Source organism: Rania fehmarnensis (assembly GCF_056494185.1).
This window is the reverse complement of sequence record NZ_CM151398.1, coordinates 6,879,521-6,937,191: the sequence shown is the minus strand read 5'-3', so window position 1 is coordinate 6,937,191 and position 57,671 is coordinate 6,879,521. Positions and strand designations below refer to the sequence as shown.

General features: G+C 55.3%; 44 protein-coding genes (1 of these 44 cut by a window edge). 26 read left to right on the top strand and 18 right to left on the bottom strand.

What is annotated here, in order from left to right:
• On the top strand, window positions 1-81 hold the final stretch of the coding sequence (locus tag SH573x_RS23560) for an NAD(P)-dependent oxidoreductase (RefSeq protein WP_479350348.1). Its footprint begins 774 nt before the window's first position; 81 of the gene's 855 nt are visible here — the last part of the coding sequence; its start codon lies off the left edge, out of view; the stop codon is at window positions 79-81.
• A gap of 98 nt (window positions 82-179) precedes the next feature.
• Here SH573x_RS23560 and SH573x_RS23555 read toward each other — a convergent pair whose 3' ends face one another.
• Both SH573x_RS23555 and SH573x_RS23550 read right to left on the bottom strand, forming a co-directional pair.
• Complete coding sequence (locus tag SH573x_RS23555; RefSeq protein WP_479350346.1) at window positions 180-950, bottom strand: methyltransferase family protein; 771 nt, start codon at window positions 948-950, stop codon at window positions 180-182.
• Between the two features lie 258 nt (window positions 951-1,208).
• The gene (locus SH573x_RS23550; protein WP_479350345.1) at window positions 1,209-2,042 is read right to left on the bottom strand and encodes an SAM-dependent methyltransferase; all 834 of its coding nucleotides are present in this window, start codon (window positions 2,040-2,042) and stop codon (window positions 1,209-1,211) included.
• A gap of 129 nt (window positions 2,043-2,171) precedes the next feature.
• Between SH573x_RS23550 and SH573x_RS23545 the strand changes: the two genes are divergently transcribed.
• The gene (locus SH573x_RS23545) at window positions 2,172-3,128 is read left to right on the top strand and encodes an aldo/keto reductase (RefSeq protein WP_479350343.1); all 957 of its coding nucleotides are present in this window, start codon (window positions 2,172-2,174) and stop codon (window positions 3,126-3,128) included.
• Between the two features lie 49 nt (window positions 3,129-3,177).
• The gene (locus SH573x_RS23540) at window positions 3,178-3,669 is read left to right on the top strand and encodes an EVE domain-containing protein (protein ID WP_479350341.1); all 492 of its coding nucleotides are present in this window, start codon (window positions 3,178-3,180) and stop codon (window positions 3,667-3,669) included.
• A gap of 38 nt (window positions 3,670-3,707) precedes the next feature.
• On the opposite strand, the gene SH573x_RS23535 is transcribed toward SH573x_RS23540, so the two are convergent.
• Both SH573x_RS23535 and astD read right to left on the bottom strand, forming a co-directional pair.
• A complete protein-coding gene (locus SH573x_RS23535) occupies window positions 3,708-5,051 on the bottom strand; it encodes an N-succinylarginine dihydrolase (protein WP_479350339.1) in 1,344 nt (447 codons plus the stop codon).
• Complete coding sequence (gene astD, locus SH573x_RS23530) at window positions 5,036-6,544, bottom strand: succinylglutamate-semialdehyde dehydrogenase (RefSeq protein ID WP_479350338.1); 1,509 nt, start codon at window positions 6,542-6,544, stop codon at window positions 5,036-5,038. The genes SH573x_RS23535 and astD overlap by 16 nt, the downstream gene beginning before the upstream one ends.
• Window positions 6,545-7,027: 483 nt before the next feature.
• Between astD and SH573x_RS23525 the strand changes: the two genes are divergently transcribed.
• The 3 genes from SH573x_RS23525 to SH573x_RS23515 all read left to right on the top strand — a co-directional run bounded on the left by SH573x_RS23525 (window position 7,028) and on the right by SH573x_RS23515 (window position 10,298).
• A complete protein-coding gene (locus SH573x_RS23525) occupies window positions 7,028-8,431 on the top strand; it encodes an undecaprenyl-phosphate glucose phosphotransferase (RefSeq protein WP_479350337.1) in 1,404 nt (467 codons plus the stop codon).
• Window positions 8,432-8,682: 251 nt separating this feature from the next.
• Window positions 8,683-9,045: a hypothetical protein gene (locus tag SH573x_RS23520; protein WP_479350335.1), complete on the top strand. Its 363-nt coding sequence runs from the start codon at window positions 8,683-8,685 to the stop codon at window positions 9,043-9,045.
• A 470-nt stretch (window positions 9,046-9,515) separates the two neighbouring features.
• The gene (locus SH573x_RS23515; protein ID WP_479350333.1) at window positions 9,516-10,298 is read left to right on the top strand and encodes an inositol monophosphatase family protein; all 783 of its coding nucleotides are present in this window, start codon (window positions 9,516-9,518) and stop codon (window positions 10,296-10,298) included.
• Window positions 10,299-10,417: 119 nt separating this feature from the next.
• Here SH573x_RS23515 and SH573x_RS23510 read toward each other — a convergent pair whose 3' ends face one another.
• Entirely contained in the window at window positions 10,418-11,656 is a 1,239-nt protein-coding gene (locus SH573x_RS23510; RefSeq protein ID WP_479350331.1) for a protein phosphatase 2C domain-containing protein, read from the bottom strand.
• A 509-nt stretch (window positions 11,657-12,165) separates the two neighbouring features.
• Here SH573x_RS23510 and SH573x_RS23505 point away from each other — a divergent pair.
• Window positions 12,166-13,491, top strand: a complete 1,326-nt coding sequence (locus SH573x_RS23505; RefSeq protein WP_479350330.1) for a hypothetical protein — start codon at window positions 12,166-12,168, stop codon at window positions 13,489-13,491.
• 162 nt (window positions 13,492-13,653) lie between these two features.
• On the opposite strand, the gene SH573x_RS23500 is transcribed toward SH573x_RS23505, so the two are convergent.
• The 5 genes from SH573x_RS23500 to SH573x_RS23480 form a co-directional block, all read right to left on the bottom strand.
• The gene (locus SH573x_RS23500) at window positions 13,654-14,775 is read right to left on the bottom strand and encodes a mandelate racemase/muconate lactonizing enzyme family protein (protein ID WP_479350328.1); all 1,122 of its coding nucleotides are present in this window, start codon (window positions 14,773-14,775) and stop codon (window positions 13,654-13,656) included.
• Between the two features lie 92 nt (window positions 14,776-14,867).
• Window positions 14,868-16,379 (bottom strand): M81 family metallopeptidase, encoded by a 1,512-nt coding sequence (locus tag SH573x_RS23495; RefSeq protein ID WP_479350326.1) that lies wholly within the window; start codon window positions 16,377-16,379, stop codon window positions 14,868-14,870.
• Window position 16,380: 1 nt separating this feature from the next.
• Window positions 16,381-17,646, bottom strand: a complete 1,266-nt coding sequence (locus tag SH573x_RS23490; protein ID WP_479350325.1) for an MFS transporter — start codon at window positions 17,644-17,646, stop codon at window positions 16,381-16,383.
• Complete coding sequence (locus SH573x_RS23485) at window positions 17,643-18,668, bottom strand: succinylglutamate desuccinylase/aspartoacylase family protein (protein WP_479350323.1); 1,026 nt, start codon at window positions 18,666-18,668, stop codon at window positions 17,643-17,645. The genes SH573x_RS23490 and SH573x_RS23485 overlap by 4 nt, the downstream gene beginning before the upstream one ends.
• Before the next feature lie 119 nt (window positions 18,669-18,787).
• Window positions 18,788-20,779, bottom strand: coding sequence for a S9 family peptidase (locus tag SH573x_RS23480; RefSeq protein ID WP_479350321.1), 1,992 nt, complete (start codon window positions 20,777-20,779; stop codon window positions 18,788-18,790).
• A gap of 161 nt (window positions 20,780-20,940) precedes the next feature.
• Between SH573x_RS23480 and SH573x_RS23475 the strand changes: the two genes are divergently transcribed.
• The 3 genes from SH573x_RS23475 (at window position 20,941) to SH573x_RS23465 (ending at window position 25,123) form a co-directional block, all read left to right on the top strand.
• Window positions 20,941-22,182 carry a hypothetical protein gene (locus tag SH573x_RS23475; RefSeq protein ID WP_479350320.1) on the top strand — a complete coding sequence of 414 codons (1,242 nt, stop codon included), beginning with the start codon at window positions 20,941-20,943 and terminating at the stop codon, window positions 22,180-22,182.
• A 199-nt stretch (window positions 22,183-22,381) separates the two neighbouring features.
• The gene (locus tag SH573x_RS23470; RefSeq protein WP_479350318.1) at window positions 22,382-23,884 is read left to right on the top strand and encodes a DUF1598 domain-containing protein; all 1,503 of its coding nucleotides are present in this window, start codon (window positions 22,382-22,384) and stop codon (window positions 23,882-23,884) included.
• 48 nt (window positions 23,885-23,932) lie between these two features.
• Entirely contained in the window at window positions 23,933-25,123 is a 1,191-nt protein-coding gene (locus SH573x_RS23465; RefSeq protein ID WP_479350317.1) for an exo-beta-N-acetylmuramidase NamZ family protein, read from the top strand.
• Between the two features lie 154 nt (window positions 25,124-25,277).
• On the opposite strand, the gene SH573x_RS23460 is transcribed toward SH573x_RS23465, so the two are convergent.
• The 3 genes from SH573x_RS23460 to SH573x_RS23450 form a co-directional block, all read right to left on the bottom strand.
• Window positions 25,278-25,724, bottom strand: coding sequence for an RbsD/FucU family protein (locus SH573x_RS23460; RefSeq protein WP_479350315.1), 447 nt, complete (start codon window positions 25,722-25,724; stop codon window positions 25,278-25,280).
• A 6-nt stretch (window positions 25,725-25,730) separates the two neighbouring features.
• On the bottom strand, window positions 25,731-26,564 hold the full coding sequence (locus SH573x_RS23455) for a TIM barrel protein (RefSeq protein ID WP_479350314.1): 834 nt from the start codon (window positions 26,562-26,564) through the stop codon (window positions 25,731-25,733).
• A gap of 229 nt (window positions 26,565-26,793) precedes the next feature.
• Window positions 26,794-28,047 (bottom strand): tagaturonate epimerase family protein, encoded by a 1,254-nt coding sequence (locus SH573x_RS23450; RefSeq protein ID WP_479350313.1) that lies wholly within the window; start codon window positions 28,045-28,047, stop codon window positions 26,794-26,796.
• Window positions 28,048-28,268: 221 nt separating this feature from the next.
• Here SH573x_RS23450 and SH573x_RS23445 point away from each other — a divergent pair, with 221 nt between their 5' ends.
• Together SH573x_RS23445 and SH573x_RS23440 are read left to right on the top strand one after the other, a co-directional pair.
• Window positions 28,269-29,048, top strand: a complete 780-nt coding sequence (locus SH573x_RS23445; protein ID WP_479350311.1) for a dioxygenase family protein — start codon at window positions 28,269-28,271, stop codon at window positions 29,046-29,048.
• 69 nt (window positions 29,049-29,117) lie between these two features.
• Window positions 29,118-30,539, top strand: a complete 1,422-nt coding sequence (locus SH573x_RS23440) for an outer membrane protein assembly factor BamB family protein (RefSeq protein WP_479350309.1) — start codon at window positions 29,118-29,120, stop codon at window positions 30,537-30,539.
• On the opposite strand, the gene SH573x_RS23435 is transcribed toward SH573x_RS23440, so the two are convergent.
• On the bottom strand, window positions 30,526-33,294 hold the full coding sequence (locus tag SH573x_RS23435; RefSeq protein WP_479350308.1) for a secretin GspD/PilQ domain-containing protein: 2,769 nt from the start codon (window positions 33,292-33,294) through the stop codon (window positions 30,526-30,528). The genes SH573x_RS23440 and SH573x_RS23435 overlap by 14 nt on opposite strands.
• Before the next feature lie 618 nt (window positions 33,295-33,912).
• Here SH573x_RS23435 and SH573x_RS23430 point away from each other — a divergent pair.
• The 14 genes from SH573x_RS23430 (at window position 33,913) to SH573x_RS23365 (ending at window position 53,421) form a co-directional block, all read left to right on the top strand.
• Entirely contained in the window at window positions 33,913-35,544 is a 1,632-nt protein-coding gene (locus tag SH573x_RS23430; protein ID WP_479350307.1) for a GspE/PulE family protein, read from the top strand.
• 17 nt (window positions 35,545-35,561) lie between these two features.
• A complete protein-coding gene (locus tag SH573x_RS23425) occupies window positions 35,562-36,761 on the top strand; it encodes a type II secretion system F family protein (protein ID WP_479350306.1) in 1,200 nt (399 codons plus the stop codon).
• A 47-nt stretch (window positions 36,762-36,808) separates the two neighbouring features.
• Window positions 36,809-37,264, top strand: coding sequence for a type II secretion system major pseudopilin GspG (gene gspG, locus SH573x_RS23420; RefSeq protein ID WP_479350304.1), 456 nt, complete (start codon window positions 36,809-36,811; stop codon window positions 37,262-37,264).
• Between the two features lie 21 nt (window positions 37,265-37,285).
• Window positions 37,286-37,735 carry a prepilin-type N-terminal cleavage/methylation domain-containing protein gene (locus SH573x_RS23415; protein WP_479350302.1) on the top strand — a complete coding sequence of 150 codons (450 nt, stop codon included), beginning with the start codon at window positions 37,286-37,288 and terminating at the stop codon, window positions 37,733-37,735.
• Window positions 37,732-38,163: a type IV pilus modification PilV family protein gene (locus SH573x_RS23410; protein ID WP_479350301.1), complete on the top strand. Its 432-nt coding sequence runs from the start codon at window positions 37,732-37,734 to the stop codon at window positions 38,161-38,163. The genes SH573x_RS23415 and SH573x_RS23410 overlap by 4 nt, the downstream gene beginning before the upstream one ends.
• The gene (locus tag SH573x_RS23405; protein ID WP_479350299.1) at window positions 38,160-38,942 is read left to right on the top strand and encodes a type II secretion system protein GspJ; all 783 of its coding nucleotides are present in this window, start codon (window positions 38,160-38,162) and stop codon (window positions 38,940-38,942) included. Before SH573x_RS23410 ends, SH573x_RS23405 begins: the two co-directional genes overlap by 4 nt.
• Before the next feature lie 2 nt (window positions 38,943-38,944).
• The gene (locus SH573x_RS23400) at window positions 38,945-40,504 is read left to right on the top strand and encodes a type II secretion system minor pseudopilin (RefSeq protein ID WP_479350298.1); all 1,560 of its coding nucleotides are present in this window, start codon (window positions 38,945-38,947) and stop codon (window positions 40,502-40,504) included.
• Window positions 40,501-41,970: a PilN domain-containing protein gene (locus SH573x_RS23395; RefSeq protein WP_479350296.1), complete on the top strand. Its 1,470-nt coding sequence runs from the start codon at window positions 40,501-40,503 to the stop codon at window positions 41,968-41,970. Before SH573x_RS23400 ends, SH573x_RS23395 begins: the two co-directional genes overlap by 4 nt.
• On the top strand, window positions 41,957-42,916 hold the full coding sequence (locus tag SH573x_RS23390; protein ID WP_479350295.1) for a hypothetical protein: 960 nt from the start codon (window positions 41,957-41,959) through the stop codon (window positions 42,914-42,916). Before SH573x_RS23395 ends, SH573x_RS23390 begins: the two co-directional genes overlap by 14 nt.
• Window positions 42,909-45,365: a beta-ketoacyl-[acyl-carrier-protein] synthase family protein gene (locus tag SH573x_RS23385; protein WP_479350294.1), complete on the top strand. Its 2,457-nt coding sequence runs from the start codon at window positions 42,909-42,911 to the stop codon at window positions 45,363-45,365. Before SH573x_RS23390 ends, SH573x_RS23385 begins: the two co-directional genes overlap by 8 nt.
• Before the next feature lie 40 nt (window positions 45,366-45,405).
• Window positions 45,406-47,805 (top strand): beta-ketoacyl synthase N-terminal-like domain-containing protein, encoded by a 2,400-nt coding sequence (locus SH573x_RS23380; RefSeq protein ID WP_479350293.1) that lies wholly within the window; start codon window positions 45,406-45,408, stop codon window positions 47,803-47,805.
• 17 nt (window positions 47,806-47,822) lie between these two features.
• On the top strand, window positions 47,823-50,291 hold the full coding sequence (locus tag SH573x_RS23375; RefSeq protein ID WP_479350292.1) for a beta-ketoacyl synthase N-terminal-like domain-containing protein: 2,469 nt from the start codon (window positions 47,823-47,825) through the stop codon (window positions 50,289-50,291).
• A gap of 139 nt (window positions 50,292-50,430) precedes the next feature.
• Window positions 50,431-51,147 (top strand): SDR family oxidoreductase, encoded by a 717-nt coding sequence (locus SH573x_RS23370; protein WP_479350290.1) that lies wholly within the window; start codon window positions 50,431-50,433, stop codon window positions 51,145-51,147.
• 273 nt (window positions 51,148-51,420) lie between these two features.
• A complete protein-coding gene (locus SH573x_RS23365) occupies window positions 51,421-53,421 on the top strand; it encodes a cytochrome-c peroxidase (protein WP_479350288.1) in 2,001 nt (666 codons plus the stop codon).
• 96 nt (window positions 53,422-53,517) lie between these two features.
• On the opposite strand, the gene SH573x_RS23360 is transcribed toward SH573x_RS23365, so the two are convergent.
• The 4 genes from SH573x_RS23360 to fae form a co-directional block, all read right to left on the bottom strand.
• On the bottom strand, window positions 53,518-55,083 hold the full coding sequence (locus SH573x_RS23360) for a hypothetical protein (RefSeq protein ID WP_479350287.1): 1,566 nt from the start codon (window positions 55,081-55,083) through the stop codon (window positions 53,518-53,520).
• 199 nt (window positions 55,084-55,282) lie between these two features.
• Entirely contained in the window at window positions 55,283-55,777 is a 495-nt protein-coding gene (locus SH573x_RS23355; protein ID WP_479350285.1) for a putative molybdenum carrier protein, read from the bottom strand.
• Window positions 55,778-55,842: 65 nt separating this feature from the next.
• A complete protein-coding gene (locus SH573x_RS23350; protein WP_479350284.1) occupies window positions 55,843-56,715 on the bottom strand; it encodes an NADP-dependent methylenetetrahydromethanopterin/methylenetetrahydrofolate dehydrogenase in 873 nt (290 codons plus the stop codon).
• Between the two features lie 18 nt (window positions 56,716-56,733).
• The gene (fae, locus tag SH573x_RS23345; protein WP_479350283.1) at window positions 56,734-57,231 is read right to left on the bottom strand and encodes a formaldehyde-activating enzyme; all 498 of its coding nucleotides are present in this window, start codon (window positions 57,229-57,231) and stop codon (window positions 56,734-56,736) included.
• Between the last annotated feature and the right edge of the window lie 440 nt (window positions 57,232-57,671).

The window sequence follows — 57,671 nt, the reverse complement described above, 5'->3', positions numbered from 1 at the left end:
CGCATGATCCTGCAAGCAGCCCAGCGAAACGGCTATGGCGAGATGGATAACAGCGCACTAATCACTGCGTACGATAAGTAGCTCGGTAGTCATCGTCGCCAGACGGTGGGCCCTGTGTAGCCACCGTCGCCATACGGTGGACTCTCGGGGCGGCGAAATCGACCGCTTGTCACCGGTGGCTACGCATCCGATTGAGATGACCAGCGGCCCAAGGTTCCCAAGCCGATGAGCGGAAAGCCGGGCACCCGCTGGGCATATTCACGATAGGGTTGTCCGATATAGTGCAGCAGTCGCTGATCTTTCAAGTAACTGCCCACGTAGATGTATGCAGTCCAAACAGCCGTCAGGATGACGTGGTCGAGCGTCATGTGTGGCGTAAACCAAATCAGCCCCAAGAAACTCAGATAGACGGGATGTCGCATCCAGCGAAATGCTCCGCGTTGAACAAACTCGCGCCGTGGAGGTTTGATGCCTCGCACCCAATACAGCCAAGGTAGCAAGCCTGTTTGATAGCCCATGCCGGCCAACCACAAACTGTAAAGCAGCGCTACCCAACTGCCATAGAAGGCAACCAACATGAACGTTTTAGGCCAACCATGTAGATCCCAAATATAATTCTCACTCGGCGTCCAGAACCAAAATAACAAGAGCAAGCTCAGGCAGGTCGCAATGCAGTGCACGCAGCCCAGCATGGCCGGATGAACGCGAGTTTTGATGAGCTGCTGAATGCCAGGTATCAGCAATAGACTGTGCGGCCAGGCAAAGAATAGAGCGAGCAAGGCATCGCCCATGATAGAAAACTTGCCATGCGGCACCAACGGGCCACGCAAGAACAGGAACAGTTGCCAGGCTGTCCACACGAACAGCAACTGTGTGCCCGCACCAAAGGCAATGCCAACGATTCTGCTGAGGCTGACTCCCTGCGGAGCAGTCACTGTACCTGACGACATTCGGCCCATCCCTACAAATACGACTCGCACCGGTGAATGCTTGGTTGAAGGCATTCTGCATTGGCGCAGGCTGGTAGCTGTGATGCACACAGGCTGGAAGCCTATGCCACAACACAGGCTGGAAGCCTATGCCACAACACAGGCTGGAAGCCTATGCCACAGGGGCGATCGTCGCTTTGGAGTGCTGGAAAGTCAAGTTCAGGTTGCGATCATCGCGAATTCGAAGGGAGATTTAATCTTCGGTTTTTTGCTGGAGACTTAGTTCTTTTGTGCGACGAAACAGCCGTATTCCATGGCTTTTGTTTGATAGGCTTCCAGGATTGCATCAAAACGATCCAAGAACATAACGTGGTCGCGGCCTAGCAGTCGGGCTAGATGTCGCACCCCCGTTCGGCGAACCCGATCACGACAGATCTCCCAGGTTTTCCAAACTCGATCGGTCCACAGTTGGCTATGGACCATCGTCAAACCGGCGCCGGTCAGCCAACTTTCGTAGTCGGCTTGGGTCCCCAATGAGGGACAGAAAAATCCTTCGCAGACTTCAAAGCATAACTGCTGGGTGCGGGGCGCCGCTTCGTCATGACCGGCCAACCACGCACAGATGGCCACGCGTCCACCGGGCACTAACCACCCCGCGGCTTTGCGAAAGAAGGCGGCCTTGTCAAACAAGTGCTCGGTGCATTCTATACTCCACACCACATCGGCTGATTGCTCGGGCAATTCCAACTGTTCAGCATCCGTACACAAAAAGTTGGTTCGCTTGGAGGTGCCATGAACCAGCGAAGTCGTCTTGGCCCACCGCCGTTGGACTGGCGAGATCGTCACACCGGTGACCTGGCAATTGCGATTCTTGGCCAGCCAAACGCTCGAGCCACCCATGCCACACCCGACATCGATGACGCGCTGGCCGCCATCGATGCTGGCCAGCGAGGCCAATTGTTCGGTCAGTTGCCGGGCGGCCACCTGCGGTGATTCGTTGGCTTGCCACAAGCCATGATGCAAATGGGGCCCCCACATCAAACGATAAAACAGCGTACCCAAGTTGTAGTGCGTACGGATAACCTGCTTTTCGATGGCTGGACAAGTAATCAATGTGGCCTCAGTCTGTTAATATATGCACTTCAAAGTCAACTGCCGCCTCCGCGACTAATTCTCAACGAGTGATTACACCGGAGGGGCGCACCTGACACAAGTAGACCGCAGAAATTGGTATAGCAACCTATGCAGACGAAACAACTAGGATCAACCGACTTGCAATTGACGCGAATCGGTCTGGGGACTTGGGCTATCGGCGGCGGAAATTGGAAATTTGCTTGGGGACCACAGGATACCGGCGATTCAATTGCCGCTATTCATCGCGCGCTGGACTTGGGTATCAACTGGATCGACACAGCGCCGGTGTATGGACTGGGCAACTGCGAACAGGTGGTCGGCCAGGCGCTCTCGACTCTTTCGCAGCGACCAATTATCGCGACCAAGTGCGGACGCTGCTGGACGGATGATCGCCAAATCGTGGCTCGGATCAAACGCGAAAGCATCTTGGCCGAGTGCGAACAGAGCCTGCGGCGACTGCGCGTAGATACAATCGACTTGTACCAAATTCATTGGCCTCAACCCGACGAAGATATCGAAGAAGGTTGGGAAGCAGTCAACTCACTGATCAAAGCCGGCAAGATTCGCTACGGCGGTGTCAGTAACTTCAATCGCTCGCAATTAGAGCGCATCCATAAAATCGCGCCGGTCGCATCGCTGCAACCACCCTACAGCATGCTGGTGCGCGGAGTAGAAGATGAGCTCTTGCCTTACTGTGGGCAAAACAATATTGGAGTCGTCGTTTATAGCCCCATGCAAAAAGGATTGTTGACCGGCAAGGTCACTCGCCAATGGGTCGCCAGCCTGGCTGACGATGACCATCGACGCCTCGATCCGCAGTTCAACGATCCCAAGCTGACCGCCAATTTGCAACTAGTGGAAGCACTGACTGAAATCGCAGCTGGGCACGGCAAGACGGCTGCCCAGTTAGCTATCGCCTGGACTCTGCGTCGTAGTGAAGTAACCGCTGCGATCGTCGGTGCCCGCCGACCCGATCAAGTCGATCAACTGGTAGCCGCCGGAGATTGGCAACTGGACCCACAAGTGATCAACCAAGTCGAATCTAGATTGAAGACTGAAGATTGAAGATTGAAGATTGAAGACTGAAGACTGAAGACTGAAGATTGAAGAGAATATGGTTAAGGCTGCAGTTGCTTCGAAGTATTGGCTCATCAAAAGCGAACCGGATGTGTTTAGCATCGATGATCTGGCCAAGGCACCCAAAAAGACGACCTACTGGGATGGCGTACGCAATTATCAAGCTCGCAATACGTTGCGCGATCTGATGCAATTGGGCGATGTTGTCCTGTATTACCACAGTAACTGCGACGAGCCCGCAATCGTTGGGCGAGCCACCATTGCCCGCACCGGCTATCCCGACTTCACCGCGTGGGATCCTAACGATCCGCATTACGATCCTAAAACCGATCAGTCCAATCCGCGCTGGTACATGGTCGATGTCAAATTTATGGACAAGTTCGCCATGCCTCTGTCCCTGACCAGCCTGCGTAGCGTTAAAGGACTCGAGAAGATGGTGCTCTTGCAGAAAGGCTCAAGGCTGAGCGTGCAACCTGTGTCACCAGGCGAGTATGTGATCGTCTGCAAACTGGCTGGCGTTGCACCGTAGACAACTAAGCACGTGGTCACGTGCTTATCCTGTTTTGTTTACTCGTAAGTCGACCACGGACTAGTGCGGTATGCCCGGTTGTCCTCAATCGCTAATGTCTCCCAGGTCAATTGCTGGGGATAGTAGGTTTCAATCCAACGCTCAAGCTCGTCAGCCAGGCGATCGGTCAAACGAAACTGAGGTGCAAAGTGCTCGATGTCTGTCTCCGGTAACGCCAATCGCAGGCGGAGACAAGCTGGCCCACCGCCGCCCGACATGCTTTCATCCAACGACACGTAGTGCACGGCTGTGATCGGATTGGTGCTATTGGCAATCGTGCGTTCGATAAAATTCTTCACACTGGCAGTTTGTCGACATTGCTCAGCGCAGATAAGCACCATCGCGTGCTGGTCCTCTGCGGGTGTGATTAATTGACTGTTGAACAAGTAACTGCTGATCGCTGCCTGCAAACTAATTTCGCTACTGCCGACGTGGATGATGTTCAACTGCTGACCGGTTACTTGCCTAAAGGTAGTTGCCAGCTGTTCTATTTTGTTGTCGGCATCGATGAACGCTTGCTCGTGCATCAGCAAGACATTCCGGTGACTGGTGGCGATTACATCATTGTGAAATACGCCCGCGTCGATGGCTTGCGGATGTTGCTGTAAGAAAAAAGTTCGAGCTGGATCGAGTTGATTCAATCGAGCCACCGCTTCGCAGGCCGCCCGCGATTGTCGTGCCAGGAAACGTTGGCTAGATCCGTGGCTAGATCCGTGATAGTGCTCAGTCGGTCGAACGTGAGCTGCGTCCCCATACACGAATACATGAACTGCGCGCGTGCCAGAATCATCGCACAGCCGCATGTGGTTGGCAGCGCCTTCGTCGCGGAGTGGCCACACGGGCGGCAGGGCTGTGTGAATCTTATAATTGTCATCCAGCAAGCTGCTGAACATCTTCTGGAACTGAACCTGGCGGGCCGCATGCTCCGACAATCGATGCCAACTGCTGGATAGATTGGCTAAGGTCAAGTGATGCCGACGGTCCAGGCAGTCGCAGGCGGGTGCATAGGTACCAGCGTTGGCCGCCCACATAAATGCGCTACTGAACGTGGCTGAATAAGCATGGGGAGCTTGCAGGCGTGCAGCCCTGCACTGCTCTGCTAATGTACCGGTGAATCCCAATTGAGCTAAAAAGTCGGACAGCGGTCGCACAAGCGGTGGCAACACAAACTGTGGTACGCCCAGCGAAGCCACCAGGCGCGCCTTCCGTAAACCTTCCAGTGCGGCACGTCGCGGACTGGATGGTTGACGTTCATGTTCGACCGAGGCGACATTGCCAACGCCTACGCCACCAAAGTGATGTGTCGGTCCCACCAAGGCATCCACATTTACTTCGACATACATGCCTGCACGGCCCCCTCTAATCCTGGCGACAACTTGCCTGTTACACCCGGCACGCGGGCCGCTTCCAAGGAAGCAACCGGGTAAGCGCAGTAGTCTGAAGCAAAGAAACCGCTGGGCATGTGATTGCCACTGGCCCCGACACCACCAAACGGTAACCGGCCACTAGCACCGGTCGTCTGTCGATTCCAGTTCACGATACCCGCGCGAACATGATTGACGAACGTGTGGTAGTCATCAGGGTTATCCGCCAACAGCCCCGCGGCTAATCCAAAGCGGGTTGTATTGGCAGCCACGATAGCGGCGCTCAACGACTCGACGCGTTCGACGCACAGCAGCGGCCCAAAGTGCTCGACATCGTCACCCGCGATCCCGGTCATGTCCAGTAGTCCCGGGGTGACGATCGCGCTGGAACGTTTATCGCTTTTGAGTTCCACGATTGGTCGAGCTCCGCGACTGATCAGGTTGGCTTGGGCTTCGAGCATGCGGGCCGCAGCCGATGGTCGCACAAGCGTTCCCATAAACGGCGAGGGTTGGTCAAAGGGCAAGCCGACGCGTATGGCTTGGATGGCTGACTTCAGCAGTTCGATCAGTCGCTCGGGTTGCGATTGTTCAGTGATGATCAACCGCCTTGCACAGGTGCAGCGCTGTCCTGCAGTGATGTACGCCGACTCGATAATCTGCATAACGGCGGCGGGCAGATCGCTGACTCGGTGAACGACCAAGGGATTGTTGCCACCCATTTCGAGGGCGAGAATTTTTTCTGGTTGGCCGCCCAACAACTTGTGCAGACTGGCACCCGCGCGATAACTACCGGTGAACAGCACGCCAGCTACGCGGTTGTCACTAGCCATCTGCTGGGCGATAGAGGCATCGCCATGCACTAGATTAAGGACACCTGCCGGAAGTTCGGCGTGTTGCCATGCCGTGGCCAGCCACTGGCCCACTGCGGGCGTTAGTTCGCTAGGTTTGAAGACGACGGTGTTTCCTGCCAGCAGGGCTGGCACGATGTGAGCACCAGGCAAATGCGCCGGCAGATTGAACGGCCCCAGCACCAGCATCACTCCATGCGGTTTATAACGCGTCACCGCTTGCAGTTCGCCTTGAGTCTCATGGGTCGTCCAGCGTCGCGCGTGTAGGGCATCGATCGCATTGGTGACTTTTCCGATGACGGTGGCAACTTCCGTCAGTGATTCCCAGAGCGGCTTGCCAGTTTCCCAGCTGATCACTTCCGCCAGTTCCGATCGATGTGCATCGACGTAGCTGGCAAATTGTTTGGTAAATGCGATGCGTTCATCCAGTGGTCGCAGACTCCAAGCCGCAAAGGCGCGCTCCGCGTGAGCTACTGCGGCGTCGGCTTGAGTACTGTGCGCGTAATTTCCTTGCCAGCAGACTCGGCCATCAACAGGGCTGTGGCTGGTCGCCTCTTCGCCTTGACCATCTTGCCATTCCGCCCCGATCCATTGCTGACCTCGACTCGTTTTGAATTCGACCATGAATCGCTCCCTTGAAGTGCTGCGGCGCTCTTTGGAGTGCTGCGGCGCAGCCGTAGCTTTGATGTGATAACCCAACGGTACCGCAGCCAGTACGAACAAGGTGATCCGAGCGTCCAGAGTGACTCAGGCTGCGGCATGAGACTTAACTTACATCAAAGCGGTGCCAGATGGCACCGCACTCCAAGGTTGACTGCTGCGGCGCAGCCGTAGCTTTGATGTGATAACCCAACTGTACCGCAGCCAGTACGAACCAGGTGACTCCAGACTTTCAGAGTGACTCAGGCTGCGGCATGAGACTTCGCTTACATCAAAGCGGTGCCGGATGGCACCGCACTCCAAAGACCAGATTGTAGCGGATGTAGGGACGAGAGCCTGTGAGCGCGATTTGAAATCGCGCGTTCCAACCCTGGAAATGCAACGCGTCTTGAGATGCGACCTACCATTCCAGGATCTGAAAATACAGGATTTATCTGCAGGTTTGTCATGTCCGGATTTTTCATCAGTCAGCAACGACGCGTCTTGGCAACCATACAGCGAGCGAGCGATGCACTCTGTATCGTGGGTGGGTTGTACTTGAGCGTATGGATCGTGGGACAGCAGGTTAACGAATACACATTGATCGTGGCATTAGCTGCTTCGACTTTGTTCTTGTTGGTCGGTGAAGTCAATAGCTTGTACACGCAGGATCGCAGCCAGAGCGCCCAGCGCGAGCTGCTCAGTACTCTGACGACCTGGTTGGGTACGCTGTGCTTGCTGGCCGTCTTCTTGCTGCTGACGCGCTTTGGAGAAGAGTTCGCACGGCGCAGCATTCTCAGTTGGAGTATCGTCGCAGTTACTCAGATGGGGTTGATGCGCGTAGCGTTGCGTATCTTCAGCGAAGTACTATCCAGCGGCGGTTGGACAACCCGGCGTTGTGCTGTTGTGGGCCTCAATGCGCTAGGCAAACATCTGGCGGAGAACGCGCGCAACAATCCAGCTTGCGGCTTGCGGATCATGGGCTTTTTCGACGATCGCGCCACTCAACGTACACTGGATGATCTCAAGGTCCCCGAGATGCACTTGGGAAGAATCGAAGAACTGGTGCGTCGCGCCAAGGCTGGCGAGTTCGATACGGTGTTCATCACTTTGCCGATGCGCGCCGAAAGTCGTATTCGACAACTGCTCGAACAACTCGGTGACACGACAGCCAATGTGTATATCGTGCCGGACTTTTTCGTCTTTGAACTCCTGCACTCGCGCTGGACGCAGATCGGCGGGTTGCCGGCGGTCAGCGTGTTTGAAACGCCGCTCTACGGTGTAGATGGCTGGGTCAAGCGCGGCTTCGACTTGGCGGTCGCCATCTTGGGACTAGTTGTGATTGCTCCGGTAATGTTGGCTTGTGCCTTGCTGGTTAAACTCAGTTCACCAGGCCCGGTCTTCTTTCGTCAAAAGCGTTATGGGCTGGACGGCAAAGAGATACTGGTGTGGAAATTTCGCTCGATGCGAACTTGCGATAACGGACCTGTGGTCAATCAGGCTACGCGCGACGATCCGCGCATCACGCGCGTAGGTGCCGTTTTGCGCAAAACATCGCTCGATGAGTTGCCACAGCTCTTTAATGTGATCGAAGGTTCGATGTCACTGGTGGGACCCCGACCGCATGCTTCGGCTCACAATGAACGCTACCGAAAACTGATTCCCGGTTACATGCTGCGTCACAAAGTTAAACCAGGCATCACCGGTCTGGCCCAAGTCGAAGGCTACCGCGGCGAAACCGAGACCATCGACAAAATGCAAAAACGCGTCGAATGTGACCATCGCTACATTCGCGAGTGGTCGGTGTGGTTGGATCTGCAAATTCTCTTCCGCACGGTCTTTGTAGTCTTCAAGCAACAGAATGCTTACTAACAACTTTTCCTGAATCTTCCGAGTATCTCTTTTGAGGGTTCCGGGCAAAGTTTATCACCAGACTCTCTGCGTAAACCTTTGCGAATGTTCGACTTGTGACGCCCCCCGTCTGTCGGAGGGTGATCGACAACTGAAAAAGTAGTCGCATATCAGACCGGTCGGCTGTATGATGCGGGCAGCGAGAACAGAGCTTGCTAATCAAGTTCGTTCTTCTACAGTCGGAACTACGGACAGCTTACGGAGCGACTAGTATGAAATCGGGTATGGCCCTGGCAGGCAACACGCCGTCAGCCGATGAGCTAGTGATGGATAAGCGATCGGCAGAGAATAACTTAGGCGATATGCGTAATCCTCGACCAGAACCGGCAGCCATCTATGAACTGGAAGTTCTAATTTGCCGCTTGGGTGAAGGGCAAACGCGTGGAAGGGCCGCCAATTTGCCGCTTCCCGAATCGCACGGGGCTACGGTACGCGAAGTTCTGCAATTGGTCATCGACGCCGCTCGCAAGATGATCAATGATTGCCTGGCTAAGGACAATCATATTCCGTGGATCGAACCACCGGCCTTGCCAGAAGAAACCGAGAGCCGCTTTGTGGTGCCCTTGGTGATGTAGTGTGGCGCTTGAGTGGCTGGTTCTTGGTACACAGGCTGGAAGCCTATGCCACAGTTCACACAGGCTGGAAGCCTATGCCACAGTTCACACAGGCTGGAAGCCTATGCCACATGGCTGGGCCACAAAAAAACCCCGTTATCAGCGAACTGACAACGGGGTCGGAACAGAGAAGAGGCCGGAATGATATTTGTCTCTCTTCCTTCATTGTGCGCCAAGCCAGAGCCGTTGTCCATGCTTTTCGCAGCGCGAATTTATGACAAAATAGGATGCGTTCCGGGGTGCCTTGCAAAGGTGACGAGTCACCTCCCCCAAGCTCGCTTGGGGGAGGTCGCAGACGACGGCGTTTAGCCGTCGGCTGCGGGAGGGGGGCAGTGCGCTAGGTTAGCGACCTCCCCAAGGCTGCGCCTTGGAGAGGTGGCGGGGTCGGCCCCTTCCCGATGTCCAAGCATGTCCAAGCTTAGAGGTAGCGAGTGAACGAAACTTACTTGAAAGCAGCCGTCGAAGCGGCTCAACTGGCCGGCGGCGTTCTGCGAAACTACCGAAGTAAGTTCAGCACTCGCGAAAAAGCCCCCCGCGACCTGGTTACCGACGCCGACCTGGCGGCTCAGCAAGCCATCGAGCGTTACTTCCAGAACCGCTTTCCTGATCACGCCTTTCTCGGCGAAGAGTCCTCGCCAGCTCAGCGACAAGCGGCCATCGACAGTGGCAAACTTCTGTGGGTGGTCGATCCACTGGATGGCACAGCCAATTACGTACACGGCTTGAACATGTTTGCCGTTTCGATCGCACTGGTTCGGGGTTCGCAAGTCTTATGCGGGGTGGTCTACGATCCGATCGCAGGTGATTTGTTTACAGCCACCGACGAAGGGCGTGCTTTGCATAACGGCGAACCGATCAAGAGCAGTGCATGCACGACGATGGATCAAGCGATGATTGCGGCCAGCTTTCCGGCGGGAGTCAAACGCGATGATCCGGAGGTCGCGCAGTTCTTACGCGTCTTGGAAGCGGCTCAGTCTGTCCGCCGCTTGGGCTCGGCAGCCCTGAATCTTTGTTACGTGGCCCAGGGATGTTTGGATGCGTATTGGGCTTCGAATGTGCAGACGTGGGATATCGCCGCCGGGGTGTTAATCGCGCGCCGCGCCGGGGCACAATGTCAAGATGTCAGCGGCGGCGAATTTCAGCTGTGGGCACCGCGACCTTTGGTTGCCTCGACAGTGCGATTGCAAGCGGAACTGTTGAATTGCATCCGTTGAATGTGTGTCCAAACTCTGGCGAGTTCGGCTACGGATTTCAAGTGTGTGTCCAAACTCTGGCGAGTTCGGCTACGAATTTCAAGTGTGTGTCCAAACTCTGGCGAGTTCGGCTACGAATTTTAAGTTATATCCGTACGGATGACCACGGCGGTGGCGTTATCTCGACCGCACTCAGCGATGGAGGTTAGGACTAACCGTTGGGCTACCGGTGCATCGAACGCGGACTCGTCTGCACGCACGATTTCGTCGATGCCACGGTCCCACAAGCCTTCGATCAGGCCATCGCTACATAAAACAAACCGATCTCCAGCCGCATAGTCGATGCATCCAATGTGGGGTTTCAGAAATTGATGGCCGGCACCGAGGGCTTGAGCCAACACGTTCTTCCGCGGATGCATCCGCGCGGCTCGCTCATTCAGTTCACCTTTGCGTCGCAGCCAACCGACATGCGTATGATCTTCGCTGACCTGTTCAATTCCACCGGCCGCAGGCAATCGATACAAGCGAGTATCACCCACGTGGCCAAAGACCAAGTGTCCGCGTCGGAACCAGGCCAGCGTCAATGTGGCGCCCATGTTTTGGCAGTCTGCGTCAAAGCGACCTAACTTGGTCATTTCGCGATGGATGCCTGTAAACAACTCCATCAGAATTGAGTTGCTGTAAGCCAAGAAGCGATTTTCGGAGAGTCCAAACTGCTTAGGCAAGATCGAGGTGATCTTTTCCATTGCGATCTTGCTGGCGAATTCGCCCGAGCGTTCACCGCCCATGCCATCGCTAACGGCGAAGATGAAATCGGTCTCCGCCATCGACGCTTCGCCGTTCTTGCCCAAGTATCGGACACCGCGCTTATCCAGCAGAACGGCCAGAAAAGTATCTTCGTTGTTGGGGCGAAATCGACCGGGGTGCGTCATGCCCGACCAGTGGATGCGCAGCGGTGTCTCATTCAAACCGCTCTCGTCGCTCTCGCTGACTTTTTCGGGTTCGGGACCGACAATCGTGGCGAATTCAAAATCGATGACACAAAAGCGACCATCGGTGGCTCGGTACGTGATATTCCGCAAGAAGGGATCGTCGTGGCGGACGCCAAACGATTCCAACTCGGCAAAAATTTCCTGCATTCTTTGCTCACCCATATGTTCGACGCGCGAACCACAATTGGTGGTGACGAGGGTCAGAGTGGCTGGGTCGGCATCCAACAGTCGCGGAACGAAATCACACTTGCGGGCTTCCAAGTATTTCAGAACCTTCATTTCGTTTGCAAAACGCGTCTCCGCTTGGGGGCCGCGGAACTCCTTGTGCACGCGACCATCGTAGCCAATACGCACAACTGCACGTTGCGTATTCTTTGCTTCAAACATGAACCAGTGTTTCTAGTTGGGGTGGTTGACTCTCTATCCTTGTCACTTGATGGGACAAGAAACCTCATTATACAGACTCAGTAAAGCTGACGGGTGTCCCGTAGAGCGGCTGTCCTCAGCCGCTCAGCACCTGTTAATCAAAGTATCTTCCGACTAGGTGTCCCGTAGAGCGGCTGTCCTCAGCCGCTCAGCACCCGTTAATCAAAGTATCTTCCGACTAGGTGTCCCGTAGAGCGGCTGTCCTCAGCCGCTCAGCACCTGCTAATCAAAGTATCTTCCGACTAGGTGTCCCGTAGAGCGGCTGTCCTCAGCCGCTCAGCACCTGTTAATCAAAGTATCTTCCGACTAGGTGTCCAGTGTTAGAGTTTGCCGACTTGCCGGGTGCTGAGCGGCTGGAGACAGCCGCTCTACACACGAGCGGCTGAGAACAGCCGCTCTACGATCGCGCCAATAGACGGTACACTAAGTAGTTGCCGCCCCACGCTATAGAATCGAAGGACGAATCAGTCATGGTAAAGTTTCCAAGCCGACTCGAAGAGCTCTTGCCGCCCCAAGCAGTTTCGAAAGTTCTGGACCTGCTGAGCCAACCCACGCTAACCAATGCTGTGCGGGAAACGCTACACAAAGTCGGTATCAAGGATTCCAATCCAGTTGGCCAGGTGCAAGATGCGTGGCGGCAAGCTCGCGGTTGGTTCGAGTCGATGGTCGAACGCGTGCTGGAACAGAATCAAGCCAGCCCGGCGGCCATCAATGCCACGGGGCAATTGTTCGATGTACGTTGGTCAAGTTTGCCAGGCGACTCGGCAGCGGTGCAAGCTCTAGTGGCCTCGGCTATCAACTTTCAAGATCATGTTCAGTTAGAACAATATGCGACCCATACTGTGCAGACGTGCCTTGGCGCTGAGGCGGCAATCTTCGTCAGCAGTCCAGCTGCCGCGTTGGCTTTGCTAACTCGCGCCGATGCATTTCATGGTGGGCTGGTAATCGCGCGCAGCGATGTCCTCCGCGTGCCCGGTCCAACCGATGTGCGTGCGATCTTGGATGCCGGTAAACATGCCTTTGTCGACGTAGGCGCGGTCAATGGTGCCAGTGCGGAAGACTGGCAGGCCGCGTTATCGCACAGCAAGCAAACGCTTGTCCGCTTGAGCCCCAATTCGCTGGAAGTCCCCGAAGCTCAAACGCAAAGTAAAGCGGCCTTGTCCCGCGCTAAAGAAATCGGAGCACAAGTTGTAGACCTTGCGTTCGACGGTACGCTCGATGCAGGTCTGGCCGCGTTAGGTTTTCCGCAGATTAACGCGATGCTCTCAGCTGGTAGCGACTTGATAATCGTGCCGCTGGATGGATTGTTAGGTGGCGTAACTGGAGCGGTGGTGGCAGGTCGAAATTCACTAGTGCAATCGATACGCACAGCTGCGCTGGTCACCGGCACGCTCCTACATGGTCCCACTCTCGCCGCCGCTGCTGCCATTTTTGCGCGACCCACCGAAACGCCACCCTCCAGCGTAACGCAGTTGCTGTTAACGAATATCGAGAACTTGAAAGATCGTGCTCGACGTTTGGCCATTCAATTGAACGATACCAAACGGGTGACCACCGCCGAAGTGATCGCCAAGCAAACCAAGCTTGGTCCGTCACCGTTTCATCGCTACCAACTGCCAACCCACGCAGTTGTGCTCACGCCTCGCGATCAGTCTGCCGAAGAGCTGTCACGAGAACTGGCCACCGGCAAATCTGGATCAGCCATTTGGACCAAAGTGGAAGATGGTCGAGTCGTGATCGATCTGCGACTAGTCGAACCAGCCGATGATCATAAGATCGTAGAAGCCATCGTGTGAGCGCCATGGAGTGCGGTGACATCTGGCACCGCTTTGATGTAAGTAGAGTCTCTTGCCGCAGCCTGAGTCGCTCTGGAAGTTTGGAGTAACTTAGTTCGTGCAGGCTGCGGAACAGTCGGTTATCACATCAAAGCTACGGCTAACGCCGCAGCACTCCAAAGGCTACACTCCAAAGGAATACTTTTCGAGTGCATCTGCATTTAACTTGAGTCCCAAGCCAGGCAGGTTGGGGATGGCCAACATGCCGTCATCGTCGAGTTGCCAACCGCCTTCGGTTAGCTCGTCGATGAAGGGCGAGCCGGTGAGGTACTCGACATACTCGGTACCCGAGATGGCTGTCGCCAGTTGCAGATCGGCCGCCAGGCCGACGGCGGTGTTCCAACCGTGTGGTACAAACTTGACGCCATAGTCTTGCGCCATCCAGGCAATACGTCGCTCTTCGCTCAAACCACCAACTTTGGTAACGTCAGGTTGGATGATGTCAAAGGCGCGAGCTTGAAGCCAAGGTTGAAATGCCTGGCGGCGCGTTAACACTTCGCCGCCTGAAATCGGCACCGGCGAATGTTCGCGAAGCTTTACGAAGTCTTCTAATGCATCGGGTACCAGGGCCTCTTCAAACCAAGTCACATCGTATTTGGCTAACATGTGAGCTGCTTGGATGGCCCACTTGTAGCCGTTGGTCCAGTAAGCGTCACTGCCGCCAGCATCGACCATCAACTTGCACTCTGGTCCAATCGCCTCACGGGCCGCTTCTACGATGGCTTCATCCGTTTTCGCATTGCGTCGACCAAAGGGGCCCCAGCCGATCTTGAATGCTCGGAAGCCTTGCGCCTTGACTTGCTGCAGATGATCACGCAACTTTTCAGGCTCGTCCATCAGCAGCGAAGCATACGGCTGCACTCGCTCACGATAGCGACCACCCATCAAGCGTCCCACCGATTGACCGGTGGCTTGACCAAGCAAATCCCATAGCGCAATGTCGATGCCGCTAATCGTATGCGTAATCGAACCACCACGTCCCAACCAGAACATGTGCTGATGCAGCTTCTCGCTAACACGCTCGGGTTCGAGTGCACTCTCGCCACGATACAAAGGCTCCAGCACAGCTAGCGCCGCCCGCACCAGTCCATCGTTGGTAAAGACACTACCCAGCCCAGTCAGTCCCGCATCGGTTGATACAAAGATCAGCGTATGCACGCAATCCTCGGGTCGCAGTTCGTTGCTCCAACCGCCTTCGGGAGTGGCACCACGCAGACCAGCACAGCGAATTTCAGTTATTTTCATGAGGAGTAACGAGTAAGGAGTAGGAGTAGGAGTAGGAGTAGGAGTAGGAGTAGGAGTAGGAGTAGGAGTAGGAGTAGGAGTAGGAGAAGCGTTTACGGGTTGAAACTTGAGCCAAAAATTTGCGATTTGAAACCGGTGATTTTAAATTCATCTAGCGGAAAGATGGGGCGCGGGCAGCGGGTGTGCCCCAGGTATTTCAAGTTGGCACTGGATGAACCAGGCGCATCGATGTTAATCATCTGACTACACCAGTCGGCAAACATGTGATGTTGACAATGCGGTGATTTAATCACCACGGCTTCAAAATGCTTGGGGTCTTGGCCGTGCGCATAAAAGAATGACCGATCATATAAACTGACCGCGCGACTGCTGACGACCAACGTGAAGTTATCGATCTCCAACACGGCAGTCGGACCAGCGACCCATTCTTCACCAAACGACTCACTGCGAAAGCGGCCATCGCTGAGCAGCCGTACACGAGCCGAGACCGCGATCGGCGTGAACCGCTGCGCATCTAGTGAACCACCGAGTGTTGTTTGTATCGTGGCACCAACTCCGGCTGCATGAGCTTGCATGGCCGCGGGCTGGTCGACGATTGGCAGTAAAGTTCGCCCACGATAGTTGGCTTCTATTAACGCGCGGAGGACAGCGTTGCTGTCCCCAGAGGCACCACTGCTGGTGGCATCAGCTGCATCGACCAGTCCCAGAGTTCCTGTATGCGATTGAAAGAGAACCTGTTTCAGTTCATTCAGACTCTTCAAAGGAACTTGCATATGCTCGCGATGTTTCCAGAAGGCCTCAGCCAGTCGCTGGGCTTCGCGCTCGGCCAGCTCCGGATCATTGTCGGTAACTACAAAACTGTATGTTTGCAGGGCAGGTACATCCGTAAAAGGATTGCCAATGAACATACCCGCAGACAAAGCACGATCGGCTTCCAGCGACTGGGCCAGGCGAATACTCTCGCCGAAGAGCCCGGTTTCCGTAATCAACTCATCGCCCCGCACAAGCGCAGGTAGGGTGACCTTGGCAGTCACCGGCCGAACGCCATCGTCCAGGATGCGCAGCAGCAGTCGAGCCGCTCGCTGTCCGGTTTGATAGAAGTCGACGTGCGGATAGGTGTGATAAGCGACAATGGCGTTAGATTGCTGAAGCATGCGATCGGTTAGAATGCCATGCAAATCGAGCGAGACCACAATCGGCACTTTGGGGCCAACGATCTGCCGCGTTTGTGTCAACAGCCAACCTTCGGGATCGAGCTCTTCCTCCGTAGCCATTGCGCCGTGCATGGAGAAGTACACGCCGTCGATCGTGTGTCGTTCAGCGGCTAAGCGAATGCTATCGATTAGTTCGGTCGATAAACGTTCCCAGTCGGGTTGGGCCAAGGTACCGCCCGAGGTGATGAAGTGAGCGCTGGCCGCGGGCACGATTTGGATATCCGCTCGCTGATCAAACACGCTCAACGCGCCGCCCACTTCATTGCGCACTGTGCGATGATAGTCGACGAGCTGGCTGCCCAAGCGTACGGCGAAGTCTTCATATCGGCTCAGGTGCGGATTGAAGGTCGAGACTTCCTGTTTGCATTCAGCGATCAGAATAGTTGACATATTAATGAACTCGCGCGTAGTCTCGTTGAAATAGGCCGAAGATGCAGGCGACAACGCAGGCTGCGGCCATAACGTAAGCGATCGAGGTATAGCTGAGCAAGCCTTCGATACCGATGGTCTGCTTCCACACACCCGCGGTCAGCGGCGCAAAACCAGACAAAGCTGCTCCGAAGAAATTCAACCAGCCGACAGCCGAGGCACGCATGGTGGTCGGCACCACTTCGAAGGCGGCCGGAAAGATATTCCCAGCCAGAAATCCACCCAGCAAACCAAATCCACTCGCGGCGACACACGTCATGACCAGCGACGCTGAATTGCCTATAAAGTGCAAACACGGCGCGCAGCCAACGAAGCTAATTACGAGCAACCATAACCGCGAGGCTTTGGTGAACGCGAACAGCCAATCGGCCAGGACTCCGCCACACAGCAAGCCTACCAACATTGCGCCTTGCAGATAAATCGTAGCCGTAAAACCAGCCTGGCCCATCTGCAAATCAAATTTTTCAGACAAGAATGCAGGCAGCCACGATAACAGCATCCACAATCCAAATACAAATACCGGAAACACGACGCACAGCACCAGGTACGTAGGGACAAACAGCGTACCCACCTGGTCGCGTTGATCGGGACTACGCCTGGTTTCAACGACGGGCGTTTCATCCACTTGTCTTAGAAAGAGAAAATACGGCACTGCGTACAACACGCCTACGCCGCCCAAGATGAAGAAGGCCATGCGCCAATGACCATGCTGAGCCATCCAGCCACCGAACCATCCGCCCGCAATTGTGCCCATGATTTGTGCGGTCGTCAGCACCGATACAGCTCGCGAGCGTTGATGCGGCGCATGAGCATTGGCGGTCAGTGAAACGGCTGCAGGCATATAGAGCGACTCTGAAATCCCCATCGCCGCTCGCAACAGCAACATCATGATCACTGAATTTACAAAGCCGGTAGCAATTGTGACTGCACTCCAGATGATCAAGCTGCAGACAACCAACGCTCGCTTACTAAATCGATCCGCAGCCCAACCTGCGATTGGACAACCGAACCCATAAACCCACAAGAAAATAGCACCGATTAATCCCAGCTGCCGGTCGTCAAATCCCAAGTCTTGCTTGAGAGCGGGAAACATACTGAAGACTGCTTGACGATCGCAGTAATTCAAGAAGTACGCCAGCCACATAAAGGCCACCAGCTGAGTGGCTTGCCAACTCGTCCTGGTCGTCACCTCCGGTGTCGAAGCTTGCGATCCGGGTAGTGTGCTCACGATTGGCTACCATCTAACTGGCTGAGCGCCACCTCCTGAGCAATCACAGCTACGCAGTCGCCTTGAGTGGTAAGGCAGGGCGTGCGCATCGTGATGAGATATCCGCTGCCCTGGGCTTCGATCGGATCGGGTTGTCGATCGTGCCGTTCCAAGTGATGGATATAGCCGATCGTTTGTCCGGCGCAAACTTTGGCTCCCAGGTCGACACAGATTTCGAAGATACCGGACTCGGGGGCCAGCAAGTAGTCTTCGCGGTTGAGCGCTTGCGTAATGATCGTCGGCGGCAAGTTTAAAGTTTGACGCGATTGCACTGGTCCGCTAAGCACGCCCAAGTGCCGCAGCACGTTGGCCAGGCCATGCTGGGCGATGCGATGCACCGCGGCCGATACGCCTTCGCCGCCACCGAGTTCTGTAGTCACCACCGTCTTGCCCTGATTTTCGGCTTCGACTGGCAACAAACCGCTGCCGGCGATATCAGCATAGATGAACGCAAAGTCGGTGTTCCAGGCTAACATCGCAGCCAACATTTTGCGTCGCTGCTGCAAATCCGCAACTAGATGCATGTGTGCACAGGGAACAAATTCCATGCTGCGTCCGCCCGAGTGGATATCGATTACTACGTCAGACATAGGGAAGAGCACGTGGGTCAGGTAGTGCGCGATTTGACTAGTGACATTGCCTTCGGGTTGTCCCGGAAAAGCGCGATTCATATTCATGCCATCCAACGGCGAAAGCCGAGTGGCGGATTTGGCTGCAGGAAAATTGAGCGACGGAATGATGATGATCCGACCAGTGACCATCTCGTCGGTCAACTCGCGAGCCAACTTCATGCCCGCTACTTGCCCTTGATATTCATCTCCATGATTACCTCCTAAAATCAACACCGTCGGACCGGTGCCGGCCGCGACGGTGGTGATCGGTATCATCACATTGGCCCAGCCGCCCAGGTTATGCGAGTATGGGACCTGCAGGAAACCTTGTTGTTTACCTGAGCGTTTGAAATCGATGGATGTGAATAGCATTGGTAGGGTGGAGGTTGGTGGTGGGGCGAACTGGTTGGGGTGGGATGGTTTGATGCAGGGAGGAGACGGGCTGGAAGCCTATGCCACAGTTGGACACAGGCTGGAAGCCTATGCCACAGTTAGTTGGCCAGCAGATGTTTTTTGACGAACATGATGGTGGCGTAGAATTGAAAGTCGGCGTTGTTCTTTTTGCGGAAGCCGTGGCCTTCGTCGCGGGCCATCAAGTACCAGATCGGTCCGCCACCGCTTTTGACTTTGGCGACCATCTGTTCAGCTTCGCTGAGCGGTACGCGGGGATCGTTGCCACCTTGGACAACGAATAGGGGTTTGGAAATCTTGTGAGCTAAATTGAGTGGAGCGGATACTTCGAAGAACTTGGCAATCTCAGTCTCGCGCTCATCGCCGTACTCGACGCGGCGCAGATCGCGACGATAGCTTTCGGTGTTCTTCAAGAAGGTTCCAAAGTGCGAGATGCCGACCACGTCCAGGGCACAGGCCAGTCGATCGTTATACTCAGTAGCACAGGCCAGCGTCATGTAGCCACCGTAACTGCCACCGGTCACCATGATGTGCGAAGCATCCAGGCGTGAATCGCTGGCGATATGGTCCAGCAGCGCACCGATATCCTTCACCGAGTCTAGACGTTTGAGACCATTATCCAATTTCAGATACGTTTTGCCGTAGCCATCGCTGCCGCGAACGTTTGGATAGATCATGGCCACGCCCAATTCGTTGATAAAGTAGTTGTTCCTCCCCAAGAACGTGGGACGTGATTGGCCCTCGGGACCGCCGTGGATATTGATGATCACTGGCCGCTTGCCCGAAAACTTGGCGGGTGGCATGTACTGAAATCCGGAGATCTCCAGACCATCAAAACTCTTCCAGCGAATGAGCTCCGGTTCCGCCAGATCTTTGGCCACCAGGCCACCCAGTTCGCTTTCCGTCCAGGGCGTGATCTTCAGATCGGTTACGTCGATCGAATACACATCAGCAGTACTCTGTGCGGAACTGACGGTGAGCGAGAGATCTTTTCCATTCTTGTGCCAATCTCCTAAAGCAAATACGCCCTGTGGCAGGCCGCCAACGGGTTGCGGCTGATCACTCTTGTCATCGAGCAAATAGAGTTTGGAGATGCCAGCTTCGTTGGTAACGAAAGCCACTTTCGAACGGTCATGCGAAACTTCGAAACTCTCGACGTTCCAAGGAATGTTGGTGGTGACGGGAGTGAAACGTTTTTGTTGAATGTCGTATTTGCCGAGTCGTTGAAACTCGCTGTCTTGATCGGAAGTGATCCACAACACATTAGGTTGTTGGCTGAATTGAGCACTGCCGTAGGCCACTGCCTGGTCGGCCGGAGTGAGTTGTTCCATCTTGCCCGTTGAACTTACCAGATGAAGATTGGATTTGTTGATCGAGAGGAACTCCAACACCAACAAGCTCTGATCATCTTCAGACCAATCGAGTGGTCGCCAACCGCCGCCAGACAGTTCGATCAATAGTTTATTGCTCTTGGGTTGAGCCGGATTGATCGTCCAGATATCGCGATCGGCGCCGTTGCGACTGGTGGAAGCATATGCAATGCGATCGGCTTTGCGATTCCAAACCACGCCACCATTCTGCGAGCGACCGCCATCGGTCAAGAGTGTCGACCTGGAGGTACCGCGATCGAAGCGATAGAGCTGGGAGAATTCATTACCGCCCACATCTTTCGCATAGATAAATGAGTAACCTTGCTTAGGATCGAAACTAGCATTGGCCACTGGTTCATCAAAGAAGGTCAACTGTGTGCGGGCTCCCAAAGGCCGTTTGAGCAGGTGGACCTGGGTTGAATTTCCGAAACGCGTGCCGATGAGCATAATGCGCTGCGTGGGATGCCAACTGTACGCCGCGGCCGAGCGTGATTCAGTATAACGTCGTACTTCATCCACCAGGGAATATGGAATAGGTGGTATGCCCTCGATGACCAGGCTATCACCAGGTTGTACTTGGCGTTCTGCCGCTTGTGGGCTGCCAGACTTTCCTGAATCGCTTTTGTCTTGCCCAAAAGTGACAAGGCAACCGAAACAAGCGATGGCCGATGCACACAGGCCAGGCACACATCGAAAGATCATAAACCCGCTTCCCTATTTTGCATTGGAACTTTGCAATGAAACTTTGCCGTGAAACTGACGTTGGCGCAGTACCGCGAATCTTCTAGTGTGGCACGCGCGATGGGTGCGCTTCCATACAAGATTCGGTGCACCCGGAATTCTAAACCAGTGCGAGCACAATCATGAGACCGCAGCCACGCCAGAGTGCTTTTTTTCAGCTATCTCGCTGCGCGGCTTGGTCACTGGCGCTGATTGCGCCGCTGAGCTCCGCAAGTTGGGCGCAGTCTACCACACCCTCACAGCTTAACTTTGGACGTTGGCAAAGTGTCGCGCCCACTCCTGGCATCGCAGTGGTGCGTGGCCAGAATCCCAGTGACACAGCGAATTCCGAAGTGCGACAGGCTAACTTTCAAGCACCTGATAACTCGCAGTTGCCACAACTGCCCGGGATGGCTCCCGCGCCGCTGCCCGATTTGGGATCCTCCATGCCTAACCTGGTGATGCCACCGGCGGCTGGGTCACTCAGCGATTCACCGGTCTTGCCACCACCTACTGTGCCCGGTGGTTTCAATCAGTTCTCCAATCCAGGTGGCGCGATGGTACCTACGCAAGTTCAGCCAGCTGGCGGAACGGGCTTGCGCGACATTAATCCTGCGCAGCTACCGCCGCTCAATAACAACGCACCATCAGGCAACTATGCCCAGTCCGGCAACAACACTCAGCCCGGTTATCGGCCGGCCGTTTATCAGAATGGCGCCACGGCTGGTAATAGCAACCAGTTTAATGGGCAGTTCAACGGCCAGGTCAATCCGAATGCCTACAATCAAGGCCAGGTCTTGCCACCGGGCAGTCTGCGCAATGCGACACAGCAGCCCACAATGCCCGGCCCCAATGGTCAACTAGCCGTGGTCTCGCAGGATCCGCGATTCATTAGCCCGGCAGTGCGGACTGGCAACTATGCGACCGTTCCCTATCGCGCTCCCTTGCGAACGATCTCGTACCAAACAGGTCCACAAGGCATGGTATCGCAGGGGAACGGACAAGCCGTGTTGCCACCGCAAGTTCAACCGCCGCTGACCGTCGCGTCGCAACCCCAGCCTCAGACCGTCGTCAACAATTCTGCTCTGCCGCAATTTCAACCCACCGTGGGTGCTCAGTTGACCAGTTACCAATCGGGTTACCAGGCGGGACAATATTGCCAGCCCGGCGTGCCTCAGTATGTACCCGGCGCCGTTGTACCCCCTACCTTGACGCCTAACCTGGCTCCGCAGATGTACTCGCCCGATAACGCGGGGTACAAACCTTTGTTTTCGCTGGGACAAGAGAATTACAACGTTTTGCTGGGGCGAGGCATCATCGGCCAACCCACCGCTTACGTTCCCGGCCAGCCAGTGCGCAACTTCATGCGCTACATCTTCCCCTAGTCGAGCGACTGGCGTGAGGGCCTTTCAAAGAGCGAAAGGAGACGGGTGATTGCCTTTCGCGGAGCGAAAGGAGACACTGAGGGCCGTAAAAAGTTGACGGGTGCGTTTGGTCCAATTAGACTGCGCTTGAGGTGCTTGCGCACCCTCCGACTCGTCTTGCCGCACAAAATCGGCTTATAAATCCTTGAAGGAATTTGGTATGAGAATGCCAGCCGTCGTGCATCCAGTGCTTCGTTGCCTGGTTGCTGTTCCAGCTCTTATGGTCATGGCCATTGCATTGATGGCTTCCAGCGCCCATGCGCAGAGCTCGAGCCAGTCGACACCCAATGCTCCGGCCAGTGAGCCTGCACCTGGACCAGGTGCCGTGCCTGGGGCCGGTGGTGGTGCGTTTCAGGACTGGGGTTCGCTAATGATGCTGATCTCCCAAACCGTCGATCCCGATGAATGGCGTGACTTCGGTGGTACGGGCAACAGCACAATGATCCCATACCGTAACGGTGTGTGGATGGATGCCAAAGGTCACATGAAGCGGATGGAACGCAACGACCAATTGCCAGGCTTCGCTGCTGGAGCTGGCCAATTGTGGCGTGCTGGTAGCGGACTGCGAACCGTTTCGCTGAAAGCTCTGGATGCGGCCGTGGGCATGACCAACGCACGCGGATTGCAGCCCAATGCTCAGATGTTGAAGTTGGCCGGCATCTCGCATATTCAATACATCGCCGTCGACAAAGAGAATCGCGATATCTTGATCGCAGGTCCAGCTCCTAAAGACCACGAACATGGTTTCCTGCTGGAAGATTTGCGTACGCTGGCTGCCATTATGAACCGCGACACGGCTCCGCTGGGCTGTTCCTTGGATCCGAACAATCTCGGCATCCTGGAAGCCCAAAAGTTTCTGGCTGATCCGGCCGTTGTCGCTCGCTTGGGCCGCACTCCTCAGATGGTCGCTGATCAACTGAAGGCTAAAGTCGGTTCGCACGTCGTGAACATTTACGGTATCGATGCTGCCTCGGAGACCGCACTGGCTCTGGTGGATGCTGACGAACACATGAAGCGTGTTGGCTTGGGACTGGAATCAACGACTCCCAAGATCAAGTCCTACTTCAACCATCTCGATCGCAAAGGCGCTGCACCGGCACAGAGTTTGATTCGCTGGTGGTTCGCTTACAACCCTGCTGCGATCAATGCCAATGCGAGCAATGATTTGTTCGAAATGCCAGAGAACGTCGTGGCCGTGATGAGCGAACAACAATGGATCAATGCTCAAGGCGATCGTCATGCAACGGGCGGCAATGATGAAGCGGCCGATGCGTTCGCTGTTGAAATGACCGCCAAGATGCGTGAACTGGCCAAGAACGAATCCGAGTATGCTCGCCTGGTCGGCATCTTCGAAATCGGCCTAGCCCTGCAAGTTTCCATCGAGGCTTCTGGCGAGAAGTCGCTGGCCGAGTGGTTCCCCAACCTGTGTTATCGATCCCAGCAAACCACTGCCGGTCGTCAAGCACCGAAGAGCGTCGAAGGCGTGACTGCTTGGGATCGACTGAAGAATGGCACCGTCGTCGCAGTTATCAGCGGTGGCGTGGCACTGGAACCAGCCGCACCGGCCAGCAAGTCGAATTGGCAGAGCACGTCGCTGAATCGTCCTGCATCGCTGAGCGCAGTTGTTAAGTCCGACGCTTCTGCTCAATGGTGGTGGGACTAAGCTTGCCTCAGAGCAAGGCTGTGTCGATTGCGGAGTGATCGACCAAAAATGCACACCGGCCTAGACCGCATCTTAACCGAACCCCTGATGGTGTTGAGCCAACAGAGGTTCGGTTTGTTATTTAACCAGGCATCGCTAGCGGCCGATGGTAGCTATGCGGCCGATGCGCTCGCCCGCGTCTATGGTTTAGGTAACTTCACCTGTTTGTTCTCACCCCAGCACGGCCTGTGGGGCGAAGAGCAAGCCAACATGATTGAAACCGGGCACGGTCTATACGCGCTAGACGTACCGGGAAGTGCTCGTAGCGAGTTACCGCTTTATAGTCTCTACAGCGAGACGCGGGCGCCCAGCGACGCGATGCTCAGTCAAATCGATGTGCTACTGATCGATTTGCAGGATGTGGGTACGCGAGTCTATACCTTCATCTGGACCATGCTGAATTGCTTGGAGGCCTGCGCAGCAGCCAGCAAACAAGTGGTGGTGCTCGATCGCCCTAATCCACTGGGTGGTCTCCAGTACGAAGGCCAGCGTTTGCGCGACGACTATCGCAGTTTCGTGGGCTTGGACTCGCTGCCCATGCGGCATGGATTGACAATGGGCGAATGCGCTCGCTGGTTTGTTGACCAGCGCCAGATTGATCTTGAGTTAACGATCGTACCCATGACCAATTGGCAGCGCGCCGATCGTTATCCGCAAGGCGGTCGGCACTGGGTATTGCCCTCGCCGAATATGCCGACCTACCGCACTGCCTGCGTTTATCCCGGCGGAGTACTGTTGGAAGGTACCAATCTATCGGAAGGTCGTGGCACGACGATTCCATTCGAAGTTGTGGGGGCACCGTTTATCGATGAACGCCAACTGGCAGATGAATTAAACGCGCGAGGATTGCCCGGCGTGCGTTTCCGCCCCACCAGGTTTCGACCCACATTCGATAAATGGCAAGGTCAAAGTTGCCGTGGCGTTTTCTTGGATGTGGTCGACGAATCGATGTTTCAAGCGTACCGCACCACGTTGCACGTGCTGCACGCTGTTCGTCAATTTTGTGGCGAGCAGCTGCAATGGTTACCGCCGCCGTATGAGTATGAGCTCGAAAAACTGCCGATCGATATCCTGGCAGGCAGTGATCAACTGCGTCAGGCCGTTGACCGGCAAGTTGACTTGGCTAGTCTGGACGCCCTAGCGATTACGGAACCCAGTTGGCTTGACGAGACCAGGCCTAGTTGGCTGTACGGTCCGTAGCCACCATCGCCAGACGGTGGTCTCTTCGTAGCCACCGTCGCCAGACGGTGGACGCGCCGCGCCTGGACCATCCACCGCTTGGCAGCGGTGGCTACGAGTGTCCACCGCTTGGCAGCGGTGGCTACGTGTGTCCAGCGTTTGGCAGCGGCGGCTACTAAGGTTTGCGAACGCCCACGGTTAAGAGCAGGTTGGCCCACAGAGCTTGATCGGCGGTTTGAATTGTGAGCACATGGTCATCGGAAGCGACTGCGTCATAGAAGTCCCACTTGATGATCGGTTCGAGTTGGACGGAACTGCCGGCGGCTGAGAGGATCTGTCGAAACTCGGCCCACACCGGTGGATCGCCCGCGCTGGCGTACGGGTCTGTTTGATCGATGCCCATCGTATTGACGAAGTCAATCGGCAACGCATCCAGAATAGCTTCCAGTACCTGAGCCACAGTCGGTACGCCTGGCATCAGTTGCAGGCACACCAGTTCAGCTCGCGGGCCGATCTTCGATGACGATGGATAGTTTCCATCGGCGATTAAAATCTTGGCATGATGACCGCAGCGGCCAATGACGCTCAGGATATCTGGATGCAGGAGTTTGGTTTTCAGCATGGTTGGTTATGACCTCTTGGAGAGCGTACCGGTGAGTTGGCGAAAGCTGTCTAGCGTGGTGCGTGCAGCCTGATCGCTATCGGGCCGCGGAAAGATCTCGGCCGAAAGATAACCGCTAAAACCGATTTCACGCAAGGCTGCGATGGCCGGGCCGAGCAGTGAATGGCCCATGCCCACTGCGCTGCGATTGGAGTCGGCGAAGTGTACATGACCGATCAGTGGTCCGGCGGTGCGAATTGACTGGGCCATGTCGGTTTCTTCGATGTTCATATGAAACAAGTCGGCCAAGATCCGCAGATTCTTGGTGGGTAGCGTTTGTAGCCAACTGGCTGTCGCAGTGACTTCGTTTAGCAAGTTGGTTTCGTAGCGATTGAGTGGCTCAATCAACAGCGGCACGCCGTACTTGTCTCCAGCTCGATCAGCCAGCCGGCTGATATGCTGGCCAAGGGTTTCCAAACAAGCGGGTCGCTCGGCGAGAGTGGCTGCCCGGCCCTGCATCGAACCAATGATGGCCGGCACACCCAGTGACCCGGCCACATCGATGATACTAGCGATGAAATTGCAGGCTTGTTCTTGGACGGCGGGATCGGCGGCCGTTAGCGACAACTGCTTTCGCAACCAACCAGCGCCCGTGCCAATCGCGGCCAGACGCAAGCCGTGACGATCGAGCGTCGCTTGAATGGCCGCTGGATCCAACGCATCTGCATCAGGCGGGAAAATTTCGATAGCATCAAAGCCTATCTCGGCCGCGCGCTGGCAAGCATCATCGAGACCTGCGTGATACACAAACGGACCCTGTCGGGCTTCGGCCACTAAAGACACGGTGATTGCACTGCGCATAATAAGCACGTGGACACATCCAATTCGGGATTAGGGCACAAGCAGGAATCGAGGATAGTGGTTGGCACAAATCATATTCGAGTGAATAACACTTAGTAAGATTAGCAATTCCAATCAAAGATTCCGAGTCACTGAAGGATGGTTTTCGCAGATGCTAGCGGTGGTGGGGCTGCTAGTCGGTATTGTTGTCAAGATCGTAGGCTTTGGCTGGAGTAAACGGGCGGTACGTTCAACTGTCTAAAAACAGGGGACGCATGTGGCGCACGTACAAGTTTTCGGTCACTTCAGCACCGACGATATCGGCGTTGGCCTTTAGCAAATCGGTGTAACGTTTGCCGGCTGCGGCCGCAACTTTGAACGATACGTGCAACAGTTGGCGCATGTGGGCGTTGAAGGCAGGATCGGTGGGGATGTGCCGCAGGGCAGCGGCCAAGCGAGGCCCATCCCAAGTGTCAACTTCAGCGGCCGTGGGCAATTTATGTGGGTCGATATCAATCACGCTAGCGTAAGGAGCGCATAGTGGCTGCAAATGATCCAGAGCGTAAGCATAGATCTCTTTGGCCAACGCAAGTCCATCGCCGCCAGCTTCGCTCAGCCCAATCAATTCTTCCAACCAAGTGGTGCCCGCAGTCTTAATGTGCAGCCCTGCCGATCGCTGCGCAATGGCTCGGCCGATGATCGGGTAGAGCGAAAACTTATCGCTGCCCGAATGTACGCTCAGTTTGAGCGACCTTGGCAATCCGTATTGAGTTACCACGTGTTCAATGACAGATAGGTCATCCAAAAACTCTTGTTCGAACTGCTGCAAGTTGCCGACATAGTCGACGCCTTTGTTGAAGCGACCCGTGAATTTCGGGGCGATGGTTTGAACCGGGATTTGCTGGTCGGCCATGGCGACCAAAATGATCAACAGTTCGGGTGGTGTTTGGGGCGAGTCAGTCTCGTCCATGGATACTTCGGTAATGAAGTTATCCGCTCCTTTGCGAGCGGCGATGTAGCGATAGATCTGGGCGGCTTCTTGAACCGCGGCTAGATATTTGCGGGTGGTGCATGCCAGATCGTGAGCAGTGATAAGGATCGGCTGCTGCCTGCCTGGCAGGGAATGGTCACCGACCAGGTTGGCGTGACGTTGGATGAAGGCAGTGATATCGGCATCGCTGGCGGCTTGTCCGATGCTATCGGCTACATCGATCGTGAAGAAATCGCTAGGAGCGATAAAGCGATCGACCGTCTCCAAGCGAATGTGATCGGCATCGACGTGCCAGGGCTGCTGCCAACCCAGCTGCGCGACGGCCAACTCGGCCGCTTGACGCACGCTGGCCGGTTCCGAACCGATAAAGCTGTGCTCGCGATTAGATTTATTCCACACCGGCACGACATCGATGCCGTCGGCGGCCAGCATCTGAAAGGCTCGCAGTTGGGCGGCAGCCTGATGAGCAAAACGATCGCCTACGCCAAAAGAAAATCGCTGAATTTCTAACACTTTTCGATCCTGAGAGCAACGCGGCCAGTTGTTGAGGAGGTTCTTGGGTCCGTATCTTAACAGGCAGGTGGGCGACGCTCTAGGGTTGGCAACACGCGATCCCGAAGGCCGCGTACACTGGCAATTGACCGTCGGACAGCGCGTCAACGACGAAACTTTCCTGAAGTACCAGTGTTCAACCTTGTACCTCTTCTCTAATTCATCACCGATAGGAATCGACCATGTCTGTTCTGAGCAGCCAGCAGCGTGCGGAGTTGGAAATCGCGGAATTGCAACACGCAGGAGTATTGCCTGCCAATGTTTCCAGACGGCTTTTCACCCAAGGCTTGGCTCTGGTAGCAGGCTTATATCTATCGCGCGGTGCCCTGGCCGATGAATTGCTCAAGACTCCGCGACTAACCGAAGGTCCTTTCTATCCCGACAAACTACCGCTGGATACCGACAATGATTTGTTGATCGTCAACGATGCGATCACGCCGGCTGTTGGTGAGATCACTTACTTGAGCGGCCGCGTACTGTCGGCCTCAGGCGAACCTATTCGCAATGCCTTCGTGGAAATTTGGCAAGTCGACAACAATGGCTCGTACCTGCACAGTGGTAGCGTCAATCGTGAGAAGCAGGACAAGAATTTTCAAGGCTACGGTCGATTCATGACCGACACCCAAGGCAACTACTTCTTTCGCACCGTCAAGCCTGTTCCCTATCCAGGTCGCACACCACACATTCATTTCGGTGTCAGTCGCAATGGCAAGCGAGTATTGACGACACAACTGCTCATCAAAGGCCATCCGCAAAATGAAAAAGATGGTGTGATTCGCGATGTCACCGATCCCAAGTTGCGTGAATTGATCATGGCCGAATTTGCTCCGCTGAAAGATTCGAAGATCGGCGAACTGTCCGCCAAGTTTGATCTGATCGTTGGCCTGACGCCTGACGAAGGTGATGGTCACATCCACGGCGGCATCGGCAAGCCGGAAGTCAGCAGCCGCGGAAGAGGCTGAAGCAGATTTAAGATTTAAGATTTAAGATTGCAGATTGCAGATTGCAGATTGCAGATTGAGGATCCAAGCATGAAGTGGCGTTACGCATGGCTCTGTGCATTACTAACTTCCGGCTCGCTATGTCAGCTGAGAGCTGAAGATTGGAGTCGCTTTCGCGGTCCCAATGGTTCGGGCATCGCTGCGAGCGCGATGGCCCTGCCGGAGAAATTCAACGCGACTGAGAATCTGCAATGGAAGGTCGAGTTACCTGGCCCCGGGTCTTCCTCGCCGATCATCGTCGGCAATCGCGTATTGGTAACCTGTTGGAGCGGTTACGGTTTGTCGCGCGAAGACCCTGGCGATATTAAAGCCCTCAAGCTGCATCTGCTCTGCTACGATCGTCAGAGCAGCCAGCAGTTATGGAATACCGTCGTCGATCCCTACTTCCCTGAAGAAGAATATCGCGGCATGTTCGCCGAACACGGTTATGCCTCACACACGCCGGTCAGCGATGGTCAAAGTGTGTACGTGTACTTCGGCAAGACAGGTTTGTTTGCCTTCGACCTGGACGGCAAGAAACTGTGGAACAAGTCTGTAGGTTCAGGCGCAGGCATGCGCGGCTGGGGCACTGCTTCTAGCCCCATTCTCTACCAGGACCTGGTTATCGTAACTGCATCGGCGGAAAACAATTCCATCGTAGCCTTTAACAAACAAACTGGTGAGCAAGTCTGGAAACAAGAAGCCGATGGTCTGGTGGGTACTTGGGGCACGCCGATTTTGGTGGAAGTTGACAAATCTCGCACTGATCTGGTCTTGGGCGTACCGTATGAAATCTGGGGACTCAATCCCGAAACAGGCAAGTTACGTTGGTTTTGCGACGCGTCGCAAGACGATTCGTATTGCTCGAGCGTCGTAGCCGATGGCGATATCGTCTACGCAGTCGAAGGTCGCGGTGGCGGTTCATTCGCCATTCGAGCCGGCGGTAAGGATGATGTTACCAAGTCGCATGTGGTTTGGAGCGGGCAAGGTCGCAATCGAATTGGCACTCCCGTGGTCTACGAAGGTCGTGTGTACTTCATTTCTAATCGCGTCATCAACTGCTTAGACGCCAAAACCGGTAGCGAAGTTTATCAAGGTCGCCTGGCGGCCGGCGGTGGACAAGTTGCACCGAGAGGACCGAGTGGTGGACCCGGAGGCGGAGGCCCTGGAGGCGGAGGCCCTGGCGGCGGAGGCCCTGGTGGAGGAGGCCCGGGTCGCGGTGGTCGTGGCGGCGGCGGAATGGGCGGAATGGGCGGACAAGACTACTCATCGCCAGTAATCGGCGATGGCAAGTTATATTACGTAGCTCGCAGTGGCGACATCTACGTGGTGAAACTCGGGTCGGCCTTTCAACTGCTCAGCGTTAATCGACTGACCGATCAAACGGAAGACTTCAGCGCTTCACCGGCGATCAGCGACAATCAGCTGTTCATTCGCTCCAGCAAGCATCTGTACTGCGTTACTCAGAAGTGATAACTTGCTCGATGATCGGCCCGCCCTCTGGCGGGCCGCTGAGTAGATTGCCATGAATCTCGGCGGCGCGCTCTAGTGGAGCGTGAATGCGATTGACTTCAGAGTCTTTGTACGCATCGCTGGCTTGGTCATCAGCAATGATGTGAGGCGTCAGGAAGATCAACAGCTCTTTGCGCGCGACGTTATTGTAATCGTAGCGGAATAAGCGACCGATCAACGGTATGCGCGAGAGACCTGGCACGCGCCGCTGGATCGTCTCTTCATCACGCGTGATCATACCACCTAGCACAATCGTCTGACCGGCTCGCGCACTGACGGTGGCCTGCGCAGTGGTAATGTCCTTGATCGGGGCTTGGATCACTGTGCCGTTGCGGGCATCGGTGAAGATGGGCACACCGGTACCAGGCTGCAACTTGAAGGCGCTCTTTTCAGCGCTGACCTTGATCTGAATCAATCCATCGGGACTGACATTGGGCGTCATCTTCAGGATGATACCTGCTTGGTCTTGGCGAATGATGGGATTCGCAGTGCCGACCGCGGTGACATTGACACCGTCGACAACCGGAACCTGTTGGCCAATTTGAATGAAGGCTTCTTTGTTATCGACCGTTCGAATCTGGGGGCGAGAGAGCACATCGACTTCATAGTTGGCTTGCAGAGCTCGCAGTAACAGACTGACGCTGTTGGAGCTGGCCGACAGGACGAGTCCTCCGAAGCCCAACTGGGAATTTGTCCTGCCGACTCCCAAGTTGCCAAGACCTTGAGCGCCCAGAACATTCGGACTGATCGCGGTGTTGTTGCCTAGTGCCTGATTATTGAAGTTGAATCCAGGTGCTGATGTCTGCGAAACAACATTCTGATTGCTAGTCTGTACACCGTTGGCCGAGGTGTTCGTCTGTTGCAAGGTGACCAGGTTGTCAATGACACTGCGATTGAAGAGTACGCTGTCTTGCAACCCTAGTTCTGCGCCGAGTTCTCGGACGTTCCCGAGGTTCACTTCCAGAATCAGACCTTGCAGGATCACCTGTGCTCGCGCTTGATCCAGCTGACAAATCAGGGCTTGAATTTCGGCTACTTCCGCAGGCGTGCCGCTAATGAGCAGGCTATTTGTCTCGCGATCGGCAATGACACGCGTCGATGACAATCCACTGCTGGATGCTGAAACTGCCGATGCTTGAACAACGCTGCCACCACCTGCGCCACCGGAAGCGGTGGTGACGCTGGCGGCGTTAAAATTCGAACCCAAGTGTGCCGAGATGGTCCCGGCCATGCTTTCGGCAGTGGTATTCTTTAAGTGAAAGACCACTGTCTGCATATCGCTGGCAGCCAGTCCATAGCCGCCCAGGATGTCGCGAGCGCGACGCAAGTAAGCACCTGTGTCGGTGACGACCAAGCGACTTGAATTGGATACCACCTGCGCACGACCAACGCGGCTTAATAGCGGTTGAATCTCATTCATCACCATTGGCGCATCGGTTGACTTGATGGGAATAGCCACCGATGCCAGGTCGTTGCGACCTAGTAGATCAATCTGGCGCATAGGTACAAACGGAACGATGCCTTCTTGCACCGGGGCACCGGCCGAGACGGTTGTCAGTTTATTACCGTTGCGAATCAGCAGGAAACCTTCGTTCAGCAAGTAATCGTTCAACAGGTCGAGCGCTTCGGAAGCCGCGTAGGGACGTTCGTCGACGAAGTTAAATTGACCTGTTGGTTCCGACACCATCTGCAGCGCTAAACCATTTTGCTTAGCAAAGCTGCGAATCACGAGTGACCAAGGTGCATTCTGAAAGTTGAATTGCCAGACTGGTTCCACACCAGAGGGCAATTCCGAAGTGATGATCGACTGTCCCAGTTCGCTAGCGGCATACGCGCCATTGGTAGGTATCTCGATATTGCCCGTAATATTACTCGTCACATTGTTGGGCACATTGTTGGGCACATTGTTTGGAGCGGTGATTACACCCACCAGCGGCGGATCGATAACATCGCCGGCTTGAGCAGTCGACCAGGGTTGGTTCTGCCCAGGGGTCAGTTGAACGTTCGGTTGCTCATTGGCATTGGGCGGGAACGTATTGGCAGGCGCTTGCGAGAAAGTCGGCTGAGCACCAAATTGGTTTGTAGGCAGTTGCGGAGGAGCAGGCAGCGTTTGCACTTGACGTTCTGGCAGGGCCGGAGCCGACAAGGGCTGTTCGGTTGGCACTTGAGCCAGTGTCGGCGCTGCAGTTTGCCGCGGCACAAACGCGGGTTGTTGCGGAACAACTGGCTGCGTGAATGAAGTATTGGGTACTTGCAACGTGGTCACGCGTCGTGGATTTGCGGGCGCAGTAATTGTTTGAACGGTTGGTGGATCTTGAAATACGAGTCCATTTGTTCTGGCCGGTAGCTGTGCAACGGTTGGTGTTGGCAAAGGTGCGCGTGTGGGTGGCGCAAGCGTGGCTACACGTGCAGCGGGAGCTGGTGCAAATGTGGGTGGCGTCAACTGATTGACAACGGTCGGTTGAGGTGCCACTACTGCCGTTGGCGGCAGTGGTCTTTGAAAGGTCAAACTACGAGGATCAAATGCCGGTGACGAGACCAAACTGGGTCTCGAACCAAAAACGCTGGGACCTTCTAACGTCAACGCACCCGTCGCTGGTGGATTGGTCGAACGTGACGCGCTGCTGGATTGATCCGCATCCCGAAGGATCGGTGTCGGCGGTGGTGGACTGAGAATTTCGAGTTGAGTTCGAACTGCGGCGATCGCTGGCGCCATCTGATCCAATTCCAACTTCTCCGTGCTGGACTGCGCAGACGGAGGCAACGCACTGCGCTGATGCGCACTGGGCTGTGGCGGAGTCAAGATGGATAATTGGGGTGCCTGCGAAGGTGGCGACATCACCGAGACAGTTGGGGGCTTGGGCTGCGCGACCTGACTCACCGTTAGCTTGGGAGCCTCAAGCGTGGAGGGTGATGATTTGGGAGGAATTGGTTGGCTAATGTTGGTTCGAGTTGGCGGACTCAATACTGCGGGAGTTTGCGCAGGGCAAATTTTAGGGGCTATAAAACAGTGTGCGCACATGCATACACATAGAATCAGCCCGACCTCTGCTCGAGGCGCTGGAATGGCTTTTGACTGTGATAGCAAACGCATCATGGAAATTGGCGCGGGCCCCACGAAAGTGAGATTTGATCGTACAACTGGTCTATTCGGCAAGGTCGGGATAATCCCTACACTCTTTCTGCTATCGCGCGGCCACTATCATTGACATGGCTAAGTTGGGCAATTGGCAAAATACAGGCGATACAGACCCGATAGTTGTCCCCGCTAATCTAAGTTTTCCAGTCCTCATATACGAAGGCAGGTCTTTCGTTCGCTGGCTGGGAAGCAACCGTGAAGAATTCGCCCGATGGCTCGATCCAATCAAAAAGCTGGACAGGTACTCAAAACCTGACGATCAGTTCCGCGGAAGCTGCGCTATATTGGGGGCTGGAGTTTGTTGACCTAAACCTCTTTCAACCCAATGCAGAGCTGCTATCGCGGTTCCCAGCTCCCGTTCTGTTCCGCCATGCTGTGCTGCCCCTGAAGACCAGTGGCCAGCGCATTCAAATCGCCCTCAGCGATCCTCGGAACTTTGGTGTGCTGGAAGAACTCACCGCCTTCTCCGGCGTGCTGCTCGAACCGGTGCTCAGCGATCGCAACAAAATTGAAAAGATCTTGCGTCAACATTTTGGCGTAGGTGGTGGTACCGTCCATGATCTGCTCTCAGGTGACGATGCCCCTAGTGCATCCAGCCAGTCGGAAACCGGACAAGTTGTGGATGCCGAAGAGACAGCTTCGGTGATCAAGCTAGTGAACGAATTGTTGGCCGAAGCAGTTCGTCAAGAAGCCAGCGACATTCACTTAGAACCTGAAGGTCAGCAATTGGTCGTCCGCTTGCGCGTCGATGGCGTTCTGCATCGACAGTCGATACCGGCCGATTTCTATCGCTTCCGCTCGGCTATCGTCAGTCGATTGAAAATCATGTCACGCTTGAATATTGCTGAAAAGCGCATAGCACAAGACGGCGCGTTCCGCATTCAAGTTCAAGGTCGCGATCTGGATGTGCGCGTTAGTGTTATTCCGATGCAGTTTGGCGAAGGCGTTGTCATGCGTCTACTCGACAAGAGTCGCATGCAACTGTCGCTGACCGGTTTAGCCATTCCCGAGCAGGTGTTATCCAGTTGGTCCCAGTTGATTCAACAGCCACACGGCATGTTGCTGGTCACCGGTCCCACCGGAAGCGGCAAAACGACCACGCTGTATTCTTCGATCCAGCAGATCAATACCGAAGACAAAAAGATTGTCACGATTGAGGATCCAATCGAATACACTCTGCGTGGAACCAATCAAATTCAGGTGCATACCAAAGTCGGTTTGACTTTTGCCTCTGGACTGCGGAGCGTGTTGCGCCATGATCCCGACGTCATTCTGATCGGCGAAATTCGCGATCAAGACACAGCCACTGCCTGCATCCAGGCTGCATTGACTGGTCACCTGGTGTTATCGACGTTGCACACCAACGATGCGGTGGGCGCGTTTACTCGCCTGGTCGATATGGGTGTCGAACGATTCTTGGTATCCAGTACGGTCCATGGAGTCTTGGCTCAACGCCTGGTTCGTCGACTCTGCGGACAGTGCCATCAACTGGCAGCCGTGGATCGTCAATCACTGCCCGGCGACTTCCCCATTCAACTGTTGACTGCGGCGCAAACCAGTCGCAATCAAGTTCATTTGTATCAACCGCGGGGCTGTTCGGCCTGCAATCAAACTGGTTACCGCGGACGCCTGGCCATTTTCGAGCTGTTGCGTTCCAGCAGCGAGATACGTCGGCTGGTCTCTCAAGGGGCCAGCCAAGATGAACTGCGCCAGGTGGCAACGTCACAAGGTATGAGTACTCTGCGCCAGTCTGGCTGGCAACGAGTCTTGGCCGGTGAAACCACGATCGACGAAGTCTTGCGCGTTGCGACTTCGGAAATGGATTGATCGAGGAGTCATCGACTATGCCACAATTCGCCTATGAAGCTCAGAACAGCGCCGGACAATTAGTTCGCGGCGTGCTGCAATCAACCACGCAGCGCGATGCGGTGCGTCAGCTGAACGAGTTGCGATTGCTACCGCTGAATCTAGTCGAACAATCGATAGCGCGGGCCAACCGCGTGCGGGTTTCAGCTTCGCGTTTGGCATCGCTATATCAAATGTTGTCTGACTTGCTCGAGTCAGGCATGCCTCTGATGAAGTCCCTGGAGTTGGTGGCTGGGCAATCCACTGATCACGCTCTGGCTGGCATGCTGACCGAGATTACGCGGCGCGTGGCTGATGGTGACACATTGTCGAAGGCTTTGAGTGCCTACGCCAATGTCTTCGATGAGCTTACCTGCAATATGATTCGCGCAGGCGAAGAGGGTGGCTTCTTGGAGGAGTCGTTGAGACGCCTGGCTGCCTTGCATCAACGTCGGTCTGCCTTACGCGGCAGCCTGTTGGGCGCCATTGCCTATCCGAGCTTCCTCCTACTCGTTGGTGCTGTGGTGGTCGCGGGCATGATGATGTTTTTTGTGCCCAAGTTCGAGCCACTGTTCGATCGCTTGCGCACCAGTGGCCAATTGCCGTGGAGCACCAGTACATTGCTTGCCATTAGCGGGTTGATGCGCAACTACTGGTTGATGATGAGTGTTGCTCTGACGGGCGTGGGTGGGGCGATTGCTCTGTGGGCGTCTTCGGATTCAGGAAAGCTGAAAATCGATGGCTGGAAACTAAAGTTGAGACTCTTCGGTCCCATCTTTACCGGCGCAGCCCTATCGGTGTACTGCCGAGTGTTGGGCACGCTGCTTGGCAATGGTGTACCGATGCTTGATTCACTGCGTATTGCGCACGGTACAACCGGCAATCGCGCCTTGCAACTGGTCGTCGATCGGGCCGCGAAGCGCGTCGCAGCTGGCGGCACCTTGGCTGACAACCTATCAGGCTCAGATTATTTTCCGCGCGAAATCGTGGAAGTATTGCGAATTGGTGAAAAGGCCAATCGTCTCGATACGGTACTGATCAAACTGGCCGATCAACTCGACCAGCGAACTCAAAACCAACTCGGCATACTCGCCAAACTTATCGAGCCGGCGCTGATGGTCGTGATGGCAGCTGTTATTGGTTTCATGATGTTGGCCCTGCTCATGCCCGTGTTCCTATCGAGCGGACGCTTTAACTGAACAATTGATGAATCAACTTGCCCAAGAAAAGGACCAGGTGATCCGTTATGCACAAAAATAATCGCACCCACCCGCGCCGCGATGATCGGCGTATGGGCTTCACCTTGATGGAGTTGTTATTGGTCTTGGCCATCCTGGGTGTGCTGATGGCCATGGTTGTTCCCGAACTATTGGGACGACAAAAGTATGCCAACATCGATGCCACCCAAGTTAGCGTTCGCGGTGCCGAACAAGCGCTCAAGATGTATGCCGTCGATCATCTGGGCGAGTTTCCCTCGACCAACGAAGGCTGGCCGGCGCTCATGCAAGCCAAGTCAGCCCAAGATCGCCGCTGGCGTGGACCGTACCTGGAACGTCAACCATTGGATGCGTGGGGAACGGAACTGAAATACGAGTTCCCAGGTCGACATAACAAAACAGGTTTCGATATCTCCTCGGCAGGTCCGGACAAAATGTTCGGTACCGATGACGACATCGGCAATTGGATAAGTGCCACGAACTAACAACCGCCAGTCCTACGACTCATGAACCGTCGCGCCGCACTGACACTTATTGAACTGCTGCTGGTACTAGCCGTGTTGGCTAGTGCTGCGTGCATGGTGCTGCCAAATCTATTTGGCAGGCAACAGCATATGCAGTTGCGCGCACAGGCGGCGGAATTTGCAAATCAGTTGCGAAATACGCGTCAATTCGCCATCGATCAAGCGACTTCAATGTGTGTTGGCTTCAATGATGATGGAACTAGTTACTGGCGATATGAGCTGCATCAGCCGTCGTCGAAGACTCAGGTTCTACTTGGACACGGTATTACGTTGCATTCGATTGCTCGCCAACCCAAGCCTCCCACCGAAGTTGTCTTTCATCCAGACGGCTCGGCGAGCCCATGTCAAGTCGAAGTACGAGCCCATCACGGCTCGATGTTGCTGACCATCGAGCGATTGACGGGCAATGTCACTTTGGAGGACATGCCATGATGAGCTCCAAGGTTACGAGCACACGGAATAAATCGCGCCGTGGATTGACATTGCTGGAAGTTTTGCTGGCTACCGCGCTGCTCGGAATGGCCCTAACGGCGCTGGCTCAGTTGCAATCAGCGGGCGTGCGCGCGGCGCTGGGCGCTCAACTGGAAGCCGAGGCCGCGTTGATTTGTCAAACCGAAATGGATTCACTGGTTTGCGGTGCGACAGACGCGCAAGACTCCAAGCTCAGCGGTCTGCGTTCCATTGCGCCACTAGCCTCTGATCCGACCTGGTCGCGACGGATTGTCGTCGAGGCTACCCCAACACCCGAGTTGCAGTCGATAACAGTTGAGATCTATCGCAGTAACGCACTACATGGCAATCCTCTGGCCAGGCTGACACGCTGGATGGCGTCTGCATCAACGGCAGGAGGCCAGCCATGAGCAAGTATCGATCGCACACAGCGTTTACGCTGCTAGAAACTATATTGGCTCTGGGCTTGAGCAGCTTTCTCCTGATTGTTGTCTTCAGCCTGGTCGAATCGACCGCGCGTTATCACATCACCGGAAACGATCAGATCCTGGCTAGCGAGCGCCTCTTGGGTGTCTTGCAAGACTTGCGATTTGATTTGCGTTCGGTCGCTGCAGATCCTGCCTGGAACTTGCCTGCGCACTGCGAGCAACCGCAGGATGAAATGGATGCCAAGATCGCTAAGTTCACTCAGGAGTTGCAGCTGAAGGATCTGGCTGCTTATGCAGAGCCGATTGTTTTGGCGGGCGAGCGCGATTGGTTATTGATTCTGCCCAACTCAGTCAATCCGCGCATGATCGAGGGTGACTGGCCAGGACCTCGCAGCGGCCAACAAGTAGTCTGGACACTCGGTGGTGCCAACTCTACCGTTGTTCCAACACATGACGATCACGGTCGCACGCTAACCACGCGTCTGGTCGATTTGCCCCGTGGAGGATTGTGGCGGGTTGAGCTAAATCCATCATCATCATCCAGCACTGCAAATCGCACTCTGATCGCACATGCGCAGGGCGTGCAATTTCGCTACTTCGATGGTGGGCAATGGCGCTTGAGCTGGAATTCTGCCCAGCAGCACGCCTTGCCGCGCGCCGTTGAGCTGACGCTGGTTTCCGACGATTCACGCGTACGTCAGTGGACAATTGCTCTGTCGACTTCTTCGTCATCGACGAAGCAGCCCGAGGAGATGCGCTGACTATGATGGGCCGAAATCAAGCTTCACGACGTCGCGGTTTCTTGTTGCCGATGGTGTTGGTCCTGGTGGCCACACTCTCACTGGCGGTGTCAATTTTCGCCGAGCAGATGTTGGCCGAATACCGCGTCACCCATTCACTGGCAGCGCAACTGGTGGCCGGCAGCGCAGCGGACTCGGGAGTGGAGTATGCGCTTGCGCTTTCGCGCTCTTCGCAAAAAACGTTTGCCCGTGCAGAAAAGTTTGAGGGCAAACAGAGCATCGACTCTGCCTCGGCCCACTTTGTGATCCTCAAAAACTGGCAAGCACTAGATCAGTCAATCACTGGCAATTATGGCCTGGCCAATGAATCCGGCAAATTGAACCTGAACGGGCTGCCCACTAGTACTGGCGAGATTCCACAAGTCCGGCAACGCTTGACGCAATTACCGCGCATGACTCCGCAAATCGCGGATGCCATCATGGACTGGATCGATGCCGATGGCCAACCACGGCCACTGGGAGCGGAGGCTGCCTGGTACAGCGCACAACATGCAACGCGTCTACCGACTCAGCGGCCACTCAAAGATTTGTCGGAGCTGCTACTGATTCGCGGTGTCACGCCGGAGCTACTCTTTGGCGAAGACACCAATGGCAACGGCTGGCTGGACGACAATGAAAATGACGGTAGCGTTTCATGGCCAGTCGATAACTCTGATGGAATGCTCGATCGCGGCTGGAGTGCCTATCTGACGGTACTCGCCCACGAATCTAATTTCCGAGCACCTCAACAATTCAAAGTCAATATCAACGAGCGCGACCTGGTAAAACTGTACGATGCCCTGCTGCCGTTGCTGGGGCAAGAGGCTACGCGGTTTGTAGTGGCCATGCGATTGGATGGGCCTCGCCAGCAAGGCGTTGTTCAACGAGATTCCGTTCAAACAGAAACCGACGAACGTGTGCGTTCAGCCCCAGAACGCTTGAAGAATCAACTTGATCGTCCTAGTCGCAATCAAGCTGGCAAGTCTGCGCAGGTGCGTGATGGTTTGGATCTCAGCGCGGAGCCCGCGTTTACGTTCAAGTCGCTGGTGGACCTGATCGACCAAGAAGTCCTCACCCTGCGCGATGGTCAGCAGACACTCCTGAAGAGTCCTTGGGAGACGTCGCAGTTGGATGCTGCCCTTGAGCAACTCGAGCGCGCATGTACGACACAACCTGGCCCACAAAACCTCTCACGTATCAACGTCGCCTTCGCTCCAGTTGAAGTACTGAAAACCATCCCTAATCTGGACGCTAATAAGGCGTCGGCCATCGTCTCACGCAGTCGCTATCACCTCCATGCACGCAGCATCGGTTGGTTGGTAAGTGAAGGTCTGATGACCCTTGAGCAGTTGCGCGAGTTTGCACCGTACTTGACCGTAGGGGGCGAAGTCTGGCGCGGCTCGAGTGTCGGCTGGACCGATGGGCAGGCAACCGGAGTCGCACGACACTTCGTTATCGATACATCCCCTGATCGAAATTGCATCGTCTCCATGCAGGATTCGCTGCCTCTGAGTCTGAAAAAATTGAAAGGACTAGTACCATGAGAACGGACTGGTCAGATCGTCGCTCTCGCGTGCAATCATCATCACACAGTGCCTTCCTGATGGTTGATTGGACCGGTGCCTGGCTATCGGTAACCGAAGTTACGCGCGATGGTGCGACAACGAAAGTCGGACGCACCTTTAAACAAGCTATCAATACAGATGATCCGCAAGGCCAAGTGGCGGCCACCGCCTGGCTAAGTCAACTGATCAAGCGTGAACGATTGACTGCTCGACAAGCCATTGTCTGCGCGCCGCGTCGCTATGTGGCTTTCAAGTTGTTGACCATGCCGTCCGTTAGCGATGACCGACTAGCCGAAGCGGTGCATTTGCAGTGCGAGGCGATTTTCCCCGTAGCCATCGCCGATTTGGTGATCGACTTTGTAGCGCAGCCGATGACTGCGGGGCAGACCGAGCGCGCGGTTCTGGTGGCTGCGATTCCACGGCCACAAGTCGAGCGCATCAAAGGATGTATGGCGGCGGTCGACTTGGAATGCAACGCGATCGTGGTACCCGAACTGGCCATGGCCCGCAGCGAAGTCACCGCGGTGGTGGATGCCGAAGCGATCATCTTGCTCAGTCCCGCCAAAATTGAATTCACCATTCGCTCGCGCAGTATGCCTATCCTGTGTTATGCGGCCAAGGCACCGGTCGAGACCAGCATGCCCGGTGAAGTCATCAGTACGCTCCGGCGTGTGTTGGCTTCCGTCCCGCCTTCGGTTTTGGATCGCCCGTTGTCGAGCATTCGCTTTCTGCAAACGCCTGCCACTGGCAGTGATCCTCTAACTGCCGTCGTTCAACCTGCATGGGTAGATCAACTCCGGCGCGAATTGCTAATCAAAGTCTCCTATCGCTATGTCCAGCGCGAAGAAGAGATGAAAGCTGAGTCCCTCCTGTCAGCTCTAGCCGATGCGCAGTGTCGAATCAACTTTGCTGTCCCGCGCAAACCGATTGATCATCGACGCGTCGCGTCTAAGCAGCGAGTAAAAGTTGCTGCAGCCATCGCGGCCATGGTGCTGTTGGGCTGGATGCTCGCGCGGATCAACACGGCTCGCTTGGACGGCCAGATTAGCGCGCTGCAGCGACAGCAACGGGAGCTCGAGCAGCAGATTGCCAAAGAGCAACCTCGCTGGGAACAAGTGGCTCTGGTTGCCAAGTGGCAAAACAAGCAACTCGACTACAGTCGCTTACTCAGCCAATACATAGCAGCTTTGCCCGGCTCCGAAAATTTGATGTTGTCGCGCGTCGAAGTGATTCAAACCGGAGATGGTGCCAGCGAATTGAACGTCGAGGGACTGGCCAAGAACTCGCAGTGCGTCAACAACCTGGTTAACGAATTGATCAATAACCCACAGTACAGCAAGACGCAGTTGAAACGTTTAGAAGCTAAGCCAGGCGACAATCGCTACAACGCCGAATTTGCCATCACCGTAGTTCTGTCAGGAGGTGAGCCATATGTTGAAAACTAATCTCAATCGAATCAACAGTTGGTTCCGGACTCCGCAAGAGCAGCGGCTGGCGATTGGACTGCTGTGCTGCTTGACCCTGTTTGTGGGTTATCGCCTGGTCAAGGCCAGCCAGGGTCTCTGGAGCTTGCAGTATGCGCGCATCGGTCGCTTACAAATGCAAATTAGCGAGTTGGAACACGAAATTGAAACCAATCGCCAATTGACCATTCAACATTTGCGCAATCAAGCCGAGAGCTTGCCGGCTGATAGCACGGTGGCGGGCACGCGCTATTACTCTTGGTTACACGAATTGGCCGCGAAACATGGTTGGCAAGATATCAAAATCGACAGCACAACCCCGGTTAGCGAAACTGGATTAGGGGATCGACTCACGCTCTCGCTGCAAGGGCGAGCAGCGATTGAATCGATTGGTGCCTTGGTAGATGAATTTGAAACCTACAACTTACTGCACGGCATGACGCGTTTGCAGTTAACCGATATCTCATCGACCGGACGCGATGGACGCGTATCGCTATCGATTGAAACGCTCAGCTTGCCGGATGCACCTGCCGATCTGGCGCTGGCCGTTTCCCCTGAGCAATTGGAGCGAGAAGACGGGTTGGCGGCGACGCTGAGCAAACACAATCCCTTTCGCCGCTATGAACCACCCAAGCCCGTTGTTGCCAGTCCAGTTATCGTCGCCCCCGTCATTGATCACTTAAGCAAGGTGCGGTTTGTCGGTGTGGTCCAGCGCGATGGTGTGTCACAAGCCTGGTTCTACGATTCTCTGAACAATGACGAGTTATTACTAGTCGAAGGTAAACCAGTATCGATTGATGAGTTTGATGGCCAGCTGAAGTCCATCAGCTCAGAAGCAATAACTATTACCAGTCGTGATCAGACTTTTACAATGCGGTTGGGACAGGATCTCCGAGCAGCTTTACAAGAGGGAAGCCGATATGAGTAAGGTGAACGACCGCGTGGTTATTTCGGGCATGGGAATCTTCTGTCCGATTGGTACGACGCTAGAGGAAGTGATAGCCAATTTGAAGAACTGTCGCGGTGCAGTCCGACAGATTGAGGCCTTCAAGACCGATGAACTATCGATCAAGCATGCTGCTGAGATTCCCAACTATGATCCGCTGAAGTACTTCAGCCCGGCTGAGGCGGAAGGTCTGGATCGCACCGCGCAGTTCGGAATTCTAGCTGCCAAACGTGCGCTGGAAGATTCGAAGTTACCCGCTGACACCGTGCATTCAGAGAGATTAGCCTTGGTCACGGGCATTTGTGCCGGCGGCCAGGGTGACCCGCCGCAAAAGAAGGTCAATCCATTTGACATCAACCTATATGCATTCCCCGACACGGCCATCTACGTTCAATCCGATGCTATTGGCCATGCGCTAGGATTGCACGGTCCACGTAGCACCGTATCGACGGCCTGCGCCTCCAGTGGCACGGCCTTGGCATTTGCTTATGAATGGATTCGTACAGGCAGAGCTGACTACGTACTAGTTGGTGGTGCAGATGCATTTTCGGTATTCACTTATGCAGGTTTTTACGCGCTCGGTGCGATGGCCCCGATGCCCATTTCCCCCTTTAGTGAAGGCATCGGAGTCAGCTTCGGCGAGGGTGCAGGCTTTGTTGTGCTGGAATCGTTGGCTCGCGCCCGAGCGCGTGATGCCCACATCTATGGCGAGTTCTTGGGCTACGGTTTGTCCGGTGATGCGCACCACGTCACCTCACCGCATCCGGCTGGCGAAGGACTAAAGCGGGCCTTGGTGCGTTGCTTGGACCGGGCGGGACTGCAGCCAGAGGAAGTCGATTACATCAATGCCCACGGTACTGGCACTCGCGACAACGACACTTCGGAAACGCAAGCTGTTTCTGCACTGTACGAAGGCAAGAAGATTCCGCCGATGAGCTCGACGAAATCTTACTTCGGGCACACGCTGGGCGCAGCTGGAGTCCTCGAGTTCATCGTTTCGGTGCTGGCGATGAAGGAAGGCTTCATACCGCCGACCATTAACTTCGATGTCGCCCGTCCAGGATGTGAGTTGGACTATGTGCCCAATGAGCCGCGCGATGGCACCATTCGAGCCTTCGTCTCCAACTCGGCCGCCTTCGGTGGTGTGAACTGTGCCGTATCCGCCGGTCAATTGCGAACCAGTGTGGTCGAGTCACCCAGCGAACTGGATGAGATTTGGATCACCGGTATTGGCGTAGTTTCACCGATCGGTTGCGGTCGCGAAGCGTTTCGCGAGGGACTGCGCGAAGGTAAGAGCGGCATACGTGCGATCGATCGCTTTGATACCGCACCGTTTAAATCCAAACACGCAGCCTTGGTCGATGGTTTCAATGCACGCAAGTTGGCACCCACCCTGGACGTGCGGCGTTCCGATATGCTGACCCGTTATGCGATGGTAGCGACTGGACTGGCGTTTCAAGATAGCAAGATCGACTTGCGCAATGCCGACCCAGATCGCATGGGGTTGGTGATGGGACTGACCTATGGCTCAATCACCGTGCAAGATGATTTCCAAAGCAGTCTGATCAAAGATGGTTTGGAGAAGATGAGCGCCAAGTATTTTCCGTCGATGGTGTTATCGACTATAGGTGGTCAAGTTTCGCAAGCATTCAAACTGCGGGGCGTTAACAACACCGTGGTAGACGGTATCACCAGTGGATTGACGGCCGTAGTGCACGCTTACGATCTGCTGCGCAACGATCCACACCAGGATGCCATCGCCGTTGTGTCTGCTGATGAAATCGGCACGTTGTTCTACGACGTCTTCAATCGTCGCGGCTGGTTGGCTGCCGACGAGGATGGTCAACCTTCTTTGCTGCGACCGTACGGAGCAGGTAACGGCTACATCGTAGGTGAAGGCGGGGCTGCGCTGATACTTGAGCGAGCTTCGATTGCTCGCAAACGTGGAGCTAAACCTCTAGCACGTATCAGCGGTGTTGGTGCCACTGCCGATTCATTCGCCTATCGCGACCTGGATCCAAGTCCGCTCTACTTCGCGCATGCGATTGAATCAGCCCTGGCAGAAGCCGGCTGTGATAAGTCGGCAATCGATTGGGTCATCGGACACGGTCGCGGTATGCCACGCTATGACCAGCGCGAATTAGCGGGACTGGCCGAGGTGTTCGGCCAGCGCACGCCACCGATCAGCTGTCTGAGCGGCAATCTGGGCGTCGCGGGTGCCTCGTCAGGCCTATTCAGTCTGGCTGCGGCCACATTGGGTATCGAACATGGCGAAGCCTATCCAATAACTTCGATCGATGCGAATGTCCATTGGCCAGTTCCAGTTGTCCAGGGCAATCCCTTGACCGGTCAATTCAATCGCGTGTTGGTTTGCGGTAGCACCGAACACGGCAACAACCATGCCATCCTCGTGCAGCGCGTCGACGCATAAGTCAACCACCATTCGATTCAAGATCAAGCGATAAACTACTATGAATGAACCATTGCGAATTGTTGTCTCGGGGATGGGCGTCTGGTGCCCAATCGGCAAGAACATCCAAGAGATGACCGCTGCGCTGTGCAGTGGTCAGACCGGTATCAAGGGACATGATGACATTATCCCCGGGACCAAAGTTTGGGCTGCCTTAGTCGATGGCTACGATCCCAGTCATCACTTTAGTCCCGAGGAACAAGATCGATTTGATCGCACTGCTCAAATGGGTTACCTGGCCGCAGCTCAAGCCCTAACCGATGCGGGTGTCGAAGTTCCCGAGGATCCCACTCGCTGTGCTCTGGTGTTAGGCACCAGCCACGGAGGGCGTTCGCAACTAGATCGCTTTGTCGACACCGGCAGCGATATTGAAGCGGAGTCGATGCCACGCCGCTTGTTGGAGACATCGGCTCACTATCACCAAACAGCGGCGGTGGCTTCCAAACTGGGAATTCACGGACCCGCCATTACGCTATCGAATGCGTGCAGTTCCAGCGGCGCCGCTATTGGTTATGCCATTGAACTGGTGCGGAGTGGTAAGTGCGACTGGGTGTTGGCAGGGGGAGCCGATGGCTTTTCCAAGTTGACCTTCGCAGGCTTTGCCTCGCTGGGAGCGATGGCCGATGGACCATGCGCTCCATTTAGCGAGCCAATTGGACTGAGTTTGGGTGACGGCGCAGGCTTTGTCGTTATCGAATCGGCCGAGCGCGCGCAGGCTCGAGGCGCCAAGGCTCACGCAGAGCTGTACGGCTATGGTCTGAGTTGGGATGCTTATCATATCACCGCACCTGAACCTGCAGGCGAAGGAATGAATCGCGCTATATCGATGGCGCTGCAGCATGCGGGGGTCAGCCCTGATTCGGTTCACTACATCAATGTTCACGGCACCGGCACGCGTTCCAACGATGCAGCTGAGACAGTTGGATTGAAACGCTTCTTTGATGGTGCCAACGCCAATGCGGATCTCGAAGCCAGCAAAGTTCCACCTATAAGTGCGACCAAATCATTCACTGGCCACATGCTCGGTGCCTCGAGTGTGTTAGGCGTGATTACTTCGATCGTCGGCATGCAGAATGAATGGTTGCCACCCACTGCCAACTTCACTGAAGTGCGTCCGGGTTGCGAACTGGATTGCGTGCCCAATCTACCGAGACCTGCCAAGATTGATTACTTCATGGCGCAGTCGGCTGCGTTTGCAGGTGCCAACGCGGTCATAGTTGGTGGCAAGGTAGGACACGGCAATGGCAAGCGCATGTCGGCCGTTGAAGAAGACATTGTTGTCTCAGGCATCGGAATCATCTCGTCCTTGGGATTAAACGTTCAAGATTTTGCCGAGCGTGTAGCCCGTGGTGAAAGCGGACTAAGTCCCGCCAAAACACTTCACGCTGATTTGCCAGATGATCTATTGGCTGGGCTGGTCAGAGATTTTAACGCCCGCAAGCTGATGCCCACGCTCAATCTGCGTCGCGTCGATAAGGTCGCGGCCTATGCCACGGTGGCCAGTTCACTGGCGCTGCAAGATGCCAAGCTCTGGCCTGTGGCTGGTGATGGCGGCCAGATTGGCTTGGTGGTAGGCGTCGCTCGTGGGGCGGCAACCAGCTACGAAAAGTACCTTACCGGTGTCAAAGGTGGCAACTGGTCGGCGGCCAGCGCGGTTTATTTCCCTAACCTGGTTATGAGTTCGGTCGGTGGTCAGGTTTCAAGTTCGCTAGGTATTCGCGGCATCACCTCGTCGCTGGTCGGCGCAGGCAGCGCAGGTCTGCAGGCACTGACGCATGCGCTGGAGTTGTTCCGGCGCAATCCGATGCAGGACGCGGTGATTGTCGTGGCCTCGGACGAGTTGGCTCCACTTTATTTCCAACTGTTCGAACGATTGAAGTTGTTGCATCGCACGGGGGCAGAGTCATGCCCTGCGATGAACTTGGGTGAAGGTTCGGTGGCTTGGGTGTTGGAACGCGCCTCATCGGCCGCGGCTCGCGGTGCGCGCATCTGGGGTCGCGTGCGTTCTTATGCTCTGACGTGCGATGCGAATTTGCCCAGCGGTGTTGAGCCTTCAGGTAAATGGTTGCAACGAGCGATCGAATCGGCTCTTGGCAGCGGACAGATCAACAGCAGCGATGTTGCCTTGCGCTATCATCTATCCAGTGGACGCTGTCCACTAGATCGGCGCGAGCACGAAGTTTTGTCAGCCATGTTCGGGAGTGCCGCCGCACGTCACACAGTTACGCCGCAAACTGGCTATGCGGAAGCATCGTCGAGTCTGATGAACGCCACCGCGGCGCTCGCGGGTCTGCACGGCTTGGGAGTCGATCGCCATCCACAAGCAGGCGAAGTTGCACTGGTGATTGCATCGGGTGAAGAGGGCAGCCATGCGGCGGTCTGCCTGGATCGCTTCAATTGATCGATTGGGTAGGGGCGATGGATAAACAAGTTGTTGTAACGGGTCTGGGGATTTGCTGCAGTGTGGGCACCAGTGTGGCCGAAGTCGTCGAAAGTCTTCGCCAGGCACGTAGCGGTTTAAAACCGTATACTTGCCCCGAAGCACCGAATCTGACCACCAAGTTCGCTGGGACAATTGATCAATTGCCCAACGCACGTTTTTCAACAAACTTGGTAGAACGTTGGGATCGTGGAACATTGTTGGCAGCCCACGCTGCCAGCGAAGCTCTATCCCACTCAAAGCTCGATCTCGAGATGGTGGCTGGTCATCGCCTGGGATTGGCCACCGGCGCTAGCGGTAGTGGGCAGTTTCAACCCACTCAACACAATCCGCTCGAGCATGAGCACATCGAACGACACATTTCGAAAGTGCTGTTGCAACACAACGTACCCTGTTTCCAAACCGACGAACTCGCCCGGTATTTTGGTTTCCATGGACCGATGATCACTGTCTCTTCCGCTTCGGCTGGTAGTGGGATTGCGATTGGGGCGGCGCTACGCTGGTTGCAAACAGGTCAAGCGGATTTCGTATTGGCTGGCGGTGGAGAAGGCTTGTTACCGCTGAACATCATTGGCTTTGATTTCCTGGGCATTCTCGATTCCCAGCCATGTTCGCCCTTTAATCGTTCGCAGGGCATGTCGATGGGCGAGGGTGCAGGTTTCGTAACCCTCGAACGTTACGAGACGGCCCTGGCGCGTGGAGCACCCATTCTAGGGTTCTTACATGGTTGCTCGGTAACCAATGATGCCTTCGATTCCATTCAGTTTGATCCAAGTGGCGATGGGATTCGGCGCGCATTGGAAGGTGCACTCAGCGATAGTGGACTCAGGCCAGATGATATCGACTGGATTAAGTCCAGTGGCGCAGCTGGAGCCAGTCAAGACGCATCGGAGATTGCCGCTATTGGCACGGCTTTCGGAACGCACAAGCCAGTCATCTCATCGTTGGAATCAACCATGGGACACTGCAACGGGGCAGGACCTGCGATGGGACTGGTAACCAGCCTGGCATGTCAACAAGCTGACTTGATGCCAGCCACCTTGAACTACGACCAGCAACTGGCAACCTACGAGTATGACTTCGTGCCGAATCAACCCCGCTTACAAGCCTTCAATCACTTTGTGGCCACGACCGCTGCGTTTGGTGGCACCAACGTAGTTTTGGCCGGTGGCAAACAGCCAGCACCGGACTATGCAGATCGCACCTTCGTTGATGACGAAGATCCGATCGTGATTTCAGGAATTGGATTGGTGACATCGTTGGGCTGTGGTCAACGCGAATTGGCCGGGCGACTGCTAGAAGAGACTTGTCAGTGGAGCGATTTAAGTCGCTTGGATGCAAGTCATACGCGAGTAACGCAGGCGGGTCTCGTCAGAGGCTTTGAGGCTCGCAAGCTATTGTCGAGTTTTAAACTGCGTGGCGTGGATTTGCTGACACAGTATGCGGCTGCTGCGACCAAGCTGGCACTGCAAGATGCTGATCTGGAACTTCGAAACTCTGGCGATCGCGTCGGAGTAGTCACTGGCATATCTCGAGCCTCCGGTCAATCGCTCGACAAACTATTTCAAGCCTTACAAGGACCTTGGGGATCGCTGACCGTCAGCAAGGCACTCCTGCGCAAGGGGCGCTTCCTGGTCGCCAGTCAACTCGCCAACTGGTTTGGACTCAAGGGCTACACAGCGACGATTACTGATGGTTTGACCACTGGCCTGCGAGCGCTTACGGCTGCAGTCAACCAATTGCGTTGTTCACCAGAACTGGATGCTTTGGTGGTGGTGGCCGGCGACGAAGTATCGGCCATCGGTCTGCGACTGCTCGAACCACTCGGCATCTTGCACCATTTACCAAGCAGCCAGTGGCGGCCTTATGGCGACAGTAACTCGGGCATGATTGTGGGGGAAGGGGCAGTGGCTTTGGTTATCGAGCGGGCATCGGTAGCCGCTCGACGTGGTGGAGTTCCTATCGCCAGTATTGCCTCATGCGCCTCGACCTTCGATGCGCCGGCACTGACTTTGCCTGGTGACCAAATTTCATGGATGGAGGCTGACACCAGCGGCCAATGGCTGGAACAAGCGATCAACGATGCATTGGATACTGCCAAGTGCGAAGCTCAAGACATCGAGTTGGTCGTAGGCAATGGCTGTGGTGTGACTGCATACGATAGCCGCGAATGCAAGGCTGTGCGTCAAGCCATGGGGCCGACTGCCACCGTCGAATGCGTTACCAAGAACACTGGTGTCCTCGAGTCGGCCAGTGCATTGATGGCTGTCGCGGCGGCCAGCATACGTCTAGCTGCACAGCGTACTAGTGCCAACCTGACCAGTGGACAACTGCGGACAGTCGATCGTCCCGCCGGCGCATTGGTGATCGGTTCGTCCGAGATCGGCCGCAATAACGCGCTAGTGCTACGTGGCCTTAACGACACCCAAAACGAGGAGTCTAGTTAGTCAGCTATTGCATGATTTAACGACAGGCATGACACAGTTCCCCGGCGATCGACAGCTGGCGGCCCAGCGAGTTGGCTTGGGATTTCACTACGACCTACGGTATGGATAGATTTCACACTGGCCGCAGAGAGCTACTACGATGACAACACAGGTTTACGAAGAAGCCGAGTTTCGATTATTGCCCGATAGTGAACATCGAGCACTGATATTAGGTGGCAGCAGCCTGAGCGAGGCAGTCGTCGCTGAACTCTTCCGGCGCGGAATCGCCTGCGCAGTTGCTGACAGAGACCACGCAACTTATGGCGAGCAGGTAACTGTACTTGACGATTCGCTGTCGCCAGAAGAGTTAATCGAGCGAGCCAGCGCAGCCTTGGATGGCTTGACCCTGGTAGTGAACATCTGCATGCCCGACCCATCACATCCGCCAGCGAGCGTATTGAGTTACTGTGATCAGATCCTGGCACGCAGCCTGGCCGCAGCCGAGTACATGAGCAAGCATGGTGGGGGCGCGGTTGTCAATCATTGTGCCTTGCCCGTCATGTATGCAGGCGGCGATTTAGAAGCCTACATGTCAAGTTTGCGTGGTGCAATCACGGGCGTCATCCGCACGATTGCTCGCAACTACGGTCGTCAGAACGTGCGCAGTGTGGGCGTTCAAACCGCTTTGCTCGATATTCCTGAAGTTCATGCGTGGGCATCGCCCGCGGTGAAGGCTGTGGAGGTGCCCGTCAAACGTTGGGGCAGCGCAGCTGAATGCGCCAAACTGATTGCCTTCAGTGGCGTCGATGCCACTTACATCACTGGACAAATATTGATACTCGACGGCGGCTTGACCGCCGGATTGAGTGGCACCTAGATCAATGCTCGCAAGCTGCTTATGTATGGCAGCTAACCGAGCTGTGTAAGTATGACCGGGACAATCGTCAAAGTCGTGCGTCAAGTCGATGGGATTGCTTAACAGCAGACCTCGCGATGCTAGCTGACGGTTAGTTGCCAATTAGGATGGCACGCAAGGATTCCTCGTTCAGTTTCCTTACGTTCCGTTTTGTTTGTTTCGCGTTGCGTACCTACGTTTCGTTCACCAATCAAGACTTTCTCAACTACTCTTTTCTCACGAACGAGGAAACACATGCGCATTGAAAAATGTTTGCGCTCGGCTCTGCAGTCATTGCTTCTCATCACGGCTGCGGCCTGGACGGGTGATGCATTTGCCCAGCAGACGCTGACCGCGCGACCCCTAGCTCCACTGAACACAGTCAAAGTTCCAATGCCCAGCAACCTGGGCGACTTTGTACGCGATCGCGAAGCCGCCATCGCTCTTGGCAAAGCTCTGTTTTGGGACATGCAAGCTGGCTCCGATGGGATGACCGCCTGCGCTACGTGCCACTGGCATGCTGGTGCCGATGCACGTATCAGCAACACTTTGGGTTTACCTAAGCTCAACCCGCACGATGCTACGTTGCGAAGCTCTGTATCGAAGCTGACCGAAGCGGACTTCCCTTTTGTTCGCGTGGACGACCCGAACTCGGATGACGATGCTGTCAGCCCCAATGCGACGGTTTACGAAAACCGCGAAGAGATCATGGGCAGCAAGGGTGTCGAGCAACGTGATTTCGTCAAGATCGTGCCATACAACGCAGTTGAAGTGGGCAACCCGGTTTTCGATGAAGATTTCAATGTCAACGGCATCAACCTGCGGACTGTGACCTCGCGCAACACGCCCTCGGTTATCAACTCGGTCTTCAATCACCGCAACAACTGGGACGGTAGCGCTAGCTTCTATTTCAATGGTGTTAACAACGCAGGCAAACTGGATCCTGATGCCCGCGTGCTCAAAGCCAACTTCTATTACGACAGTTGGTGGGCAGCGTTCTTGGATAAACTGAGTGGCACGCGCGCACTGGCCAAATCGTACAACACCTCGGTTTCGGTGCTGTTGGACAATGCTTCGCTGGCTTCACAAGCCATGAATCCACCACTCAAAACTGAGATGGGTTGGACCGGCCGCGAGTTCAAAAACTTGGGCAAGAAGATCTACACCTTGCGACCATTGGGTCGCCAGGAAGTTTACTTTACTGATTCTTCACTGTCGCCGTACAAGAACTGGAGCGGTAAGGGACTGTGGATCAGCTATCCAGACCTTGTACGCAAAGCCTTCAAGGAAGAATGGTGGGGGTCACGTCAATGGACCAGCGACGGCTTTACCCAGATGGAATCCAACTTCGGTTTGTTCTGGGGCGTGTCGCTGCTGATGTATCAAGCCACCTTGGTCTCGGATGATACACCGCTGGATCGCTTCCTGGCCGGTGATACGACCGCCATGTCGCAACCAGCTCAAATCGGTCTGAACATCTTCACTGGAAACCTGGTACCGGGGCAACCACCAGTTCAGAGTTGCAATATCTGTCACTCAGGTCCTGAAATGACCGCTGCAGCCATCGGTGAAATTGTTCAAGCCGATGGTTCGCAAAAGTCGGTTACGATCATGTTGCGTGGTGAAAACTTCAACATACCTACCTTCTATGATCGTGGTTTCTATAACACCGGTGTTCAGCCCACTGAGTTCGACTTAGGTAATGGTGGCGATGACAAGTTCGGTTTGTTCTCACCCACCAAACGGGCTCGTTTGGGTCAAGACGTCGATCAAAAGAGTTTCGATGCTCCGATTCAAGCCTTGCCGATTGCCATTAATGGTACGTTTAAGACGCCTGGTCTGCGAAACGTAGAACTGACTGGTCCGTATTTCCACAAAGGCGGATACTTGTATCTGACGGACGTGTTGAATGTTTACGCGCGTGGGGCAGACTTCCGCCTCGAGAACATTCCTGATCTCGATCAGGGTGTTAGCGGTATTCCTGGACTGCAAGACCGTTCACGCGGTGGTATTCCAGCCCTGGAAGCTTTCTTGTTATCGATGACCGACGAACGCGTACGCAATCAGTCTGGTCCATTCGATCACCCTGAATTGCTCTTGCCCGACGGTATCGCCTCGATTAACGGCAAGACAGTGGTTGAGAAGATCACAACCTTCGCCGCAACTGGCAAGTACGGTGCGCGTGGTGGCTATTGGGGTACCAAGAATGGTCAGCCTCTGAAGACCATGCACGAAATTCTGCGTGAAGGCAATTAGGCTCGTCATAAAGCAGTTCGACTAGTTATCGAACTTCAAAGATAAGTTGCATACTGGCAAGTCAATCTCAGGTTGGCTTGCCAGTATCATTTTGCCTTAGCGATAAACGCTCGGTTGATACACTGCGTCACCGCCCGTCACGTAAGCGCTAGGATAAACGCTGGGACGATATTGCGGCCGATGATCAGTTGTGGCTGCTTGAATTGCTGGGCTGTGAGCGTCAAGCTTTGGAAGCTCGATTGCCGAGGCGGGCCGAGTTTGCATGGCAATCGCTTGAGCGGCCCTATCGCTGAGACCGGAATCGATCGTCTTGGTAGCCATGATGCATACAAAGCCACTTGAGGGTAGCTCGGCCTTGCGAACGCGAAACAACGTCTTCCAGTTCATCAATTGCGCTGCAGAGCGTTGTTTGTCTGATTTGACCGCGTGATTCACGCCCACCACAAACACTTGCTCCGATGCAATGCTCAGCTGCGTCTGTGCGCTTAAGGCTGCCTTGGATTCACTTTCAGATGAGCTGGTGATCTGCTGGTCGAAGGCAGTCGTAACTGACAATTCGATTTGATTGTCGTCAATGACGTGGGGGCTGACTTTCAGCCTGAAGATATCGTTGAAGGCCGCGCCTGCCGCAGGCTCCCCTGTAGAGTTTTGCGAGAGCTCGGTCGGCAATCTGGCGAATGAGTCCATCAAGTATCCCTGCCCATCGCTGAGAATCGAGTTGTGCTGTCCGATTAACTTGGCATTGCCAGAGGCGGTGATAGCCTGGACGACGGTGTCGAGTTCCAGTTGAGTTGGTAACGAACCCGAATAGAAGTAAGCGTTGGCATCGGTGGGCACGCTGGCAGGTGAGTCGCTGTCGCGATTATCCTCTAACCCGCGCCAACTGATGTTACTGTTCCATTGTGTGGCCAACCGTTGTAGATCTGCGAAACTCATTTGATAGATGAAGGCGTTTAGTTGTACTTGAGCGCGTGGTACATCCAACTGGTCCATTAGCTGGCGAGCGCGAGCCAGGCTTTCCGCTGAACCAGCCACTAGCAAAACTTGATCGCCTTCGAGGGTGGTCATGGTATTGAGGGCACCCACGGTAGATTCAATGGCGCGCGCCAGCTCGGTCGTCGACATATACTGCGGACGAAGCTTGACAATTTCCACGTGCGGGCTGGGGACGCTGACAATCGATGGCTGTGAAGTCGGTAACGAAATAGTTACCGGTGCCGGCGGAGTTGATGTCAGGGTTGCGATGGGAGGAGCGAGTTGAATTACCGTACTAGTGCGAGGCGGCGGGGCATTTAGATTGGTGACCGGCTTGGGCTTGGCAGACCTGGAGACCACTAGCCCGCTGTCCGCCCTTCGAAAGCCATACCCATTGTCTGACAAGATCGCATCGAGAACTTCACGCAAGGTTGCCCGGCGAAAAATACCGGTGGCCGTGCCGGTGACTTCGCCTTCGTTAACGATTTTCACTTGCCACTGCTGACCGAGCGCGTAGAGTGCTTGATCCAGTGGGATGTCGCGCAGCACGACCGTGCCATGTCGATCGAGCGTCAGATCGATGGTCTGGGCGAGTTCAGCTGGTGAGGTATCTGTGCCGGGAGTGCGCAGCACGATAGCGCCAGGGACTTGCGCATGAACATTATCGCCGCTAAGCAGCGAGGTCATTACGCAGCAACCTACAATCGCGTGGCCGAATACCGACCGCGCATGGGCGAATACATGGCGAACAGGTGCCATTACCATCCTTGATTCCGTCTGCTTGGAGGGGCAATCGAGCCGGAGGACTGCGATGGGTTATGCTTGCATTGGCGGGCGTAGGCCATGCTTTCGTCATCATCGGCACAAAAGAGGTTCAACGATTAGTTCATTCGAACATTCGTTGATGGACTCGAGTCTGCAGTATGCGGCGGAGCAAATCGCTGGCAACGAGCCCTATACCTGGCTGGGAACTATGCCGCGGACCGGCCACATTGAGTACTGCAATCTGGTTATCGACCAGCCAATCTTGAATGGCAGCGACATCCAGCGGCTCGTCCACGCGAACGCGCCAGACTGGTTTGCCATGTTGCTTGGTTAGCCGATAGGTGAGCAATGAACCTCGCAGCAACCTCTCGCGAAAGATGAGCAGTGTGCCATCGGAGTCGATCACATTGCGTTCGGTGCGCACCGCATATTCACTGGAGTCGGTTTCTTGCAGTTGGTACTTGTCGTCGATGGGGCCATCTTCGGCGATTCGACCACGCGGGCACCAACCCCCATGCTCGAGGTTCAGTTCGATCGCCACATCCAGCGCAGCCCGATCGACGCCGGTTTGACCGCCGGATACGATTCTTCGGACTGGACACCAAGGTTGTTGCATAGTCGGCCGATCAATGCGCCGCGCGCGATGGAAACTTGGCCTCCGATGTCGGCGAAGAAGTTGGCTTACAGGGCTTGGCCAATAGCGAAGATCTCTTCAGCGTCCAGGACGGCATCGTTGCGTGTAAACAGCGTGCGGATGGCGGCTTTGTGGATCTTCATTTTCAATCCACCCACTCCGATCGCGCCATAATCAAAACGCTCGCCACGCTGAACGGCTTTGTCCATTACACCGATACCCTCGATACCAGCCGGGGGCACTGCGTTGAGATCGATGGCGACTTTAATTCGGTCACATTTGGCTAGTTGCGATGCGCTTAGCAACTCGACGCCCGCTGCGCCACAGGCATAGACGACATCAGCCTGGCTGAGGGCCGAACTTAATGCAGCAGTGTCTGTACTGGAGCAAGCGCTTAATAAATCGGCCTGAATGTCGCCAACTTGCGAGCTGATTTGTTGGCAAGCTGCTTGAGCTTTTGAGGCGTCGCGCGAGACCAGGCATACATGTCCGCCTTGACCAGCTACAAGCCGCGCGACACGTGAACCTACCGGGCCAGTTCCACCTAACACTACAGATTTAGATTGAGGTAACGGGACATGCCGCGCAGCGGACATGACAGCAGCCACCGCGGTCGTATTGGATCCGTTGCCATCGAACATCACCGAACAGCGCACTGGTCCGAAGAAGGCAGCTTGCACTTCTTTCAACAGCGCTTGACCGGCGGCGACGCTGGAGCCACCAATGAAGATGGCCGTACTTTTCAAGTCACTGGGCCCACGCGTAAACATGGCCCCATGCACCAAGCCGCGCACGCTCTCCGGTCGTACGCCAGCATACTGCAGCAGGTGATCGACTTCCGAGTCGATCGCCACTACTGAATCAAATACACTGGCGTGCTGATCGGGATCAAGCTGAACGAGAATGCGTGGCAAGCTCATCAAAAGCCCAAGCTATGGTTAGAAGCCTTTGAATGGATGCTCGGCCGAATCCTTCTTGGCAACCATTTCAGCGGCTGTTGGCAAGCCCTTCATTGCGTTGGCAATGGAATTCTTGGTGGCTTCGTAGTTGTACTTGTAGATCTTGGCGTTGTCTTCAGCGGCTGGGTGAATGAACACGCCGCAAACGATGACGAGATCTTCGGCTTGATCAGCGGGGATCACCTTTTCAGCTACCGAGTCGGCGACGGCCTTGGCCACGGCGGCTTGGGCTGGGCCGAACATTTGGACAACTTGCTTCATGCCTTTGATGGTTACTTTGGTAATCATGACGGTCGAAGGCTTGACCGGTGCATTGGGTGCCAGCACGGCTAGCAGGTTGGTGTGACCTTCCGACTGAGTTGCCAGTGCATTGGCGAAGGCGGTACCCACGGGGCCCGTCTTGCTACCGATCATCAAATCGATGTGAGCAACTTCATTGCCATCGCCAACGAGTGATTCACCTACGAACAGAGACATGTTGTGTTCCTTTGAGTGGTTGCCATAGAGGAAAATGTGAATTGAATTGTCGAAGTCATCACCACTGTCGGATGCCAGCAGGATGACGTTTGGGCAGGACCTGAGAAGGTAGCAGAGGCCGGCCTGATTGCAAGCGGTGTCGCCAAGGGTTCTAGCCCGCCTCGCCGTTTTGTCAGCCGCGGGCCAGTCTGGGCCGGTTGGGTAGTCTGTAATTCCGATTGCCTACACGGCCAGCGGTAAGCTCGTCTACTAGTCATTACCCAACCCGCGCAGGCGGTCAGAGTCGGATTTTCGCAAGCTGAAACGACAAAAAATGATTGGAGTTGTCGGGGTTTTGGTGTATGCTGAAACTCATGTTGGCGGCTGATGCTGCGCCGATTTGAGCCATTTCGCAGGAATTTCCAGCGGAAACTGGCTCTGCCATGGGAAGTGAGGCGCCC

Coding starts and splice junctions, on each gene's coding strand:
- SH573x_RS23500 (WP_479350328.1), bottom strand. CDS start 14,775: ATGAAAATAACTGAAATTCGCTGTGCTGGTCTGCGTGGTGCCACTCCC.
- SH573x_RS23435 (WP_479350308.1), bottom strand. CDS start 33,294: ATGGCGCCAGCGATCGCCGCAGTTCGAACTCAACTCGAAATTCTCAGT.
- SH573x_RS23405 (WP_479350299.1), top strand. CDS start 38,160: ATGAGCAAGTATCGATCGCACACAGCGTTTACGCTGCTAGAAACTATA.
- SH573x_RS23485 (WP_479350323.1), bottom strand. CDS start 18,668: ATGCTATTCACATCCATCGATTTCAAACGCTCAGGTAAACAACAAGGT.
- SH573x_RS23480 (WP_479350321.1), bottom strand. CDS start 20,779: ATGATCTTTCGATGTGTGCCTGGCCTGTGTGCATCGGCCATCGCTTGT.
- SH573x_RS23495 (WP_479350326.1), bottom strand. CDS start 16,379: ATGTCAACTATTCTGATCGCTGAATGCAAACAGGAAGTCTCGACCTTC.
- SH573x_RS23365 (WP_479350288.1), top strand. CDS start 51,421: ATGCGCATTGAAAAATGTTTGCGCTCGGCTCTGCAGTCATTGCTTCTC.
- SH573x_RS23355 (WP_479350285.1), bottom strand. CDS start 55,777: ATGCAACAACCTTGGTGTCCAGTCCGAAGAATCGTATCCGGCGGTCAA.
- SH573x_RS23350 (WP_479350284.1), bottom strand. CDS start 56,715: ATGAGCTTGCCACGCATTCTCGTTCAGCTTGATCCCGATCAGCACGCC.
- SH573x_RS23360 (WP_479350287.1), bottom strand. CDS start 55,083: ATGACCTCGCTGCTTAGCGGCGATAATGTTCATGCGCAAGTCCCTGGC.
- SH573x_RS23540 (WP_479350341.1), top strand. CDS start 3,178: ATGGTTAAGGCTGCAGTTGCTTCGAAGTATTGGCTCATCAAAAGCGAA.
- SH573x_RS23375 (WP_479350292.1), top strand. CDS start 47,823: ATGGATAAACAAGTTGTTGTAACGGGTCTGGGGATTTGCTGCAGTGTG.
- SH573x_RS23440 (WP_479350309.1), top strand. CDS start 29,118: ATGAAGTGGCGTTACGCATGGCTCTGTGCATTACTAACTTCCGGCTCG.
- SH573x_RS23400 (WP_479350298.1), top strand. CDS start 38,945: ATGATGGGCCGAAATCAAGCTTCACGACGTCGCGGTTTCTTGTTGCCG.
- astD (WP_479350338.1), bottom strand. CDS start 6,544: ATGGTCGAATTCAAAACGAGTCGAGGTCAGCAATGGATCGGGGCGGAA.
- SH573x_RS23445 (WP_479350311.1), top strand. CDS start 28,269: ATGTCTGTTCTGAGCAGCCAGCAGCGTGCGGAGTTGGAAATCGCGGAA.
- SH573x_RS23385 (WP_479350294.1), top strand. CDS start 42,909: ATGAGTAAGGTGAACGACCGCGTGGTTATTTCGGGCATGGGAATCTTC.
- SH573x_RS23465 (WP_479350317.1), top strand. CDS start 23,933: ATGCACACCGGCCTAGACCGCATCTTAACCGAACCCCTGATGGTGTTG.
- SH573x_RS23520 (WP_479350335.1), top strand. CDS start 8,683: ATGAAATCGGGTATGGCCCTGGCAGGCAACACGCCGTCAGCCGATGAG.
- SH573x_RS23415 (WP_479350302.1), top strand. CDS start 37,286: ATGAACCGTCGCGCCGCACTGACACTTATTGAACTGCTGCTGGTACTA.
- SH573x_RS23505 (WP_479350330.1), top strand. CDS start 12,166: ATGGTAAAGTTTCCAAGCCGACTCGAAGAGCTCTTGCCGCCCCAAGCA.
- SH573x_RS23380 (WP_479350293.1), top strand. CDS start 45,406: ATGAATGAACCATTGCGAATTGTTGTCTCGGGGATGGGCGTCTGGTGC.
- SH573x_RS23525 (WP_479350337.1), top strand. CDS start 7,028: ATGTCCGGATTTTTCATCAGTCAGCAACGACGCGTCTTGGCAACCATA.
- SH573x_RS23390 (WP_479350295.1), top strand. CDS start 41,957: ATGTTGAAAACTAATCTCAATCGAATCAACAGTTGGTTCCGGACTCCG.
- SH573x_RS23555 (WP_479350346.1), bottom strand. CDS start 950: ATGTCGTCAGGTACAGTGACTGCTCCGCAGGGAGTCAGCCTCAGCAGA.
- SH573x_RS23455 (WP_479350314.1), bottom strand. CDS start 26,564: ATGCGCAGTGCAATCACCGTGTCTTTAGTGGCCGAAGCCCGACAGGGT.
- fae (WP_479350283.1), bottom strand. CDS start 57,231: ATGTCTCTGTTCGTAGGTGAATCACTCGTTGGCGATGGCAATGAAGTT.
- SH573x_RS23475 (WP_479350320.1), top strand. CDS start 20,941: ATGAGACCGCAGCCACGCCAGAGTGCTTTTTTTCAGCTATCTCGCTGC.
- SH573x_RS23460 (WP_479350315.1), bottom strand. CDS start 25,724: ATGCTGAAAACCAAACTCCTGCATCCAGATATCCTGAGCGTCATTGGC.
- gspG (WP_479350304.1), top strand. CDS start 36,809: ATGCACAAAAATAATCGCACCCACCCGCGCCGCGATGATCGGCGTATG.
- SH573x_RS23535 (WP_479350339.1), bottom strand. CDS start 5,051: ATGTATGTCGAAGTAAATGTGGATGCCTTGGTGGGACCGACACATCAC.
- SH573x_RS23545 (WP_479350343.1), top strand. CDS start 2,172: ATGCAGACGAAACAACTAGGATCAACCGACTTGCAATTGACGCGAATC.
- SH573x_RS23370 (WP_479350290.1), top strand. CDS start 50,431: ATGACAACACAGGTTTACGAAGAAGCCGAGTTTCGATTATTGCCCGAT.
- SH573x_RS23510 (WP_479350331.1), bottom strand. CDS start 11,656: ATGTTTGAAGCAAAGAATACGCAACGTGCAGTTGTGCGTATTGGCTAC.
- SH573x_RS23425 (WP_479350306.1), top strand. CDS start 35,562: ATGCCACAATTCGCCTATGAAGCTCAGAACAGCGCCGGACAATTAGTT.
- SH573x_RS23395 (WP_479350296.1), top strand. CDS start 40,501: ATGAGAACGGACTGGTCAGATCGTCGCTCTCGCGTGCAATCATCATCA.
- SH573x_RS23410 (WP_479350301.1), top strand. CDS start 37,732: ATGATGAGCTCCAAGGTTACGAGCACACGGAATAAATCGCGCCGTGGA.
- SH573x_RS23470 (WP_479350318.1), top strand. CDS start 22,382: ATGAGAATGCCAGCCGTCGTGCATCCAGTGCTTCGTTGCCTGGTTGCT.